The organism is Chromohalobacter sp. 296-RDG (genome assembly GCF_029889885.1).
Lineage (GTDB): Bacteria > Pseudomonadota > Gammaproteobacteria > Pseudomonadales > Halomonadaceae > Chromohalobacter.
Map to the genome: position 1 here is coordinate 1 of NZ_JARANY010000011.1, position 54872 is coordinate 54872.

Here is a 54872-nt window from a genome sequence, read left to right on the forward strand (position 1 = left end):
GGCTCGACCTGGGTCAAGAGATAAAGCGCGGCGACATGCGCCTGGTGGCCGCCTTTACCTTCCTGTTCCCAGGCCACGGCCTGCCAGCCGCCATCGCAGGCGAGATGCATCAAGCGGTGATAGGCCTCGGTGTAGTGCACCTCGTCGAGCCGGCGCCCGTGGCGATCGAACAAGTGCAATTCGGGAGGGTGCCGGTTGGCCTCGTCGGCGATGGTTTGCCAGGTGTCGCGCCCGGCCTCACGGGCGAGCGGGGCAATACGCGCCGCGACCCAAGCCGGAGCCTCGCGGGCCAGTGCCTCGCGCAGGGCCGTGTCCTCTTCCAGGAGGTCACGATCACCGCCGAGCGAAGGTTGGTTGGTGACGTCGTGCGTGGCGAGATGAGTGCGAGCGGCATGATCGGCCATGGAAGCGACTCCTGAAGACGGCAATGGGATGCGCCGTGCTTCGAGCATGGTCAGACGTGATGCCGGGGTCAATGCGACCCTGGTGGGATTAGCTGGGCGCGTTGGTATTCGGCAGCGTCTGCGCGATCCAGCGACGGAGCCGCTCGGGCGTCGCCGTGTCGAGGTCATAAAGCAGTCGGTAGGTCATCGGCGCGATCACGCCATCCATCAAGTCCTCGACCGATGGCGTGGTGTCGCCGCGTTTCACGGCGCGTTCACGCAGGCATGCCATGATCTGCTCGGCATAACGGCGGCAGCGTTCGCGTCGTTCGCGCTCGGCGCTAGCCATGATATCGCCGAGCATGCACTGGCCGGTTGGTGAGGTCATCTCATCGAGATATTGCTCGCCCCAGGCCTGAAGATCGCCCGCCAAGGAACCGGTATGCGGCGGTTCGTCGTCGGGGCGCAGGCGCTCGAGCGACACGTCCGCCAGCAACTCGGCGATGTTTCCCCAGCGGCGATAGATCGTCGACGGCGTCACGCCGGCCTTGCTGGCGATCTGTGGCACGCTGAGTTCCTCGCGGGACTTGGCGGTCTGCAGCTCGCGAACCGCTTGATGCACAGCTTCTTGCACCCGTGCGCTGCGCCCCCCGGGGCGAACGGCTTCTTTGATGGCCATAGTCACCTAACGCAAAATATTTGCTTTATGAGCCTGCTAAGTTCAGACTGCTCTTAACGCACAATCTTAGCATTAATGGATTTTATCATGACACCGCCTTCATCCCCGGGTACGCCGGGTGCCTACCCGACGCCGCGCCTCGGGCAACTGACGTATTATGCCATCCTGATGATCACTTTCCTGGCGGCATCCAGTGCTCCGACGCCGTTGTACCGGCTCTATCAGCAGACGTGGGGGTTCTCCGCCACGATGCTCACGCTGGTATTTGCTAGCTACGTATTTGCCTTGCTGGTGGCGCTACTGGTGTCCGGGTCACTGTCGGACCATATCGGTCGGCGGCCCGTAGTGGCCGGCGCCATCCTGGGTGAAATCCTGTCGTTGGGAGTGTTCTTCTGGGCCGATAGTCTGGCGTGGCTCATGGCGGCGCGTATTCTGCAGGGCCTCGCCACTGGTGTCGTGACCAGCGCACTGGCGGCGGCCATGCTCGATAGCGACCACCAGCGTGGGCCCGTCATGGCGAGTATCGCACCGCTATTCGGCATGGGCATCGGCGCCCTGTTTGCGGGTATCTTGGTAACGTATGCGCCCGCGCCGCTGCATCTAGTGTACGCACTCTTGGCCATCACTCTGGTGGTTCAAGGCCTGCTGCTGGGCCGCATCCGCGAAAGCGTGACGCCGCGCCCGGGCGCCTGGGCTTCTCTGCGGCCACGCGCCTCTGTACCACAGCCTGTCCGGGGGCCGCTGATGCGCGTGGTGTCAGCGGTGATCTCGTCCTGGGCGCTGGGCGGTTTCTCGCTGTCGCTGGGCCCCACGCTGGTAGAGACCGTCAGTGGTATTCATAACCCGCTGGTCGGTTGCCTGATCACGTTCCTGTTGCCCTGCGTGGGCGCCATCAGTGTGTTGACGCTGCGCGCCAAGCCGCCTCGTGTGGCCGTGCTCATCGGCACGGGCTGCTTGATCGTCGGCATGAGCGTGCTGTTGTTGGGGGTGTATTGGCGCAGTGTGGCGGTGCTGCTGAGCGGTACTGCCTTGGCCGGGATCGGTTTCGGCGCGGCTTTCATGGGCGCCATGCGTACGGTGATGCCATTGGCACCGCCCACCGAGCGCTCAGCGTTGATGGCAGCGTTCTATGTCATTTGCTATTTGTCCGCTAGCCTTTTGGCCATGGCCGGTGGCGTGGCGACGCAACACATGGGCTTGCTGCCGACGACGTACGTGTATGGCAGTGTCGTAGCGGCGTTGTCGCTCGCCGCCTTCATCGGGGCGCTGACGCAGCGCGCGACCCCACGGCGTTGGCAAGCCTGCGATAGCCCGGCTTGAGACGTGACTTGGCCCACGCTTCTGGGGATAGGCCTTCTGCATGTCCAGTAGTATCTTCGACATGACGTGATGCCCGGGCTCTGGCATGCTGAAGCTTTCCCGCACCGACACGTCACAGGACACGCCATGGTCACGCCGTCGTCTTCCGCAACGCTTGAGTCGCTGCCCGAGCCGGTCATCAAGGATGAGCGGATCCAGCTGGTCGACGCTCATAATCGTCCTTGCGGCAGTGCCTCGCGCAGACTGATGCGGCGCTTTCGCTTCTGGCACCGCGCGACGTACGTGTTCGTGCGCAATGGTCGGGGTGAGTTATGCGTGCAGCGCCGCACACTGACCAAGGAAGTCTTTCCTGGCTGTCATGATCTGGCCACCGGTGGCGTAGTCGGCGCGGGGGAAGCGGAACATGTCGCCGCGCGTCGCGAGCTGGCAGAAGAACTTGGCATCGAGGGCGTGTCGTTGACGCCGTGTTTCACGTTTCGTTATACCGATGTCGGAAACTTCATTCATGGCAGTGCTTTCATGGCCGACTATGAGGGATCGTTGGTCTTGCAACCGGATGAAGTCGCCGACGCTACCTGGTTAACGGTGGAGGCTGCGCTGGCACTTGAAGACGCCACACCGGACAGCCGCGTCGCGCTGGAACATATGCTCGCCCAAGGCTGGTTGATGGCACGGGACGATTGAAGCCCTGCCGCAGGCGGACGACAATGAAGAGGTATCCCCATGATGAACGCGATGCGCGACCGCCATGACGCTATATAGCCAGGATTGCCATACCAACCGGATGGAGCCCTTCAATCTGCGCGCGCTGCGCGGGCAGGTGCTGTTGATCGTCAATGTCGCCAGCCGCTGCGGTTATACGCCGCAACTCAAAGAGCTCGAATGGCTGTATCGCCGTTATCACGATCAAGGCTTTACCGTGTTGGCGTTCCCCTGCAATCAGTTCGGCCGTCAGACACCGGAGTCAGCCGAGGGGTTCGGCGCTTTCTGCATGCGTGAATATCGGGTCAGTTTTCCGGTGATGGAGAAGATCCACGTCAACGGACGCGATGCCCATCCGCTGTTCGTGCTGCTGCGCCGCCAGGCGCCGGGCGTACTGGGAAGCACTCCCATCAAGTGGAATTTCACCAAGTTCCTGGTGGGGCGTGATGGCCATGTTATCCGACGTTTCGCGCCGCGCGTCTCGCCGCGCCGCATGGCGAGGGATATCGAGCAGGCACTGGACATTCCGTTCTCGGCATGACGCGCGTCCGGCTCATGGCGCAGCCGTTTGCAGACGTTCGATCAAGATGTCGAAGCGTGGCCGACTCATCATCGTGGTCAATCCGGAAAACAGCAGCCAAAAGCCCCTGCGCCAGCCATGCAGGCGACGCGTGTGGCGTGCCAGGTCGAGCAGCAGGCGGTCCTCGTCGAAGTCACGCCATTCGCCGGCCACCGACATCTGGCGACGCGACATGACCGGCGCCATCTCCAGCCGATAGATCATTTCCAGCTCCTGAGGGGTATGGCCTTGTGTCTCGACCACCTCGAGCATGCGGGTATATTCGCGTTCCCGGGGCTCGCGCTCGAGCCAGAGGGGCGAGAGTGCCAGCCATAGGGCGCCACGGCGTTCCAGTAGGGTTTCAAGCTCGTTGGGGTCGTGCATGTTTTGGCTCTTCGCTGTGAAGGGGCATCTTCGGCCACACGGCCATAGCGAACAAGGGGTGCGGACATGGACGCCATCACCCGCTAGAATGCCCCTCAATAAAGAAACCGTGCATTGGCGCGCGTTTCCCCGTGGCGGTTCCGACCGCGATCAACGAATAACGTCAGCAAAGAGGTTCCCTCTGTGATCATCAAACCCAAGGTTCGTGGTTTCATCTGCACGACGACGCACCCCAAAGGCTGCGAGCGCAATATCGCCGAGCAGATCGCCACCACGCGTGCGAACATTCCGCAAAGCGAGCAGCAAAATGGTCCGAAGAAGGTGTTGGTGATCGGCGCCTCCAGCGGCTATGGCCTGGCCGCGCGTGTCACCGCGGCCTTCGGTTACGGGGCGTCGACCCTCGGGGTCTTCTTCGAGAAGCCGGGCACCGAGAAGAAGCCGGGCACGGCGGGGTGGTACAACTCGGCGGCGTTTGACAAGTTCGCCAAGGAAGAAGGCCTTTACAGCAAGGCGATCAATGGCGATGCCTTCTCGCACGAAGCTCGCACCCAGGCCATCGAGTTGATCAAACAGGACCTGGGCCAGGTCGACCTGGTGGTGTACTCGCTGGCCTCGCCGGTACGCAAGATGCCCGATAGCGGCGAGCTCAAGCGTTCTGCCCTCAAGCCCATCGGCGAGACTTATACCGCCACGGCTATCGATACCAACAAGGATGCCATCACCGAGGCCTCCGTGGAGCCGGCCACCGAGCAGGAAATCGCCGATACCACCACCGTCATGGGCGGCGAGGACTGGGAGCTTTGGATCGACGCGCTGGATGAGGCGGGCGTTTTGGCGCCGGGCGCGCGCAGCGTGGCGTTCAGCTATATCGGCACCGAGATTACCTGGCCGATCTACTGGCATGGTGCGCTGGGCAAGGCCAAGGAAGATCTCGACCGCGCCGCTGGCGAGATCGACGCGCGTCTTTCCAAGGAGGGCGGCAGCGCCAACGTGGCGGTGCTCAAGTCGGTAGTAACCCAGGCCAGCGCGGCGATCCCGGTGATGCCGCTTTATATCTCGATGGTCTACAAGGTCATGAAAGAAAAGGGCCTGCATGAGGGCACCATCGATCAGCTCAACCGCCTGTATGCCGAGCGTCTGTATTCATCACAAGAGCAGGATACCGACGAAGCGGGCCGCCTGCGTCTCGACGATTGGGAGCTACGTGATGACGTGCAGCAGCCATGCAAGGAGCTATGGCCGCAGGTGACCACCGATAACCTCTTCACGCTGGCCGATTATGCCGGTTACAAGCACGACTTTCTCAAGCTGTTCGGCTTCGAGCGCGAGGATGTCGATTATGAGGCGGACGTCGACCCCGTGGCGGAGTTCGACGTCGTGCAGCTGTGATCGTCGCGTCCAAGCGTATGCCCCGGGGCCGCTCTGAAAAGACGTGCCAGACGTTTGCCGTTACGCGGGCCGCGCAGATCGACCGCGAGGCGGACACGCTGGTGGAGGCGCTGCTTGATGCCAGAGAGTGAAGAGCGCCGCGATGCCCCGCGCCAGGTGGGATTTCTGCTGTTGCCGGGGTTTTCGATGCTGGCGCAGGCCTGCGCCATGGAGCCGTTACACGTCGCTAATTTGCTGGCCGAGCGTCGACTCTATGTGCCACGAACTTTCGGGCTCGATGGGCGCGCGGTGAAAAGCGCTGCGGAGCTGGCGTTGACGCCGGAAAGCGTGGCGGGCAGCGATGTCCAGCCTTTGGACATGCTCATGGTGTGCGGCGTGAGTCCGTCGCCAGAGAGCGAATCTTTGAACTTGCATGGTTGGCTGCAACGGCTGGCTTCACGCGGGGTCATGCTGGGCGGCATCGCCGGTGGCACCCAAATGCTGGCACGTGCCGGTGTGCTGGAGGGCTATCGCGTCACGCTGCACGTCGCCGGGGCCGATGCGTTCACGCGGGATTTTCCTGGCGTACATGTCTCGCATCAGTTGTTCGAGATCGATCGTGGTCGCTTGACCTGCGGGGGCGGCACGGCGGCGATGGATATGATGATGACGTTGATCGCGCAGCAGCATGGCGCGCGGCTGGCCGAGAGCGTCTCCGAGCATTTCGTCTGCGAGCGCATCCGCATGGCGGACGAGCCCCAGCATGTACCACTGCGCGCGCGTCTCTCGCACGCACCGCAGAGCCTGGTTGACGCAGTGACGCTGATGGATTCCAACATCGAGGAGCCGCTGACCACTCACGAGCTGGCTGAACACCTGGGGATTTCCCGGCGGCAACTGGAGCGGCTGTTCAAGAAGTATCTGCAGGCGGTGCCCAGCCGTTATTATCTGGAACTGCGTCTTCAGAAAGCCCGCCAGTTGCTGCGTGACAGTGAACAGGCGGTCGGCGACATCGCCCTTTCCACGGGCTTTTCCTCCGGAGCGCATTTCTCCACGGCGTACCGTAACCATTTCGGCATCAGCCCGCGCGACGAACGCATCCCCCGTCATTGACCGCAGTTTTCGTATAAAGCCTAGAAGTCCTGCAGCGTTTGCCGATACCCCAGATACGCCTTGCGGCGTTCAACCAAGCGGCTGGCCATGGCGAAGTCGCCCTGGTCGCGTGCCGTCTCTTCGGCGATATCGAGCTGTTTGATGGCGCGGTCGATATGACCGGTCAGCTGCAATTGTTCGGCGCGGGCGAGCATGCCCCACAGATTGCGGTCGCTACGTCCGGCGGCTTCCGCGAGCAGAGAGAAGACCTGCGGGTCCTCGGGATATTGATCGCTCATGCGGCGCAGGATGTCGTATGCCTGGCGTGGGGCCTGCTGCAGCAGCACCTCCGCCTCGATGAGCTGCGCCGGGCGGTAGTCCGGTTGCAAACGCAGGATCCGCCGGGCGCGGGTCAATGCAACATCGCGCTGGTCGGCATCGAGCGCCACCTGGGCTGCGCTGGCCGGTAGCATCGAGAGATTCGGCTGCGCTGCGCTTAACTGGTCGATCGTATCGAGTGCCTGTGCGGTATGACCGTTGTGGGCCTCGATCAGCGCTTGCAGGTAACGTATCGCGGCGTCGGGAGGGTTGTCCTGACGTAGCTGAGTCATGGCCTGGTCGGGATTGTCGCGATTGAGCGCGAGCAGGGCGCGAGCGCGAATCAGGCTGAAGGCCGTGCTATCGTGCGGTGCGGGCGAGGGCATCTGGTCAGCGCGGGCCTGGGTGTCGGCGATGCGGGCTTTGGTGACCGGGTGTGTGAGCAGGAATTCCGGCGGGTTGCCGCCCTGTAGGCTGGACAAGCGTTGCATGGCGCGGAAAAGTTCAGGCATGGCCTGCGGGTCGAAGCCGGCATCGGCCAGGGCCTCCAGTCCGACGCGATCGGCTTCCTCTTCGAAACGCCGGGAATAGGCGAGCTGGTCCTGGATGAACGCCGCTTGCGTGCCGACCATGGTGGCCAGCCCTGCATCGCCTGCGCCACCCGCAGCAAGGACCATGCCGACCAGCATGGCGCCCATGGTGGGCAACTGCGTCTCTTCCACGCGCTGCATGCGGCGCGCGAAATGATGCTGTGATAGGTGGCCGAGCTCGTGGGCGATCACCGAGGCCAGGGCGTCCTCGCTCTCGGTGAAGGTGAACAGACCGCTGTTGACGCCGACCACGCCGCCCGGCACGGCGAAGGCATTGAGCAGTCGGCTGTCGACTATGGTGATGACGGTGTCGTCATGGACTCCGGCATGTGGTAATAGGCGCGCCACCAGGCCATGAATGTAATCCTGGGCGATAGGGTCTTGCCACTTGTCGGTCTGAGCGCGGAACTGGCGTAGCCAGGCGCGTCCCAGGCGGTGTTCCTCTGCGCTTGAGACGGTGGCGCTCGAGCCACCCAACTCGGGAAGGCCGTAATCGTCTTGCGCCAGGGCATTCGGCGCGAAAGCGCAAAATGTCACGGCGAGGCATAGGGCAGGAAGCAGCGTCCAGCGACGTGGCATGGGTATCCTCTTGAATGGCGCGACGGGGCGGGTAGACCGACGGCATGATGCACGCCATGCTACCGTTGTCTTCGACATTGAACTGACTGGCAAAGTGCCTTTAAATCGTTGCGTTTTCAACTACCGAACCGCTGGGGGCGCAGATGGCGTTGCAACCCGATCATATGCTTGACGCACGTGGCCTGCATTGTCCGTTGCCGCTACTCAAGGCCAAGCAGGCCCTATCGACGCTCGAAGTGGGCGCGTTGCTCGAGATTCAGGCGACCGATGTGGGGTCGTGGCAGGATTTCGAGACCTTTGCTGCGCAGGGGACGCACTGCCTCGAGGCGCGCGAAGAAAGGGACGGCGTCTACTTTTATTGGCTGCGCAAGGGCGAACGAGGAAGCACAGCATGACCATGAAAGGCCTCTTCAAGGGGTGGATGGAGCGCTATTTCTCGGATGAGGAAGCGGTCGTCTTGCTCATCGTGCTGGTGTTGGGTTTTGCCGCCGTCATCTGCCTGGGTCGGATGCTGGCGCCGTTCTTCACCGCCCTGGTGCTGGCCTTCCTCCTGGAAGGCGTGGTCGCGTGGCTAGAGCGGCGCGGCTTGCCACGCCTGCTGTCGGTATTGGTCGTGTTTCTGATCTTTCTGGGGGCATTATTGGCGCTGGCCTTGGTGATCATGCCGCTGGTCTGGAACCAGATGGTGGAGCTGGTGCAGGAGGCGCCGCGTATGTTCGCCAGTGGCCAGGCATGGCTGGATACCTTGCAGTCGCACTATCCGACCTTGATCACTCCCGATCAGATCGAACAGTGGATCGCCACCGCCGGACGCGAGGCGACCCAGCTCGGGCAACGGGCGCTGACGCTTTCGCTGGCGTCGTTGGGCAATCTATTAGGTGTGCTTGTCTATCTAGTACTGGTGCCGATTCTGGTGTTCTTCCTGCTCAAGGACCGCGAGCGCCTGACGCTGTTCCTGCTGTCCCTGCTGCCCAAGAAGCGTGTCCTGATGACGCGCATCTGGCATGAAATGGACGATCAGATTGCCAACTACATTCGCGGCAAGGCGATCGAGATCCTGATCGTGGGCGTGGTAGCCTTCATTACCTTCTGGACGTTCGGGTTGCCTTATTCCACCTTGCTGGCACTGATCGTCGGCTTGTCGGTGCTGGTACCGTACATCGGCGCGGCGGTGGCGACCTTGCCGGTGGCGGCCGTCGCGGGTTTCCACTTCGGCATCGGCAATCAACTCGTCTACGTACTGCTGGCCTATGCCGTTATTCAGGCGCTGGATGGCAATGTGCTGGTGCCCATCCTGTTTTCCGAGGCGGTCAACCTGCATCCGGTGTCGATCATTCTGGCGGTGCTGTTTTTCGGCGGTATCTGGGGCTTTTGGGGCGTATTCTTTGCGATTCCGCTGGCGACCTTGATCAAGGCGCTGGTGTATGCCTGGCCGCGCGGTGTGCGCGATCCAGGCCTGCGGTCTCCCCCGGCGGAGCAGTGATCAGGAGGCCGTATTGAGTTCGCGGGCGGCGTCGAGTACCTCCTCGACGTGGCCCTTGACCTTTACCTTGCGCCATTCGCGCGCCAGTTTGCCGTCGGTGTCGACCAGGAAGGTGCTGCGCTCTATTCCCAGATGCTCCTTGCCATAGAGTTTCTTGAGCTTGATGACATCGAAGAGTTGGCATAGTGCCTCGTCCTTGTCGGAAATCAGCTCAAAATTGAACCCTTGCTTGGTCTTGAAGTTCTCATGGGCACGCAGTCCGTCTCGCGAGACACCGAGAATCACGGTGTTGGCGGCCTCGAAGTCGGCCTTATGGTCGCGGAAGTCGCCCCCTTCGGTGGTGCAGCCCGGGGTACTATCCTTGGGGTAGAAATAGATCACGACCTGCCGGCCACGGTAGTCGGAAAGTGTGATCTGCGTATCGCCCGTTGCCGGGGCACTGAAATCGGGTACGTGCTGGCCGATGCTGACGCTCATGGAGAGTTCCTCGAATACTGACGTGAAAGGTGTCGTTGCCTGAACGTGGGCAGTTAAGATTACATTGCAGCCAGGCGCACGTGTCAAAGCACGCCGCTTCTGTACAGGATGAAGCTGGCTGAGTACCATTTGACGTTGATCGACATCATGACAGGAAAAACCGGTCCGGCGCTGGAAACGCCCGGTTGGCGATACGTGCCTTTTTATCGCCCGCGCATGCCGGTGGCACGCTGGCCCGATTCACAGGAGAGCACTGCAGAATGATCACAGGCAGCATCGTCGCGTTGGCGACACCGATGAAGGCCAGTGGCGATATCGACTGGGAGGCGCTGCGTCGCCTGGTGGAGTTCCATCTCGACAATGGCACCGATGCCATCGTCGCGGCGGGTACCACCGGTGAGCCGACCACCATGTCGTTCGCCGAACATTTTGACGTCATTCGCTGCGTCGTCGAAGAAGTCGACGGCCGCATTCCGGTCATCGCCGGTACCGGCGCCAACGCGACCTCGGAAGCGGTCGAGCTGGCACGTTACGCACGCGAAGTAGGCGCGGATCTCTGCTTGTCGGTGGCCCCTTACTACAACAAGCCGACTCAGGAAGGGCTTTACCAGCATTTCAAGGCCGTCGCCGAGGGTGGTGGACTGCCGGTCATTCTCTATAACGTGCCCGGTCGCACCTGCTCGGATATCTACAACGAGACCGTGTTCCGTCTTGCCGAGATCGAGAACATCGTCGGACTCAAGGACGCCACCGGTAACCTCGAACGCGCCGAGGAGCTTGTCGAGCGTCTCAAGGATACCGGCTTCGCGCTTTATTCCGGCGACGACCCCACGGCGTGTGATTTCATGTTGATGGGCGGCCACGGCGATATCTCGGTATGCGCCAACGTCGCGCCGCGTGCCGTGCACGACCTCTGCGTCGCCGCCGTGGCCGGCGATGAAGAGCGGGCGCATCAAATCAACTCACGCCTCATGTCGCTGCACACCGCACTGGGCGTCGAGGCCAATCCGATTCCCGTGAAATGGGCGCTCAACCGCATGGGGTTGGCGGAGCAGGGCATTCGTCTACCGATGACATGGCTATCCGATAAGTATCACTCCACGGTGAGCGAGGCATTGCAGCTTGCCGAGGTGGTCGAAGACTGACATACCGTCGTGAGCGGGAGTCAGACGTTTACCTGCGTTAGCGATGCTCCTCGACGCCGACCAACGCATAAAGAAGGTGGATGCATGAAACCCGTCCTTAAATGGATGCCGCTGATCATCGGCGCCACTCTGATCGTAAGTGGCTGTAGCCGTTCCGGTTTTTATTATGATCGTAACGCTGAATACGCCGATGCCGAGGTGGTCGAGCCCGTGACGCTGCCGGATTCGCGCGACTCGTCACAGTACCAGAACGCCATGCCGGTGCCTGATGCCGAGAGTGATTTCGTGGCCACGGATGAAGACTTCGATGTGCCGCGCCCACGTCCGCTGGCCTCTAGCCAGGAAGCCGAGGCGGCATTCGTCGAATCTCGCGAGGCCGGCGACGAACGTTGGTTGGTCGTCAATGCTGCCCCGGACGGTGTCTGGCCGATGTTGCAGGGATTCGCATCCGCGCAAGGCGCCAGTGTCGATAGTGCCGATGCCGATAGCGGGCGCCTCGAGACTGGCCTGGGGACGTTGAGTGTCCGTCAGGGGTTGCGTGAAGGCTCCAGCGAAGTGCGTTGTGAAAACAGCGGCAACGAAGCCCGGTGCCTCGATGCGCTGCAGCGCTACCTGAGCGACAATGTCGGTGACCAGGAAGGCGTGTCTCTGGCGGCACAACCGCTGGCGAGCAATGACCGCGTAAACTTGTCGAACCACGATGGTGAGTGGCAGCTCGAGCTGGCGCTGAATCTTGAACGTGCCTGGCCGGAACTGCGTTATCAGCTCGAGAACAACTTCGAGGATCAACGGGGCGCCTTGGTCGATCAGAACCGTAGCACTGGTCAGTTCGTGATCGACTACACCGCCCGCGATGACGATTCCGGCTGGTTTGACTGGTTCGGCGGCGACGATGCGACCCAACGCTACCGTCTCGATGTCAGCGCCAATGCGCGTGACACCACGCAGGTGAACGTCAGCGGCGAAGACGGCGGCCCGGTGGATTCGGGCGATGCCCGTGAAGTGCTCGACGCCGTGGCAGCGACCTTGCGCTGAGATGCCGGACGGCATGATAGATCAGCCCCAGGCGACCCTGCGTTTCGCATCGCTGGGTAGTGGTAGCAAGGGCAACGCCACCTTGGTCAGCGACGGTGAAACGCACGTGCTGGTGGATTGCGGCTTTGGCATGCGCGAGGCGGAACGCCGTCTCGCGCTGTTCGGTCTGCATCCCCGCCAGCTCGACGCCGTGCTTCTCACCCATGAGCATGGCGATCACATACATGGTGTGGGGCCCCTGGCGCGTCGTTACGTGCTCCCGGTCTATTTGACCGCAGGCACTTGGCTATCGGGGCGCCTGGGCGAGGTGCCGCACCATGAGTGGGTGGTGCCTCAGTCACGCTTCGCGATCAAGGGACTGGAGATCGATCCGGTGACGGTGCCGCACGATGCACGCGAGCCGGTGCAGTTTCGGTTTCGCGCGCATGGTCGCCATCTGGGCGTACTCACCGACCTCGGCCATCCCAGTGAACACGTCCTCGATGCGTTCCGGGGCTGTGATGCGCTGATTCTCGAGTGCAATCACGATCGCCACATGCTCGATGTCGGCCCTTACCCACGCAACCTCAAGCGGCGGGTCGGCGGTCACTGGGGGCACTTGGCCAATGTCCAGGCCGCCGAGCTCTTGACGCGGCTGGGGTTGGATCGCCTACAGCGTATCGTGTGTTCGCATATCTCGGAAGAGAACAATCGCCCCGAACTGGCGCTGGAAGCGCTGACGCCGTTGTTGTCCGGCGATGAGTCACGGTTGCTGGTATCGGCGCAGGAATATGGCTTCGCCTGGCAGAGTATCGCGTGAGTCGAGGTCGTGCGTCGTTGGCATCCTGGAAACGCCTTGAATAGTCTTTGAATACGTCGCGGGTCGTGCGATCCGCGCTCAGACAAGAGCCAGTCGGCCCCGTGAGGGCCATTGTGGAGACCCCATGGAAAAACGTGACGAGCTGTACGCGGGCAAGGCCAAGTCCGTCTACCGCACCGATGACCCGCAGCGTTTGATCCTGCACTTCCGCGACGACACCAGCGCCTTCGACGGCAAGAAGAAGGAATTGCTGGCGCGCAAGGGCATGGTCAATAACAAGTTCAATGCCTTCATCATGGAAAAGCTCCAGGCGGCGGGCATCCCGACGCATTTCGAGACGCTGCTCTCCGATGATGAGTGCGTGGTCAAGAACCTCGAGATGATGCCCGTCGAGTGCGTGGTGCGCAATGTCGCCGCGGGTGGGCTGGTACGCCGTCTCGGCGTCGAGGAAGGTCAGACGCTGATGCCGCCGACCTTCGAATTGTTCCTCAAGGACGACGCCAATGGCGACCCGATGATCAACGAGTCGCTGGCCGAGACGTTCGGCTGGGCGACGCCCGAGCAACTGGCGACCATGAAAACGCTGACCTTCCAGGTCAACGATGTCCTCAAGCAGTTGTTCCTCGACGGTGACATGCTGCTGGTCGATTACAAGCTCGAGTTCGGCCTGTTCGACGGCCAGGTGACTCTGGGCGACGAATTCTCGCCGGACGGTTGCCGTCTGTGGGACGCCAACACCCGCGAGAAGATGGACAAGGATCGCTTTCGCCAGGGGCTGGGCGGCGTCATCGAAGCCTATGAAGAAGTCGGACGGCGGATCGGCATCACGTTCTGATCGCCGCGCGTTTTCGGCTTATGCCATCGGGGCGCCCACGGGCGCCCCGATGTCGTTCATGCAGGAGAAGACGCCACGACGATATCTTCCACATGCATCGCGTCGAGGCCGTTGGTCGTGATCGGGTAGCAGCGTACGTCCACATCGCGCAGGCGCACGCCATAGCGGCGTTCGGACGTATTCTGCGCGTTTTTGTGGTACGCGGGGCGTGGATCCTGGGCCAGCACCTGGCGTATCAATTCACGCAATGAGTCGCCGTCATGACGCATCAGCAAAGCCGCTTCGGCGGCGGCCGAAAACGTCACCGGCAGCGACGGCGGTGGCGTGGGGGCGAAACCACTGCGTGCCGCCGGGAGCGCTTCGGCCCAGGCCAGATATGGCTTGATATCGAGCACCGGCGTGCCGTCGACGAGATCGTGCCCGCGCAGGTGCAGCGTCACGCCGTGGTGCGTGTCGATCTTCACTAGCTCGACCAGCGACAGCCCCAGACGGTTGGGGCGGTGGGTGCTGCGCGTGGCGAAAACGCCGTGTTTGGCATTGCCCCCCAGACGCGGCGGGCGCACTAACGGCGTCCAGCGCGTGGGGCTTTGGTGGAAGACGAAGGTCAGCCACAGATGGCTGAACGCGTCCAGGCCGCGCACAGTGAGTGGATCGGCGAACGCTGGCGCAAGCGTTAGCGTCGCCCGTGCGGCACTGGCCAGCCCCGGTTGGCGCGGAATGCCGAACTTGTCTGGGTAGTCGCTGGCGATACGTCCGATAGGCGTGAGCGTAAACGTGTCCGAGGTCTCGGCAGCGGGGAAGTCGCAATCGATCATCATGGTATTATGCCCAATGCGCGCCCGTGCGGCGAGACATGCCATTTTCAGGAGGCAACGGTGACCGAACGAATCGTCTATCGCGAGGCTACGCCGCGTGATGCCGCTGATCAGGCGGAAGTGTTTCACCATGCCGTGATGCAGGGTGCCGCCGGTTATTACACGCTGGCGCAACGCGAGGCGTGGACCATGGCCCTACCGCGCGATGCCGAGGCCTGGGCGGCGCGCCAGGTGCTCTATCCTACGCTGGTGGCGGTCTGCGACGGACGCTGCGTGGGATTCTGCGAGATCGACCCCGGCGAAGGGCGTATCGAAACGCTTTACGTGTGGCCCGCGCTGGCCAGGCGGGGCGTGGGTGGTCGCTTGCTGGAGCTCGCCGAAGGCGAGATGTACCAGCGCGGCGTGATGTGCATGCGGATCGAGGCCAGCCTGGTGCTGGCGGAGGCCCTGGTACGTCGCGATTGGGCGCACCAGGGCGAGGCCTGGGTGGAGCGAGGTGGCGAGCGTCTACTCCGCGTCAGGCTCAGCAAGGCGCTCTAGGTTTTTGTTAAAAGCCGGCGTGTCTTTTGAAAAGTCGGCATGTCGCTGCGGTTACGCCATGCTGTCGACGATGCCGCCTTCCACTCGCAAGGGGGCGCCGGTGGTGGCGCTGGCTTGCGGTGATACCGCGTAGACGCACATGTTGGCGACTTCCTCGGGCGTGGCGAGACGGCCGATGATCGAGCTGGGCCGATTCTCCTTGACGAAACGCGCTTCCATTTCCTCCTGGGAAACGCCTTCCTGATCTGCCATCTGGGCGATCATGCCGACCACGCCTTCGGAGCGCGTCGGCCCGGGCAGCACCGCGTTGACGGTGACGCCGGTACCGGCCAGCACCTTGGCGAGCCCGCGCGAGATCGACTGCACGGCGGACTTGGTCATGCCGTAGTGAACCATTTCGGAAGGAATATTCAGCGCCGATTCGCTGGACAGGAACTGGATGCGTCCCCAGCCGCGCGATTTCATGCCTTGAGCGTAATGGCGCGATAGCCGCACGCCACTCATGATATTGACCTGGAAGAACTGCTCCCAGGTTTCGTCATCGGTCTCGAAGAAGTCCTGCGGGCCGAAGAGCCCCACGTTGTTGATCAGAATATCGGTATCCGCGCGTGCGTCGATCAGTGTCTGACAGCCTTCGGCGCTACCCAAATCGGCGGCGACGCCGGACACCCGCGCGCCCGAGACCGCCGCTTTCAGGTCGCTCACCGCTGCGTCGACCCGCGCTTGGGTGCGGCCGGTGAGCGTGACCTCGGCACCGGCTTCGGCCAACCCCTGGGCGATGGCGAAGCCGATACCGGCGGTAGAGCCGGTGACGATGGCGGATTTGCCGCTGAGATCGATCTGCATGGTGCGTCTCCTTGTAGCGCCTCGTGTGTCTAGGTGGCTCTTCGTGTCGTGATGACACGACCATGAGCCTGCAAACAAGTGAGTCGGGGCGTAGACGACAAAACTCAACCTCTTTTCATAATTCGTCGTCACATTGCTGAAAGACCCGATACCTCCCCTCCTCGTATACTCAATGACAACCTACCGTATTCGTTGACCCACCCAGGAGGACCGACACGATGTCCCAGTCACCGACCCGCGACGATTTCGACCGCTACATGGTGCCCAACTATTCCCCGCAGCGGACGATTCCGGTGCGCGGCGAAGGCAGCCGTCTGTGGGATCAGGACGGGCGCGAATACATCGATTTCGCCGGCGGGATCGCGGTCAACGCGCTGGGGCATTGTCATCCCGCGCTGGTATCGGCGCTCAAGGCGCAGGCCGACACGCTCTGGCATCTGTCCAACGTCTACACCAATGAGCCGGCGCTGGCCCTGGCCAAGTCGCTCGTCGAGCGCACCTTCGCCGACAAGGCGTACTTCTGTTCGTCCGGCGGTGAAGCCAACGAGGCGGCCTTTAAACTGGCTCGGCGCTGGGCGTACGACAATGTCGGTGCGCACAAGGACAAGATCGTCTCCTTCCGCCAGTCGTTCCACGGTCGCACCCTGTTTACGGTCAGCGTCGGTGGCCAGCCCAAGTATTCCGAAGGCTTCGGGCCGATCCCCGGGCGTATCGAACATGCCGTGTACAACGACCTCGACAGCGTCCGCGCGCTGATCGACGACGAGACCTGCGCCGTGGTGGTCGAGCCGATGCAAGGCGAGGGCGGCGTGGTGCCGGCCGATCCCGACTTCCTGAGCGGTCTGCGCACGCTATGCGATGAGCATCAGGCGCTGCTGGTATTCGACGAAGTACAATCGGGTGTGGGCCGCAGCGGGCATCTCTATGCATACATGCATTACGGCGTGACGCCCGACATCCTGACCAGTGCCAAGGCATTGGGTGGTGGTTTCCCGGTCGGTGCCATGTTGACCACCGATCGTGTGGCACCGTCGTTGGCGGTGGGCACCCATGGTTCTACTTACGGTGGCAACCCGTTGGCCTGCGCGGTGGCGCTGGCGGCGGTAGAAACCATCGATACCGCCGAGGTGCTGGAAGGCGTCATGCATCGCCATGCGCTATTCAAGGAGCACCTCGAGGCAATCAATCGCGAATACGGCATCTTCAAGGAAGTGCGCGGCCTGGGTCTGTTGCTCGGGGCCGAGATGGCGCCGGCCTACGAAGGGCGCGCCAAGGAAATTCTGCCGCTGGCCATGGAAGAAGGGTTGATGGCGCTGGTCGCTGGACCCAACGTGCTGCGCATGGCGCCGTCGCTGGTGATCTCCGAGGCAGAGGTTCGTGAAGGGATGGCCCGCCTGGAACGCGCCGTGGCGCGACTCGTGCAGGACGCATGAACCCGCAACCGAGAGACATTGCCATGCTTGTCGTTCGCCCCGTTCAACCCCGCGACTTGCCGGCACTGGAGCGCTTGGCGGGCAGTGCCACGCCGCGCCTGACCAATCTGCCGGCGCATCGCGATCGCCTCGAGGAGCGTATTGCACGCTCGACGCGGGCCTTGGCACGTGAGGTCGATTTTCCCGACGACGAGGCCTATACCTTCGTGCTCGAGGATCTCGAGCTTGGCGAGGTGGTGGGGACCGCCAGCATTCGCGCCCAGGCGGGCGCTATGGATGCCTACTACACCTATCGCCAGGAAACGCTGATCCACGCCTCGCAGCAACTCAACGTGCGCCGCGAGGTGCAGACCCTGTCGCTGTCGCACGAGACCTCCGAGACCACGCTGCTGTGCGCGCTGTCGCTGGACGCCCGTTACAAGGGCACCAGCGCCGAGAGCCTGTTGCGGCGCGCGCGGTTGATGTTCATCGCGCAGTATCCCGAGCGCTTCGCGTCGATTCTGGCCGTGGCCTTTCCGGGCTATCTCGATGCCGAGGGAGAATCGCCGTTCTGGAATAGCGTCGGGCGGCACTTCTTCGCGCGTGGCTTTCAGGAAATCAACCTGTTGGCCGGGGTACGCTCGAAGAGCTTCATCGCCGAAGTGATGCCGCAATTCCCGCTCTACTTGCCCTTGCTTACGCCCCAGGCGCGTGCCGCCATCGGCCGTGAGCATCCCGATCACGAGAGGGCGCTCGAGGAAATGCTCGGCGAAGGCTTCGTGCGCTCGCGGCACGTGGATATCTTCGATGGTGGGCCCGTGGTGCGCGGCGAGCGCGATCGTCTGCAGAGCGTGCGCCAGGCCAGTTGGCATCCGGTACGTGTGCGTCCCGGTAACGTGCTGCCGGATGCCGAGCCGGCGTTGATCGCCAATCAGCAACTGGGCGGCTTTCGCTGCCTGGTGGCGCGCTATGCGCTGTCGCCCACCGGGCAGTTGATGCTCACGCCCGAGCATGCTGAATTGCTGGGCGTTGAGGAAGGCCGCGCGGTCCTGGCTGCGCCATTGGCATTGCCCAACGTGCTGGATGAGTTCGACGAGGGAGACACCTGATGCGCATTCGACCCATCGAACGCCGCGATATCGACAGTCTGCAAGCGCTGGCTTGGCAGACTGGCGTGGGGTTCACCTCGTTGCCCGACAATCACGACTTCCTCGCCGCCAAGATCGAACACGCGGTCAGCGCCTTCGAGGAGCGCAGCGCCATCGACGACCGGCTGTATTTCTTCGTGCTCGAGGACGATACCAACGGCGAGTTGGCCGGATGCTGCGCCATCGAGGCACAGGTTGGCCACGACGTCCCGTTTTACCACTATCGCCTGGGCACCCTGGCGCACTCGTCGGTGCAGCTCGACTTGCATCGCACCATCGATACGCTGTTTCTCAGCTCCGATCATACCGGCGACGCCGAGGTCTGCTCGCTGTATCTGCGCCCCGAATACCGGCGCGATCGCAACGGCGCCTTGCTGTCCAAGGCCCGCTGGCTGTTCATCGCCGAGTTTCGCGACCGCTTCCCCGACAAGGTGCTCGCCGAAATGCGCGGGCGCTTCGATGAGAACGGCACCAGTGCCTTCTGGGAATGTCTGGGCAGTCACTTCTTTCCCATGAACTTCAACGAAGCCGACCGTCTGACCGGCCTCGGGCAGAAGAGCTTCATCGGCGAGCTGATGCCCAAGTTCCCGATTTACACGCCGTTTCTTTCCGAAGAAGCGCGGGCCTGTATCGGCGCGGTTCACGAACACACCCGCCCGGCGCTGGAAATGCTCAGGAAGGAAGGACTGCGTTGGGAAGGCTACATCGACATCTTCGATGGCGGCCCCACGGTGGAGGCGTATATCGATGATGTAAGCGCGGTGCGCGACTCGGCGTCCTATCCCGTGGAAATCGTGGACGAAGCCGCCAGTGTCGAACGCCCGACCTGGTTGGTAGCGACGGCGAACATTAGCGACTTTCGGGCTGCCTGGGTCGGACGCGGGCCCAACGCGGACGGCGTGCTCACGCTCACCGGCGCCGAAGCCGAACGCTTGGCGGTGACCAGCGGCGATACGCTGCGGGTGCTGGAGACCTGAGCTACGGGCTACGGGCTACGAGCTACGAGCAAAGAGATTGTGAACTCTGTGCTTTGGTTGAGGCTTGCTTTCGCGGCTCGCGGCTCGCGGCTCGCGGCTCGCGGCTCGCGGCTTACCAATGAATCATCAGGAGCGACATATGCAAGCCAAACAGCAGTTGCTGATCGATGGCGCCTGGGTCGCGGGTGACGCAGCGCGTTTCGACAAGACCGATCCCGTCTCCGGCGAGACGCTCTGGAGTGCCAGCGCGGCCAGCGCGGCCCAGGTCGAGTCGGCGGTAGCCGGCGCACGGAAGGCGTTTCCCGCCTGGGCGCGTCACAGCTTCGAAGAACGTCAGGCCGTGGTCGAGTGCTTCCGCGAGCGTCTGGAAGCCAATCGCGAGGCGCTGGCGACGAGCATCGCGCATGAAACCGGCAAGCCATTGTGGGAAGCGCGTACCGAGATCGGCGCGATGATCGGCAAGGTGGCAATTTCGATCACCGCCTATCACGAGCGCACTGGCGAGCGCGCGCGGGATGTCGGCGGCAGCCGTGCGGTGCTGCGCCACCGCCCGCATGGCGTGCTAGCGGTATACGGCCCGTACAACTTCCCCGGGCATCTGCCCAACGGGCATATCGTTCCGGCGCTTTTGGCCGGCAACGCGGTGGTCTTCAAGCCCAGCGAGCAGACGCCGATGACCGCCGATCTGACGCTGCAATGCTGGCTCGAGGCGGGCCTGCCCGCCGGCGTGATCAATCTGGTGCAGGGCGCGGCCGAGGTCGGCCAGGCATTGGCCGGCAGCGCCGACATCGACGGCCTGCTGTTCACCGGCAGTGCCAAGATCGGCGGGCTTCTGCATCGCCAGTTCGGCGGCCAAGTCGACAAGATTCTGGCGCTGGAGCTGGGCGGGAACAACCCGCTGGTGGTCAAGGACGTGCCGGACCAGGAAGCGGCGGTATTGTCGATCCTGCAGTCGGCGTTTGCCTCCGGCGGGCAGCGTTGCACCTGCGCGCGGCGCTTGATCGTGCCCCAAGGCGCGGCGGGTGATGCGCTGCTCGAAGCGCTGGTACGTGCCATTGGCGCGCTGCGCGTGGCGGGGCCATTCAGCGAACCGGCGCCGTTCTATGCGGGGCTGGCCAGCGTCGAGGCGGCGGATGGCCTGCTGGCCGCCCAAGACGATTTCGTCGCACGCGGCGGCCGGGTATTGAGCAGCATGCGCCGCCTGGAAGAGGGCACCAGCCTGTTGTCGCCGGGTTTGATCGATGTCACCGGTTGCGAGGTGCCTGATGAGGAACACTTCGGACCGCTGCTCAAGGTGCATCGTTATCACGATTGGGACGAGGCCATCGCTCTGGCCAACGATACGCGTTATGGCCTGTCGGCAGGTCTGATCGGCGGTGAGCAAGCCGACTGGGACGACTTCCTGCTGCGCATCCGCGCCGGCATCGTCAACTGGAATCGCCAGACCACCGGCGCCTCCAGCGACGCTCCGTTCGGTGGCATCGGCGATAGCGGCAACCACCGCCCGAGTGCCTATTACGCTGCCGACTACTGTGCGTATCCGGTCGCCTCGATGGAAACCGAAACGCTCAGCCTGCCCCATACCTTGCCGCCGGGGGTGGTGCTATGAGCGAAGGTTCTATGAGTGAAGGGGTACGCGAGGTCAATTTCGACGGTCTGGTGGGGCCGACCCACAACTACGCCGGACTGGCGCATGGCAACGTGGCCTCGATGCGCCACGGCGGCCTCACAGCCAACCCGCGTGAGGCGGCGTTGCAGGGGCTCGACAAGATGAAGTCGCTGATGGAGGCCGGCTACGCGCAAGGCGTGTTGCCGCCCCAGCAACGCCCCGACCTGGGGGCGCTGCGCGATCTTGGCTTCACCGGCGACGATGCGAACGTGCTGGCGCGAGCGGCCCAGGAAGCCCCACAACTGCTGCGCGCGGTGTGCTCGGCCTCGTCGATGTGGACGGCCAATGCCGCGACCGTGATGCCGAGCGCGGATGCCCCGGATGGCCGCGTTCATTTCACCGCCGCGAACCTGCAGTCGAGCTTTCATCGCTATCTTGAACCGCGCACCTCCGCGCGCGTGTTGGCGGCGATGTTCCGCGACGAGACGCACTTCGCGCACCATCCGGTGCTGCCGGCGACGCCGGCCTTCTCCGACGAGGGCGCGGCCAATCATACCCGCCTATGCGGCGCGCATGGTGAGCCCGGCGTGCATCTTTTCGTCTACGGTCGTCAGGCATTCGGCGGACAACATGGCCCTACGCGCTACCCCGCGCGCCAGACGTTGGAGGCGAGTCAGGCAATCGCGCGGCAGCATGGCTTGAGCGACGCGCAGACGGTGTTTGCCCAGCAAAACCCCGAGGCCATCGACGCCGGTGTCTTCCATAACGACGTCATCGCCGTCGGCAATGGCCCGGTGCTTCTCTATCACGACATGGCGTTTCGGGATGAAGACGCTACGCTGGACGCGCTGCGTGCCCGGATGTCGACGCCACTGATCCCGGTGCGGGTGCCGAGCGAAGCGGTCAGCCTCGAGGAGGCGGTGTCGACGTATCTTTTCAACTCGCAGTTACTCTCCAACTCCGACGGCAGCATGACACTGGTCGTGCCCGGCGAGTGTCAGGAGAACGAGACCGTGTGGCGTACGATTCAGGACCTGCTGCTGGCGGGATACAACCCAATCAGCGAGGTACTGGTCAAGGACGTCAAGCAGAGCATGCGCAACGGCGGCGGCCCGGCGTGTCTGCGCCTGCGCGTCGCGCTCTCGTCAGCCGAACGTCAAGCGCTGGGTGGCCGGGTTTTGCTCGACGAGGCCCTGCATGGCGATCTCTCCGCCTGGGTCGAGCGGCATTATCGTGACCGGCTGGCGCCCGGTGACCTCGCCGACCCGCAACTCGCCCAGGAATCGCTCACCGCTCTGGACGAGCTGACGCAGCTATTGGGTATCGGCGCGGTGTATCCGTTTCAGTTGGTGTGATGCCACGCGGATGATGCCAATTAGGGCTGAGTTTCGCTGACAGTGATCAGGAGCATACGTGTGATCGAGAGTATCGCTATCGTTAGACTGCAGGCCGACTCGCCCCACGCCGGGGCTGTAGCGGGTTGGACCCATGACGCCTGGGGGCATCTGCATCCCGATACTTCGGCCGAGGACTATTGCCGGGAATTTATCGCGCAGTGCGGCGAGGGTGGCGTTCCTTAGGTGTTCGTGGCAATGCACGAGGCGTCGCCGGTGGGCACGGCGAGCCTGGTCGCCGACGACATGAGCATCCGCCGCGAACTGACGCCCTGGCTTGCCTCGGTATTCGTGCCGCCCGGATGGCGCGGCTACGGTATCGCTTCGCGTCTGGTGCAACGGGTCGAGGCGGAAGCGCTGGCCCACGGCATCCGCCAATTCCATCTCTACACGCCCGATCAACAGGCGCTGTATCGCCGACTGGGATGGGAGGATCGCGAGGCGCTGACCTATCGTGGCGAGTCTGTGACCGTCATGAGCCGGCGGTTCAGTCTTCTCGCACCGTGACCAGCTTGGGCCGGCCGATCATCACCCCGGCGACGGTTTGCACGCTGAGCAGGCCCATCAGCAGCCACAGCGAGAGGCGCCAGTCGCCGGTGACGCCGTGCAGGGCGCCGAATACCAGCGGGCCGCCGGCGGCCATGAGATAGCCGAGGCTCTGGGCCATGCCGGAAAGCATGGCGGCGTGGTTGGCACGCCGGGTGCGCATGACGATCATGGTCAGGGCGAAGCTGAAACAGCCCCCCTGGCCGGCGCCGAGCAGGATCGCCCATAGCGAGGGCGACGCCGTGGGCGCCAGCCACAACCCTACCAGCCCCAGCGCGATCAACAGGCAAAGCCCCAGCACCAGTAGGCTATGGTGATGCAGGCGTGCAGCGAGACGCGCGATCACGTAACTCGCGGGGGTGGTGGTCAGGTTGATGACCGACAGCATGCCGCCCGCAGCGGCGTCCGGGACGCCGGCGGCCGAGGCCACGGAGGGTACCCAGGTCTGCAGGGTGTAGAAGCCCAGCGATTGCATGCCCATGAATAGCGTCAAGGTCCAGGCGGTGCGGCTCTTGAACAGCCGCGTGATGCGCGTCGATTGGCCGTCGTCGCTTGCCTTGGGCCGCCGCCAGGCCATCCAGATCCATAGTGCTGTGGTGGCCACGCCGACGCCCGCCCACAGCAGGATGGGCACCGACCAGGAGCCGCTGAGGTTCATCAACGGTACGGCGGTCCCCGCGCCGAGAGTAGCACCGATTCCCATCACCACCGTGTAGAGCCCCATGGTCTGGCCGATGCGCTCGGGGCGGTCGCGCTTGACCAGGCTGGGCATGAAGACGTTGCCGAAGGCGATGCCAAGGCCGGCGAAGAAGGTCCCGACGAGCATTACCGGCAGGCTTTCGATGCCACGTAGCAGTCCACCCAGCGCGATGGCGCCGAGTGCCAGGGCGATGGCGCGGTCCAGCCCCAGGCGTGCGGCGACGCCGGGCGCCAGCGGCGAGAGCACGCCGAAGCACAGGATCATGCCGGTGGTGAACAAACTGGCGACGCCAGCGCCGATGGCCAGTGTCTGCATGATCGATTCGAGTACCGGCCCCACCACCACGATGGGTGCGCGCAAATTGATGGCCGCCAGCGCGAAGGCGACGAGCCATAGCGCAGCAGGCATGGAAGCGGCTGGGGAAGCGGAACGCGCAGACATGGACAAAGCCTTCCTCTCGAACGGGCGCGCTATCTTAGCATCTCGTTGAAAAGCTTGCCGTGGGCTGAAAGGTGAAAAGCGCAGGAGAACGAGGTAGGCAAGAGAAGTGCAAGCCGACGCCGTGAGGCGCCGGCTCGGTGTGCCGAGTCAGGCTTAGCGTTCAGGCGTTGGAAAAGTGCTCGCGCAGATGTGTGCGATAGGCGTCGACATGGCTTTCGATGTCGGGTTCCTTGATGACATCGTTGGCAATGTAAGTCGGCATGGCGTCCAGGCCAATGAATTCCTGCGATTTGTGAAACGGGAAGTAAACGCCGTCGACGCCATGCCCCTCGAAAAAGTTGCCGGCTTCATCGAAGGCTTCGGCGGGTGCGTTCCATGTCAGCGAGAGCATGTAGCGACGTCCTTGAAGCAAGCCGCCGCTGCCGTACTGAAGGCTGGGGTCCTTGCGTGAGCGACCGTCGCTGGCGTAGAGCGATCCGTGGCCGGCGGTGAAGACCTCGTCGATATAGCGCTTGACCGTCCATGGCGTGCCCATCCACCAGCCGGGCATCTGATAGACGATGACATCGGCCCACAGGAATTTCTCGACTTCGGCGTCGGTATCGTAGCCGTCGTCGACGCGAGTCTCGCGGATCTCATGGCCCATTTCGGCGAGTTCGCCGCGTGCCACATCGTGTAGGGTGTCGTTGTAACGGCCGCCGGAATGGGCGAAGGCCTTGGCGCCGTTGATCAGCAGAAACTTCATGGTGTCTTTCCCACTTCGAGTGCAGGTGAATGCAAAAGGTGGGGCAGTCTGCCGAGTCGTGGTCTTGCGATAAAGATGCCTAATTGCAAAACATTCTTGCATTAAAAGTAAAGGTGGCTGCGCGCATGTTCCGACGTGATGGAATCAGAGTGTCAGACGGTCGACGAAGAAATCGAGGAACGCATTGATGCGGCCGTGGAGCGCCGTATTGCGGTAGTAAACCGCTTGAATGGGCTCGTGGCGCTCGTGGGTGGTGTGGTCGAGCACTACCGTCAGGCGTCCGGCCTGGCGAGCGCCACGCGTCAGGAAATCCGCTAGGCAAGCGATGCCCACGTCGGCTTCCGCCATTTGCAGCAACGCTTCGCCGCTGCTCGAGGCGAGGGTGGGCTGGATGGTACGGCCGTCGCCGATGGGCCAACGGTTGAGCTGGGTCAAATGCGTGAAGCCCAGTAGTACATGATGCGCCAGATCCTCGACATGGCGCGGCGTACCGTAGCGTTCCAGGTAGGCGGGACTCGCCACCAGGCGTCGCCGGCTATGGCCGAGCGGACGAGCATGCAGGGTGGAGTCTTCCAGGCGCCCGATACGAATGGCGACATCAGTGCGTTGTTCGATCAGGTCGATATTGGTCTCGTGGGTGGTCAATTCCAGGCGCATCTTGGGGTAGGCCGCATGGAATTCGGCGAGATGGGGCACGATCTGATGCAGCAGAAACGGCGTAGCGGCGTCGACGCGTAGGCGTCCGGCGGGCTCGCGACGGCGCACGGTGAGTGCTTCCTCGGCGGTTTCCAAGGTACCCAGCGCCTGGCGGGCCTGGGCGATGAATGCTTCGCCTTCCTCGGTGATATCCAGGCGTCGTGTGGTGCGGTGCACGAGGGTCGTCTCGAGCCGCTTCTCCAGGCGCGAGACGGCCCGCGAGAGCCGCGCGGTGCTGGTGCTCAGGCGCTCGGCGGCGGCAGTGAAGCCACCGGCGTCGACCACGGCGAGCAGCGCTTCTAGATCGTCCCAGCGGCTTTTCATGCCACCTCGCGACGCACGGGTACAATGACCGAGATGAGCATCTTTCGGCGCGGCGCGTTACAGCTTGGGGGCGTCGAAATCGGCCGGCTCATCGGTGTACACGCAAACGTTGGCGTCTTCGACATCGCCGTCTTCGGCTTCGACGTAGTCGGCGAAGAAGGCCTGCACTTCGCGGCGCTGGCAATGGGCTTCGAAGGAGGCACGGTCGGCCCAGATCTCGTGAAAGACGATGGGGTAGCTGGTGCCATCGGCGAACGGGTTGTCGATCTTCCGGGTCACGGTGTACTGGATGCAGGCGTCTTCGCGATGCGCGTTGGGCTCGAGCGCCTGGAGTGCCTGGAAAACGCTTTCTTCCTTGCCGGGCTTGGGCTTGAACTGGGCAGTGCAATAGACCTTGCTGGACATGATGACCTCTCGAATGGATACGAATGAACGTGCAGACGATACCATCCTGGTGTCTGGTATCGGTAGCTGGAAGACGCATCGCGGGCTGTCCGGCATGGCGTCTTAATCCAAAGGCGTATTGAGCACGTCGGCGCAATTGCTTATCAAGAGGGTTCGAGTCACTGTCACGCGAGGTCGCCCCCATGCGCATCGTAAAACTGGATACTCTGCGCCATGCCCTCATCGTCTCCGCGATGGGCTCTGCCACCTTGCTGGTATCGGCGTTGAGCTACCAACTGCTGATCTGATGACGATGGCGCTCCGGCCGCCGAGCGGTTAGGGTCTGGGCATTGTCCCGGGAGCTTTCGTCATGTCGCTGTCTTCTCGCATGCCCCATTGCCGCTGGGCGATGGCGGCGTTACTCATCTTGGCGCTGGTGTCGTGGCTCGGCGTCACGCACGACGTGGCGATGGCCACGCTGGATGATGCTCTCTCCACGGCGTTCAAGAGCTTTGCTCTGGCCAAGGCGCTCAATGCGGCGATTTCGGTGATGCAGAGCGTCACCGCCGACGCCATGGTCTTCCAGGTGCAGTTCGGCCAGGCGCTGGACCCCGCCAACGATCTCGTCGAACGTTTCTCGTGGATCATGTTCGCCTCCACGGCCTCGCTAGCCATGCAGAAGGTCTTGATCCAGATGGCAGGCCACGCGGTCATCAAGGCGCTTTTCTCGTTGAGTTGTCTGCTGCTTGCGGTGTCGCTCGTCTGGGAGCGTGGCGTCTGGCACGAATGGGCGCGGCGAGCGTTCCTGCTGATGGCGTTCTTGCGTTTCGCGGTGCTCATCGCGGCGTTGGGCAGTACCTGGATGGGCGATGCGCTGATCGGCGACCAGCGCGAGGGGCTTTACATGGCGCTGGACCAGGATCGCGTGGTGTTTCAGGACGTCGCCGAGACGCAGGCCGGCATGCGCGAAGAAGACGACGGCATGTGGCAGCAGCTCAAGGATAAATGGGAAAGCGCCGTGGGCCATCCGGTGCGCGATCTGCTGACACGTCTGGATAGCATGACCGAGAACGTGGTGGCCTTGTCGGCGATATTCATCGTTCAGACGATTCTGTTCCCGCTGGGTTTTCTCTACCTGAGCTGGCGCCTGCTCGGCACGCTGACGGCCCCGCTGGCAGGGCGCAATCTCGTTGCTCGCGGCGCCTGATCGCAGGTACCGCTTACCTAAGTTTAAAAGGACGAGCCCGGCTGGCGTAAAAAGTCCCGTTCTTCCGGCGTCGACTCTCGGCCGAGTACCGCATTGCGATGCGGATAACGGCCAAAGCGCTCGATAATCGCCCAATGGCGCCGCTCGAAGTCCAGGTTGCGCTCCAGGCCCGGCTGATCGAAAAGCCGCAGGGCCTCCTGGTGGATCACGGGCGACTCGCTGTGCATATACGGCATATACACAAATGCGCGCTGTTCCGGTGGCAGCGTTTCATCGTCCCCACACGCGACCAGGTGCTGGGCGAGGCTCAGTGCTAGTGGGTCCTGGGCGAAGGCCTGGGCCTGATCGCGATAGATATTGCGCGAGAACTGATCGAGCAGCAGTATTTCCGCCAAGGCGCCGCGGCTACTTTTCCGCCAGGCGTAAAGCTCGCAGCGACACGCCGCGGCGTGCAGTGCCCCGAAGCGCTCGGTGAGTACCTGATCGAACGACGTGCTCTTGTTGAACCACTGTTTGGGGCCCGCCTCCACGAACCAGAAGTCCAGTACTTGCCGCGCCTGTTCCACATCTTGCGTCATGGCTCATCTCCATTGATTGATGTACGTGCGCTCGAGCTCTAGTAACCAAGCCTTGCGCTCGAGCCCGCCAGCATAGCCGGTGAGCGTACCATCACGCCCGATCACGCGGTGACAAGGCACGACGATGGGTAGCGGGTTGCGCCCGTTGGCGGCGCCGACCGCGCGCATTGCCTTGAGGTTGTCGATATCCCGGGCGATTTCCGCGTAGCTGCGCGTCTCCCCGAAAGGAATGCGTGCCAGCGCTGCCCATACGCGTTGCTGAAAGGGCGTGCCTTGAGGATCGAGCGGCACGTCGAAGTCGCGCAATTCTCCCTTGAGATAGGCGCTTAGTTGCTTGCGGCAGGCCTCGGTGAGCGACGAGGGTGCCGTCGGTGTCTCGGTGCTTTCGACGAAGGTGATCTCGCGAATCCCGTGCTCACTGGCGAGGATGCGTAGCGTGCCCAGCGGCGAGGCCGGTTCGGGCGTGACGTAATCGATAGCGTAGGCGGGGGTTAGCATATCAGCGACTCCAGAGTTGCAGGGTAAGATAACTGCGCCCATCGAAGCGAGCATCCCGCGATAGACGGGCTACGCGGCAGCGGTCGGGATCGAGCATGACGAGATTCCTTGAGCGGAGTAACGCTACCAGTGTAACGCGCTGGCGGTACCGGACTCGCCAGATTCGGTAGTGATATGCGCGGCGGTGGTCTCGCGGAAAATACTTAGCTTGCTATAATGCGTCCCTTTTGTGGAGCATTCTCTTGGCCCCGTCCCCTGCGCCTTCTCGACCGTCATCTCCCCGCATGCGCCGTGCCGGACTGTGGCTGGGCTTATTCGTGGCGTGCTGCGTGGCGAGTGGCGTGCTCAATTACTGGCACATGCCGGCGGGTGGCTTCATCGGCCCGATGCTGGTGGGCATCGCCTTCGGTATCGGTGGCAGCGGTCTGCGTCTGCCGAGACGCTGCTTCAAGCTCGGCCAGGGCACTATCGGCGTATTGATCGCGCACACCATGACCATGAGCGTGCTGATGACGATCCTCGATGGCTGGCTGGTGATGCTGCTGGCCACGGCCATTACTTTACTGCTCAGCCTCTTGGTGGGGATCGTTCTGGTGCGTTACGGCGGTCTCCCTGGCAGCACCGCGGCCTGGGGCACTACGCCGGGCGCGGCGGCGGCGATGGTGGCGATGGCCGAGGAGCGTGAAGATACCGACCCACGGATCGTCGCGGCGATGCAATACGTGCGGGTAGTGTGCGTGGTGCTCGTGGGCGCCCTGGTGAGTCATTGGCTGGGCGTGAGCGATACGCCGTCGCGTGGCGGGGGCGACTTTCCCGACGACTTGGCTGGAACGATCGATCTGCTAATCACCTTGGCGGTCGTCGGCGGTGGGGTCTGGTTGTGTGATCGCCGCTTGCCGGCGGGCGCCTTGCTGGGGCCGATGCTCATCGGCACCGTGCTGCATCTCGGCGGTTGGGCGACGCTATCGATGCCCGCGCCCTTGCTGATGCTGGCGTACGGCTTCATCGGTGTCTATGTGGGATTGCGCTTCGACCGCGACGCACTGGCGACCGTGGCTCGTTCGCTGGGCAAGATGGTCATGGCCTCGATAGTGCTGATTGGGCTGTGTGCGCTTTCCGCGTTGCTGATGGTGGGGCTCATGGATACGAGCTTCATCACCGCCTATCTGGCGACCAGCCCTGGCGGACTCGACTCGATGACCATCATCGCCATCGACACGCATGCGGATGTGGGGCTAGTGGTGGCGTTGCAGACGTTGCGGCTTTTCACGGTAGTGCTGGTGGGGCCGGCGATGGCGCGCTTCATCGCGCGCTTCGCCCCGTCCGTGAAAGGTACGTCTTGAGCGTTTGCCTTAACGCAAAAGGGCGGCCCGAAGGCCGCCCCCATGGCGTCTAGCAACGGTTATCCAACGTCGTCTTACTTGGATCCCTTAGCGAAATACTTGTTGTAAATTTCCTGATAAGTGCCGTTGTCCTTCAGGGTTGCCAGCGCCTCGTTGAACTGGTCCGCCAGTTCTTGATCACGCTTGCGAAATGCCACGCCGAAGCCTTCGCCGAAGTACTTCTTGGGCTCGGTGATCATGTCGCCGACGACTTTATAATTGCCTTCATCGCTATCCAGCAGGGTGGACTTGCCTACCGGGAAGTCCAGGAAGGCGATGTCGACACGACCGGCATCCATGTCGAGAACAAGATCGTCGGCGGTGGAGTAACGGCTGATCTCGGCTGCGTCGCCGAACATGTCGGTGGCGTAGTTATCCTGCAGCGTGCCGCGCTGAACCCCGATGGTCTTGCCTTCGAGCGTCTTCTTGGCCGGGAAGTCGATGCCGCTGTCTTGCGGCGCAAACCATGCGGAGGGCGGCTGGAAGTATGCATCGGAGAAGAGCACGGTCTTCTTGCGTGAATCGTTGATGGTCATCGAGGACATGATGGCATCGTACTTACGCGCCATCAGGCCCGGAATGATGCCGTCCCACGCCTGCACGACCCACTCGCACTTCCGGTCGATCTCTTCACAGATGGCGTTGCCGAGCTCGATGTCGAAGCCGGTGAGTTCACCGTCGGACGTACGGTACTCCATCGGCTCATAAGGCACGTCGACGCCGATACGCAAGGTATCCTGAGCGAAAGCGCTACCGGCCAGCAGGGCGCTACCGAGAAGGGTGATGGTCAGCAATTTTTTCATGGAAAGCTCTCTACGGAATTTGCAGTGTGTTGTTATGGAGCCGCCTCGTGAGCAGCCCTGAGTTTCACGTCTCGCAGCATATCGAAGCGCCGCTTTGATGCCTAGCGTCGCGTGGCTGGTTGAGGGGCAGGGTGTCAGCAGGTAGTTGCTGATCATCTTCTGCCAACGCCACGTCCCCCTCTGTGTTAACACCATAGGGTGACGGGGTTCATGGATCTGCTTTACAAATGAGGCAACGTCCGCCCGCAACTCAGACAGCGGCCGGATATCTTCATCGACGCGAACTCTTGCCATGAGAATTACCTGTGTTTGAATATAGGAGTATAACGTTGGTGCTCATGGCGCTCCCTCCTATGCACTCATCATAGGCTAGAAGTGTCCACTAGAGTGGGGGAAGTCCACGGTCAGGTGCAGCGCGTTGTTATGCAAATTGTTCTACGACTGTAGACAGACTTTGCGGTTTTTGGAACTGTGGTAGTGCACTAACGGCAAACCATAGTGCGGGCGCCGCCGATTAACCTCCCTCATCGGTTCCCTCACTTGCATCATGAAGCAGATCATGAACCTGTTCAGCGATAGGGGTGGGAACCTGCCCATCCTTTCCGGCCTGACGCATCAGACGGTTATCCTTGAGCGCGATCGACATTGCCGCCGAGTCCAATCCGTTGCCGGCAGCAATCGACGGGCCGTACGCTTGGTAGATGGGTGCCGAGAACAAAGTTTGACCCATAATTGACATGAATTGCTCCGCGTCAGCGCCGTGAGCATTCAATACGGCTGTGGCCTCTGACATCGTGTGCCACGCCTCGACGATCATGGAATTTCCCGCGATTTTGGCTAGATGGGCATGGTTTGGATCCGTTCCCATCCGCCAGACTCTGCCCAAAACCTCAAGGACCGGCTCGGCCTTGCCCGCTGCAACGGAAGATCCGGCAAGCAGAATGTTGAGCTTGCCAGCTTTCGCCGCTTCGGGGCGACCGAACATCGGAGCCGAGGCGTAGTCGACCTCAGCCTGGTCGTGAAACCGAATCAATTCCCGGGACAGGACATTAGAAACCGTCGACATGCAGATGTGGGTCGTATTGGCCGATACATACTTGAGCACATCGTTTTCCACCAGGACGGTGCGGACCGCTTCGTCACCAAACAGCGTTGTCAGGACCACCTCACAAGAAAACGCCTGTTCCGGACTTTGTGCAGCGGTTGCCCCTTCCTCGATCAGTTCGTTCACTGGTTCTGGCGAACGGTTCCACACCGTTACGTCATAGTCCGCCGCCAACAGATTGCGCGCGATCTCGCGTCCCATGGCACCAAGACCGATCACGCTGACTTGTGTTTTCGCACCTTCCATAAAACTCTTTCTGGTCTCTAAATTGTTGCATAACAGGTATTAGATAGCGCGCTCGTTTTGCTACTTGAACGAGCGCGTGCGTTCAATAAATCTTATCTAGCTTGTCCTTACGCACCTAACCCATTGATTTTAATGCATGCTCAGAATGATTCAGCGCGTTATGTAGAATTCGCGTGCCTGCTGCTTTTGATGGTTTCTGTCACTCTTCTTGCTTTGTGGTGAGGTACGTACCCGTCAGCAGGCATGCTACCGCCACGGCCACTGCATATCGTTTTGATGCGGTAGTCCCATGCGTATCGGTTATTTTTCGAGCCGTCTAAGCGGCCTTAGAGGTTCATACTAGGTGGTATGAGGTCTGCCAGCAAATCGGATAAGGCGTCACTTATCGGTGCAGTTCGTGGTTTGGTGAGGGCGTGTAGTTATAGGCGGGCAAGAGGGGTGAGTATTAGCTTACTCGTAAAACAACGGGCAGTGTGGGCTGCCCGTTGTCGATGAAACAAGAACGTGAGGGCGCGGTTATTTCCACCTTTAGTGCTACTTCACGGTGCGAGTAGGTAGCCGCTGCGATGGGCGTGGTGGCCGGCGACGTCGGCGACGATCATGCCGGCGGTGGCCATTCTGCGCTGGGTGCGGGCGTAGAACATGCCGTCTTGCTCGGCACGCACGGGGTGCACGGCGTCGCTGATGGGGTCGATGATCTCGGCGATCAGGTCGCCGCTTTTGACTTCTTCTCCTGGCGTGCGTTGGAAGACCACGACGCCGCCCGCCGGGGCGCGCAGGAAGTCCATGGCGGCGAGCTCGGTGGCGGGATACGCCAACGCGGGCAGGGGTGGCGCTTCGCCGTCGACCAGGTCGTGATAGCGCATCCAGTCGAGAATCGCGTCGGCGTCGCGTTCGGCGATGTCGCGGGCGACGTCCTGCTGGCCGCGTAGTTCGAGGGTGATCGATTGGCTGCCGTAGGGAATGGGATAGCGATTGCCAAAGCGTTCGCGCAGTTGCTCCCATACCAGGGTGAAGCACTCGTCGAACGAGCCGCCGCCGGAGTCGATGGCGAGCATGCTGGCCTTGGCGCCGAAATAACGCGCCAGGGGCTCGAAATCGGGCCATGCCGCCGGGGTGGTGTAGAGGTGCTCGACGGCGTTGAAGTCGCAGTGCAAATCGAGGATGAAGTCCGCGTCGCAGGCCAGGCGTTGCTGCGTCAGCTGCAGCGACTCGAAGGCCGTGGTGGCCGGCTGTTCATCGAGGGCGGCGATGAAGCGCCGACGTATCTCGGCCTGGTTGTGCTCGGCATCCTGCGTTAGCGCGCTTTCCAGCCCTTCGGCGATGCGCTCGGTGACGTCGCGATAGCCTCGGTTGAAGTTGCTCACGCTTTCGAAATCGTAGCGCCCCAGCGGAATGTCCATTAGTTGCTGGTCGAGCCCGATGGGGTTGGCGACCGGTACCACGATGATGTGCGCCTTGAGCTGTCCGGTCTCTTCCAGCGCTTTCAGGCGCTGCTTGAGTGTCCAGGCGACCAGCATGCCGGGGATCTCGTCGGCATGCAGCGAGCCTTGGATATAGACACGCTTTTCCGCCTCGGCGGGGCCGAAGTGAAAACTCTCCAGACTGCGCTGCGTGCCGGGAACCGGGCTCAACAAGGGATGCGTGCGATGCTGCATGAAGTGTCCTCGTAAAGGCCGGCGGTACGTTTTACCGCCGGCAATCGGTCATTGTTTACCGACGGGCAGGGAGATGTCGTAGTCGAAGTATTGCTTCATCAGCTTGTCGTAGGTGCCGTCGGCATAGACGTCGCGAATGGCTTGATTGAATTCCGCGGCGAGTTCTTTATCGCGTTTGCGAAACGCCATGGCCGCGCCCTTGCCAAAGATTGAGGTGGGCGTCTTGATGTTCTCGCCGATCTTCTTGAAGTCGCTGTCGTCATCTTTGAAGTGGAAGGTATCCACGGCGAGGGGGTAGTCCTCGAAGGACAAATCCAGGCGACCCGATACCAGATCGTTGGCGACGTCTTGCGACGATGAATAGCGGTGGATATCGAGGGTGTCGCCGTACATCTGCGTGACATAGCTGTCGCGGATGGTGCCGCGCTGCACGCCGACGCTGAGCCCTTCGAGTGCGTCCTTGTCGTTGATATCGATGTCGCGATCGCGGCGCGTGATCCAGACGCTGGGGGTGTTGTAGTAGGGGATCGAAAACAGCACCTGGTTTTCACGCTCGGGGGTAATGGCCATCGAGGAGAGGATGGCATCGTACTTGCGCGAGAGCAGGCCGGGGATGATGCCGTCCCAAGATTGCTCGACCCAGGTGCATTCCAGGCCGGCTCGCTTGCACAGTTCGTTGCCGAGATCGATCTCGAAACCTTCCAGTTCGCCTTCAGGCGTGCGGTAGACGAAAGGTTCTTAGGGCACGTCGATGGCCAGACGTACGTGGTCGGTATCGCGTGCCTGAGCGGTAGCGGTCGTCATGACCACGCCCAGTAGGGTCAGCGCCAGGAGCTTTTTCATGGTAAGCCTCATTGGAATGTCGTTCGGTGGGTAAGACCTGCCGCGCGCCGTGACACGGGCCGCGGCAGGCCGGATATCACCCGTTGATTGGTTTGAGATGCGCCAGGAGTTTCTTTTCCAGATAGCGGAAGAGAAACAGGATGGCGAAGGTCAGGCACAGGTAAATTGCCGCCACGAAGAGAAAGGCGTCGAAGGGTGCGTAGAAGCGGGCGTACACGAAGCGCGCGGCACCGGTGAGGTCCATGATCGTGACCACGCTGGCGATGGCGCTGGCGTGGAGCATGAAGATTACCTCATTGCCGTAGGCCGGCAGGGCGCGCCGGAAAGCGCTGGGCAGGATGATCCGCCGCATCATCAGCGCACGTGACATGCCGTAGGCGCGTGCCGCTTCGATCTCGCCCCGCGGCGTGGCCTTGATCGCGCCGTGGAAAATCTCGGTGGTATAGGCGGCGGTGTTGAGCGTAAAGGCGATCAGTGCCGGGTAGAACGCGTCCTTGAGGATCGCCCATAAGAAGGTGTCCTGAATGCCTTCGATGAACACCACGCCGTAGTAGATCAGGTATAGCTGGATCAACAACGGCGTGCCACGAAACACATAGGTGTAGAGGAACACGGGCCACTTGACCCACTTGCGACGCGAGCCGCGCGCGATGGCGAGCGGTACTGCCAGCAGCAAACCGATGATCAGCGACAGAAACACCAGACGCACGGTGCTGCCCAGCCCATCGAGGTAGTAGCCGAGCGTGTTGGCCGTGAAGATGGCATTGTCCGAGAGAAGTTCGGTGAACCAGGCGTTTAGTTGTTCCATTCGTCCGCCTCCCCGAAACCGGCGTTATAGTGTTTTTGCAGCCGCGCGACGATCCATTCCGACACACTGGCGATCAATAGGTACACCACGGCCACCGGGATCATGAACAGGAACGGCTCATGCGTGGCTTTGGTCGCTTCGGCGGCGATACGCACCATGTCGGAAAGGCCGATCACCGAGACCAGCGCGGTGGTCTTGAGCAGTACCATCCAGTTATTGCCCAGCCCGGGAAGGGCGTGGCGCATCATCTGCGGAAACTGAATGCGTCGGAAAATGAGCCGGTTGGACATCCCGTAGGCACGTCCTGCTTCGATCTGGCCACTCTCGACGGCAAGAAAGGCGCCGCGAAAGGTCTCGCCCATATAGGCACCGAAGATGAAGCCGATGGTCACGACGCCGGCGACGAACTCGTTGATGTTGATGAAGATATCCACATCGAACTCGTAGTAGAGCCAATCGGTGAACATATTGACGCCTATCTGACCGCCGAAGAACAGCAGCAGCATCAAGACGAGATCAGGCACCCCGCGAATGAGCGTGGTGTAGAGTGTGGCAATGCGATGGAACAGCCAGTGGCGCGAGAGCTTGGCGCTGGCGGTGAGCAGGCCGAGGATCAAGGCCAGCAACAACGACAGCACAGCGACTTCCAAGGTGACCAGGGCGCCTTCGAGAAGACGGGGGCCATAGCCCTGTAGATCGATCATGCGATTTTCTCCCGTCGGACGTCAGTGCTTCGGAGCTAGGAACTGCTTGAGGCGGTCCGACTGTGGATTGTCGAGGACCTCCTTCGGCGGACCGACTTCCTCGACCATGCCCTGATGCAGGTAGATCACTTGCGAGGAGACGTCGCGCGCGAAGCTCATCTCGTGAGTCACCACGATCATGGTGCGGCCCTCTTCGGCGAGGTCGCGCATGACCTTGAGTACATCGCCGACCAGCTCAGGGTCGAGGGCCGAGGTTGGCTCGTCGAACAGCATCACTTCAGGGTCCATGGCCAGGGCACGGGCGATGGCACCGCGCTGTTGCTGGCCGCCTGACATCTGCGCTGGATAGTAATCGGCGTGATCGAGTAGCCCTACACGGTCAAGCAGATCGCGGGCGTGTGCGATGGCTTCACGTTTCGGCTTGCCGAGCACATGGGTCGGCGCTTCGATGACATTTTCCAGAAGCGTCATGTGGGCCCAGAGGTTGAAGCTCTGGAATACCATCGAAAGCTTGGCGCGAATGCGCTCGACCTGCTTCCAGTCGACCGGTTCGCGGCCACGACGCGTGGTTTTGAAGGTGATATTTTCGCCATGCACGATCAACTCGCCTTCATTGGGTTGTTCGAGCAGGTTCATGCAGCGCAGGAAGGTACTCTTGCCGGAGCCGGAGGCGCCGATCAGCGTGATCACGTCACCCTTGTGGGCCTTGAGAGAGAGCCCCTTGAGGACTTCGGTGTCACCGAAGCGCTTGGTGATGTCTCGCACTTCGAGGGGAATGGGTGTATCAGCCATGAAAAGCTCCAAACGTGGCGGTAAGTCTCGGTCGGCACACCGGGCGACGGTGAAGAGGCCAGTGAGTGTGGTGCGGCGACCTTTGGGGCGGCTAGCGCGAAAAAGGGAGCGATTCTAGCAGGCCGCGGGCGACCGAGAAGACTCGATTTTGCGGCCGATGATACGACGTCTGTCGTATGGATGCGTTGTCTTGTGCATGAAAGCCGTCCTGTCGTTGTTGTCATTGAGTGTCGTGCGAAAAGGCGAGAGCGTCATGTCGGCGGTAGGCACGCACGTACCAGCAGTGCGGCGCGGGCGCCGAGTTCCACCTGGGCATTGGGGAAGACCACTGCCACCGGCGCTTCTTCAACGAGGGTATCGCCGGCTTGGCCATCGTGCGCGAGCCGGGTCCCCACGCCGAACTCGGTGAAGTTGGGCGTTTCCTTGGAGAAGCACAGCGCGAAGTCCTGCGATTGGCGCATCAGCTCACTGACGACGCGGAAGAAACGCACCTCTTCGAGATTCCCCGACGGTGCCGGGCGACCCTCGAGCAATGCTTCGAGCAGCGTGCGCATCCCGGATAGCGCCTCGAGGTCGTTTTCCCCGAAGGGACGCACCTTGCCGAGCTCCAGCGTGAACGCCTGCGCGGCGTGATAATGCTTGGAATAATGCGAGAAGGTCCAGCTATGGCGATGCTGATGCAAGGCTGCCTGCATCCCGGCGGCGGCCAGCCCCTGCCATTGCGCAAGATCGGTCGCGGACTCGGCGAAGGGCTCGACGACGAAGCGTGGGTAGCGGCTGTCGCGAATCGCGGTGTGCATATCGTAATGCACGCGCGGCAGGGCATGGCGCGCGAAGAAGGCATCGACGACGGCCATCAGCTCGCGGGCGCGGTCGGGTTCATCGCCTTCCAGTTCAAGGCCTTGCTGGAACAGGCGATTGAGGTTGGTGGTGCAAAAGCGCACGCCTTGTCGAATCGCCTCAAGGTTGCCGAGGATCACCAGCACCGGCGCGCCGAGTCTGAGCTGGCCGGCCTCGAGACGCGCCAACCACGTTCCGACGAGCTCGATGGGCGCGGTTTCGTTGCCGTGGATGCCCGCCGAGACGACGCATGCTTGCGCCTCGGCGGCGAGTTCATCGGGGAGCAGTTCGAGCACGCCAGGCGCGTGCAGGCGATAACGCCCGCCGGGCAACTTTCCTTCAGTCCCTTCGCGCGGTTCGACGGAGTCAGCGTCGAGACTCGAGGCGAGCCACTCGTCAAGCATGTTCAATGCCCCGCAGGGCGCTCACCGCGCACATCGGTGGATTCGTAGGGAACGAAGAATTCTTGGTTGGTCATGTCGTGCGCCTATTGTGTTATTGGCTCAAGCATCGCTAATACGCCATTAGCAATATCTATGCCTCTACAGTACGAACCGGGCGCACCATCACAAGAGGGGAGGTCGGCGTAATGAAAATGCCCGGTCTCAAGATGAAAACCCTATCGCCAAGCATCATCGACGATGTCCGCGAGCGGGAGAGGGTGCTCGAACAAGCAAGACTTTCATGATGCCGTATTCGAGAATATTATTAACGTGCTATTGATAACACGCAAAATAAAAGAGGATGAAAACATCATGACATCGCGCACGTTCGGCAGGCTTCGCGCAGGTAGCGCGCCACTCGTCATCATCGGCAGCTTCCTGGTGGCCGGTACAGCCAATGCCTACTCGGCCTTCGCGCCGGATTCCCCCTATATGTTCGGTGATTGGGGAGGAGAACGCACGGCGCTGGAAGACGCCGGTGTTACCTTCAGTTTTGACTACGTCGGTGAGGCCGCCACTATCCTCGACGGCGGCTACCGCGACAGCCACGTGACCAAGTACGCCGATCAGTTCGCCGTCGGGGCTAATTTTGACCTCGACAAGCTGACCGGGATTCCGGATGCCGAGTTCCAGATAACGATGGTCAACCGCAATGGTCATACGGCCAACGATCGGCTCAGCGATCCGGATGCGACGGTCGGTGGCTCCAACGTGCAGGAAGTGCAAGGGCGTGGGCCGGTCACGCGACTGACGCAGTTCTGGTATCGCCAGCGGTTCTTCGACGACGCCTTGGCTATCAAACTGGGGCGGATTCCCTTCGGCGATGACTTCGCTACCATCGACAGCAACTTCCAGAACCTGGCGTTCGGCGGGGCGCAGCCGGGCAATTGGGGCAACAATCTCTACAACTGGCCGATCTCGCAGTGGGCGGCGGTGATCCGTACGAATTATGCGTCCGATTGGTATGCCCAGTTGGGTATTTTCAGTATTGATAAAAGCAACCTGGATAACGACAACGGCTTCGAATTACGCACCAGTGGCGCCGATGGGACGCTCTTCCCCGTAGAGCTCGGGTATACACCGACGATAAATGGCATGGACGGCGCCTATAAGCTCGGATTCTATACCCAGAATGTCGAGAATCGTGCCTATGGTGATGGCCCGGCCACGGAGACCAGTGACACCAATACCGGGCTCTACTACGTGATTCAGCAGCAGGTGACGACACGCGGCGGCAATCCCGATCGCGGGTTGACGCTATTCAGCATGGGCAATGCCAATCACGGCGATACGGCGGGTATCGATCGCTACGTGTCGATTGGTGCGACCTACGAAGGGCCATTCGATGCCCGCCCGCAGGACGACGCCGGCATCGGCCTGGCGTATCTACACGTCAATGACGACGTCAACGATTACGTCGACTACTACAACGCCACACCGGCCGGTTTATCCTCGCCGCTGCCACGCCAGGGCCACGAGTACGACGCCGAGATTTACTACAGCTTCAACCTGACCGACTACTTGGCGCTGCGTCCCAACCTGCAGTACGTGGTCAATCCGTCGGCGGTGGACTCGGTCGACAACGCTTGGGTCGCCGGTACCACGATCCAGGCGAGTTTCTGAGACCCTCTTTGAGTTCATCGTGCTTTATCGGAACAGCAAGAAATGCCCGGTTTCATGATGGAAACCGGGCGAATGTCGGCTGCTTGGAAAACGGTACTAGGCCCCGCGTGCACCGGTGTAGAGGGTGTAGATTGACTGGCTGGCGGTCATCAGCAAGCGGTTGCGATCCTCGCCTACGAAGCAGAGGTTGGCGCAGACTTCCGGCAGCAGAATGCGCGCCAGGCGCTCGCCGTCGGCGGTGAAGACCGAGACACCGTCCTTGCCTTCCCCGCCCGACACGCCGGCCCAGATATTGCCGTCCTGATCCAGCGTGATGCCGTCGTAGCCTTCGTCCTTGCTCGAGATCACCGTCTCGCGCTCGCCTTGCGCGGTACCATCCTCTGCCAGTCGCCAGCGCGAGATCGTGGCCGGCTGGTCGGGATAGTGGGACGGCGCGCTATCACTGGCATAGAGCGTGCGCTTATCGGCACTCAGCGCAATGCCGTTGGGCTTATAGAGCTCATCGGAAAATAAGCGTGGCGCGTCGAGGTCGTCGTCGATGTAGTAGATCGCGGGGTCGAGCTCGAGCTCGCGCTTGTGGCCTTCGTAATCCACATGCGCGCCGTAGCCGGGGTCGGTGAACAAGATGCCGCCATTGTCGAGGGCGACGAGGTCGTTGGGTGCATTGAGGCGCTTGCCCTGGAACTGGTCGGCCAGTGTCGTGACGCTGCCGTCCCACTCGTAGCGCACCACGCGTGCGGGGGAGTGCTCACACGCGACTAATCGTCCCCAGCGGTCGAAGGTATTGCCGTTGGAGTGGCCGACGCCTTCGCGCAGCACACTGACTTCACCCGTCGCTTCATCCCAGCGCATTTGTCGGGCACGGGGGATGTCGCTGAACACGGCGTAGCGGCCCACGGCGTTCCAGGCAGGGCCTTCGAGCCAAAGGCCGCCGGTCCATTGCCGTTCGAGCGGCGTGTTGAAGACGTAATAGGGCTTGAAGCGGTCGTCGAGCACTTCCCAGGTATTGTCCGGATAACGCTGTGGCGTGCCGGTACCGTTTGATTGCGCCATTAGCGTCGGCGCAAAGCTGGCCGTGGCGGCCAGGGCACTGGAAGTGGCGAGAAACTGGCGACGTCCCATCTGCATGGTGTGAAGGTCCTTTGCATTCGTTGAGTGTAATGTGTGACGAGTTCCTGTCCTTTTGAATGTAGAACTAATGTGTGCGTATGTTGAACTTATTCGACTAATGGGCGAGATGTGGCCGGCGAGTCCTTCGGGTGAGTCCTTCGGTAAAAAGTGGACGCTCATCTTGCGCCGCGCCTATCAAGAATCGCCGCGAATGGCCGATAACCCCTTTGTCATCGATTGTGAAGACGTACTAAGGGGCAAGGGGGGTTAATGACTAATTCGAACGTGGTCGCTCACGCGGGTGAACCGACGGCGCCGGTGGTATCGCACGGTTCTCATGCGGAGACGACACGTACGCAGTGGACGCTCAAAAGGAAATTGTGGCTGACGCTGGCACTGATGTGGCTGGTAATGATCGCGATCGTCGTCAGCATGGCGTGGCAGAGCAGAAACACGATGTTCGATGAGCGCAAGGCAGCGCTTTCCAACACCATCGGCATGGTGCATACCCTGCTGAATGGTTATGCCGAGCGAGTCGCGTCGGGCGACTTGAGTGAAGAGGAGGCCAAGACGCGGGCCACCGAGGATCTCGACGCAATGCGTTTCGGCAGTGATCGCGATAATTATATCTTCGTCTTCGATGCCGACGCGCAACTCGTCTATCACCCGCGTCGTGACGCCGGATCGGATATGTCGGACTACGAAGATCCCAACGGGGTGGCGGTGTATCGTGATCTGGCTTCGCTCGGCGAAGAGGGCGCCGGTTATCTGCCGTACTCCTCGCGCGACGCCAGCAGCGACGCACTCTTTCCCAAGCTCAGCTACGTCGAGCGCTTCGAGCCCTGGGGCTGGAACATGGCGGCGGGTGTCTACACTAACGACATTCAGTCGGCCTTCATCGACAAGCTGTGGCAGTACGCGCTGGTCTTGCTGGTGGCGGGGGGCCTTCTGACCGCAGCCTTCCTGCTGGTGATTCGCAACGTGTATCGCAGTCTGGGCGGCGAGCCGGATGAAGCCGCCCGTGTCGTGGGGCGTATCGCCGAAGGCGATCTGACCACGCCCACCGAGTTGCGCGAGGGCGATACTCAGAGCCTGATGTATGCCATCGAACGCATGCGTCTCGAGCTGAGCAAGACGATTGCACGTATCCGTGACGCCGGGGAGGCTATCGATCAGGGCTCGCGGGAGATTGCCACGGGCAACAACGATCTTTCCGCGCGGACCGAGGAGCAGGCGGCGTCGCTGGCTCAAACCGCGTCGAGCATGGAAGAGTTGACCGCAACCGTGCGGCAGAACGCGGAAAATGCCGATCAGGCCAACAAGGTTTCGGATGCCACGACGGCGTCGGTGGCGCATGGCCAGGAAGTGATTTCCCAGGTGGTAAGCACCATGGGCGAGATTCGCAGCAGTTCCCGCAAGGTGGCCGATATCATTTCGCTGATCGATGACATCGCCTTCCAGACCAATCTACTGGCGCTCAACGCCTCGGTGGAAGCGGCACGTGCCGGCGAGCAGGGCCGTGGTTTCGCGGTGGTTGCCAGCGAAGTGCGCAATCTGGCGAGTCGCAGTGCGGATGCCGCGCGTGATATCAAGTCACTGATCGAAGGGTCGGTGGGCCACGTCAATGCTGGCGCCGAACTCGTCGACCAGGCCGACAGCGCTATGAGCGAGATTCGCGACGGTGCTCAGCGTGTCAACGACTTGATGGCTGAAATTTCCGCTGCTTCTCAGGAACAGTCCTCGGGAATCGAGCAGGTCAATCAGGCCGTGACGCAGATGGATCAGGTGACACAGCAGAACGCGGCCTTGGTACAGCAGGCGGCGGGCGCTGCCGGTTCGCTCGAAACGCAAGCTGGCGATCTTTATCAGGCCGTGGTGCGTTTTCGCGTAGCCTCGGACCACTGATGCCGGTCCTGTAACGCTCGCCTCGTGACCTGCGATGGCGAAAGACACGAACGCCCAGCGAGAATATCTCGCTGGGCGTTCGCGTTATGGCGTGGTGTCTGGGTTCTTACTTCCGGTCTCCCACTCAAGACGCCAGGCGTTGCATCTCTTCTTGATAGGTGATGGCCAGCGACTGCTTGGTCGCGTCGTCGAAGACGCGACCGGCCAACTGGAAGACTTCCTGCTCTTCCTCGTCGAGATGATGCATGACCATCTCCTGAAGCTGGCGCGCCGTCGCTAGCCAGCTCGGTGAGCTGTAATCCAGCGCCCTTTCAGATCGCCTCGATGATGGCCTGTGCCAGGTCTCGCGTCGTGCCCTGGCCCTTGAGGTCGGGCGTCAGCACGTTGGGGTCGGCTTTGGCGAGCACTGCCTCGATGGCGTCGAGCATTGCTTTGCCGGCCTCTTCGTGACCCAGGTGATCGAGCATCATGGCGCCACACCAGATCTGGCCGATGGGATTGGCGATGCCCCGGCCGGCGATATCCGGCGCGCTGCCATGGACGGGTTCGAAGAGGCTGGGAAAGTCGCCTTCGGGGTTGATGTTGGCCGAGGGAGCCACGCCGATGGTGCCGGTGCATGCCGGGCCCAGGTCGGAGAGGATATCGCCGAACAGGTTGCTGGCGACGACCACGTCGAACCAGTCGGGGTGAAGCACGAAATTGGCAGTGAGAATATCGATGTGGAATTGATCCACGTCGATCTCCGGGTAGGACGCGTGCATGGCCTTCACGCGTTCGTCCCAGTAGGGCATGGTGATCGAGATGCCGTTGGATTTGGTGGCCGAGGTGAGCTTGCCGCGCGGGCGCTTTTTGGCCAGCTCGAAGGCGTACTTGAGCACCCGGTCGACCCCGATGCGGGTCATCACGGTTTCCTGCATCACCGTCTCGCGCTCGGTGCCCTCGAAGATCTTGCCGCCGATGCTCGAGTACTCGCCTTCGGTGTTCTCGCGCACCACGTAGAAGTCGATGTCGCCGGGCTGGCGGTCAGCCAATGGGCTCTTGATGCCGGGCATCAATTTACAAGGGCGCAGGTTGATGTACTGGTCGAACTCACGGCGAAACTGCAGCAGCGATCCCCACAGCGAGATGTGATCCGGGACCTTTTCCGGCCAGCCCACCGCACCGTAGAAGAGAGCATCGAAGCGCGACAGCGTGCTTTTCCAGTCGTCCGGCAGCATCTGACCGTGTTCGAGATAGTAGTCGCAGCTACCGAACTCGAACTCTTCGAAACTGAGATCGATGTTGAAACGCTGAGCGGCGGCTTGCAGCGCACGGACGCCTTCCGGGGTGACTTCGGTACCGATGCCGTCACCGGCAATGACGGCGATGTTGTGTGCATTCATGAAAGGCTCCTTCAATAATAAGGTAAGACGTGACGTCTTGGGTGCGTCCCTTGAGTCTAGCGTGCGAAATCGCGATGATAATCAGGCTATAATGCAAGTCACTCTTGAATAAAAGTGGAGAATGACGTGACGCCTCTCGACGATCTGGCCTTCTTTCAACAGGTGGCGCGTTCGGGCAGCTTGACCGGTGCCTCGCGTGAGCTCGGCCTGTCGCTGTCGGCGGTGAGCAAGCGCCTCATGCAGTTGGAGGCGCGACTCGATGTGTCACTTGCGACGCGCACTACGCGGCGGTTGACTCTGACCGCCGAAGGGGAGCGCTATCTGGCGCGTGGGTCGACGATTCTCTCCGACCTTGGCGAGCTCGAAAGCGAGCTGCGTGATCGGCGCGGCGATTTGTCGGGGCGTCTGCGCATCAATGCCACCTTTGGCTTCGGGCGTCGCCATGTGGCGCCACTGATCGCGACCTTCATCGAGCGTCATCCGGGGGTGGATATCTGGCTGGAGTTGACCAATTTCCCCTTGAGCCTCGCCGATCATGGCTTCGATCTCGGCATTCGCGTCGGCGAGCCGCCCGATGCGCACCTGGTCGCGCATCCGGTCCTCGCCAATCGTCGTATCCTCTGCGCCTCGCCCGACTACTTGCGGCGTGCGCCGCCATTACAAAGTCCGGAGGATCTGGCGCGGCATACTTGCCTGGTCGTACGCGAAAACGACAGCGACTTTGCGTTGTGGCGCTTCGAACGCCAGGGTGAGGTACGCACCGTGCGTGTCGGTGGGCACCTGGCCAGCAATGATGGCGAGGTGGTTACGTGCCTGGCGCGGGAGGGCGCGGGAATTCTGCTGCGGTCGTGGTGGGATGTGCACGCTGCCCTGTCGCAGGGTGAACTCGTGCCCCTGTTGCCTGAATGGCAGGGCTTACGGGCGGATTTCTATGCCGTGCATGAGCCGCGTCGCCATGCCGGCGCTCGCTTGAGGACATTTGTCGAACATCTGACGCAAGGCATGCGGGGCCGCGTTCCCGAATTGCCCGATGCATCACGTTAATGTCCCCATCGCTGGCCTTTGGTGCCATGCTATCTGCTATGATGTGCCGCCTTGCGGCGGGCCAGGTCGGCGTCGCGCTTTCGAGGTCATAGGGAGTCGAGGGATTGAATATCCTGATGTTCACCAACACCTACTGTCCGACTGTGGGTGGAGTGAGTGAATCTGTTCAGCGTCTCAAGCGGTGCCTGCAGCATGCGGGGCACAGCGTGTTGGTCGTAGCGCCCAAACTGGACGGTCAGCCACGTTTCGAGCGCGATGTGGTGCGTGTGGTGGCCATGCAACGCTTTAACGGCAGCGATTTTTCTCTTCCCGTGCCGGTGCCCGGTCAACTCTACGAGGCCATCGAGGAATTCGAGCCCGATCTGGTGCATTCCCACCATCCCTTCCTGCTCGGCGATACCGCAGCACGCGTGGCGCAAACTTATGGCCTGCCGTTGGTCTTTACCCATCACACGCTATATGAGCACTACACGCACTACGTGCCCGGCGACTCGCCGCGCATGCAGCGTTTCGCTATCGCGTTATCCAGTGAATACACGCGATTATGCGATTCAGTGATCGCACCCAGCGAGAGTATCGCCGCGCTATTGGCCCAGCGGGGCGTTTTACCCGACAAAGTGCGCGTGATTCCCAGCGGCGTGGATACGCGCGCCTTTGCCCAAGGCGAAGGCGCGCGCTGGCGTCAGCGCTTTGGCATCCCCGAAGATGCGATGGTGATAGGGCACGTGGGGCGTCTGGCGATGGAGAAGAACCTCGGTTTTCTGGCCGCGGCGTTGTCGCGTTTCCTGGCGCGTCATCCCAAGGCTCGGGTATTGGTCGTTGGCGAGGGCGAAGCACGCACGGTGATGCATGACCATGCCGCCCGCGAGGGCGTAGCGGATCGTTTTCATTACACCGGCAAGTTGCACGACCAGGCCTTGATCGATGCCTACCATGCGATGGATACCTTTGCCTTCGCCTCGCACAGTGAAACCCAGGGCATGGTCGTCGCCGAAGCCATGGCGGCGGGCCTGCCGGTGGTGGCGGTCGATGCCAGTGGCGTGCGCGAAGTCCTGAGCGACGGCTTAAACGGCATCATGCTCCCCAGCGATGATGTCGAGACGTTCGCGAAAGCGCTGGAAACGCTTCAAGAACCTACCCTGCATGCCAGGTTACGCCAGGGAGCATTCGACAGCGCGCATAAGCTCGATGATCGACGCTGTGCTGAGCACTGCTTGGGCATCTATCGTCAGGTGCTCGAGGCCGAGGCGAGCGCGGCGGAGCGTGACGATGGTGCCTGGGAAAAGGTGCGCGGGCGTCTCGAAGGCGAGTGGCGCTTGCTGCGGCATCGCGGCCGAGTATTGCGTTCGGTGTTTCAAACCGTACCGGAACGCGACACGGTTCAGACTAAGGAAGAAATCCCCAGTAAGTGAGCGCTCACGGGGCGTTACACGCGCTTTCTACGCCGTTCGGCATAACGCTTGAGCCCCCACAAGATACCCACTGCGACGACGATGCCACTGGCGGCGATCAGCAATCCCTCGCGGCTTTCTGCGGTGACTAGCGACCCCAACTGACTCCCCAGTAAGGTGATGCCGAGCAGTCCCGGGGCGATCCCCAAGGTGGAGCCGAGCATGTAATCGCGAAAACGCAGGTGGCACGCCCCGGCCAGCATGTTGGTCAGGGTGAAGGGGGCCAAGGGCAGCAGGTTGAACAGCACCATGGTGCGTATGCCGCGTCCGGCAAGCAGTCGGGCGAGGCCGTTGAGCTTCTTGCCGCCGTGACGTAGCAGGGCGTCACGCCCTAGAGCCCGCCCCACCCAGTAAGTGGCGATCGACGCCGACAGCGTCCCCAGCATGGCATAGACGAAGCCCCAGGCGGGACCGAAGACCAAGCCGGTGGCGGCGACCAGTACGCTTAATGGAAAAACGACCAGGGAAGTGAGGGCATATATGCCCATGACGGCCAGTGGCGCCCAGGCGGCATCGCGCCATGACGCGGCATTTTGCAGCAGATGACGCAGCGCTTGCGGGGTCAGGATGTCGTGCATGGCGAGCCATTGCCAGAGCAGGCCACAGCCGAGCATGACACCGAGCAAGGTGAAGAGAATTCCGAGAGAACGAGACATGCGGGCCCTCTAAGCGTGAACTGCGCTCAGCATACGTGAGAGCCCGCACGGGGGGAACACGGCACTTCGCATGCCGTGTCGAACGCGGATCAGTCTTCCAGTGAAAGCGCTTCTTTCACCACCGGCCAGGCAGCATCGCCATCGGTGGTGGTCACGCCGTCGAGCATTTCCTTGACGCGATCCGGATGATCCTCGATCCAGGTCGTGGCCACGCTGCCGAACTCTTTCTCGTCAAGACCGAAGGCCTTGATCATCCAGCTTTGCTGCTCGGCGGTGAAGGTGAAGTTCTCGAAGAACGTCTTCAAGTTGGGGTGGCCGTCGGCGAAGTCCGAACTCATCAGGGTGAGTACCTGACTGGCGCCATTGCCCTCGCCGAACAGGTTCTTGCTGTCTTCCAGGTAGCGCATCGGCAGCTCGAGGTTCATCCAGTGCGGCGTCCAGCCGACCCACACGATGGGTTCCTCGCGTGAGATGGAGTCGCGCGCGGCGCTGAGCATACCGACGGTGCTGGTATCCACTAGTTGCCAGTCGCCGAGCCCCCAGGTGTCGTTGTCGATCGCCTTGTTGAGAATTTCGCTGGCAGCGGAACCGGCGCCGAAGCCATGGATCTTGCCGTCGAACATGTCGCGGTGCTCGTCGAGGTCCGCGAACGAGGTCACGCCTTGCTCGTACACGTAGTCGGGCACTGCCAGCGTCATTTGCGCGCCATCGACGTTGTTGACGATGCGCGTCACGCTTCCTTTATCTTCCATGGGCGTGAGCATCGGCTCTTGTGCCGGTAACCAGCCGCCGAGGAAGACATCCAGATCGCCGCTTTCCATGCCCTGATAGATGACCTGCAGGCCAACGTCATCGGTTTTTGATTCATAACCGAGGGGGGCCAGCAGTTGGCTGGCGATCTCGGTCTTGACGGTGATCCCAGGCCATGAGGGCACGCCGAAGCGCACTGTATCGGCCGCTTGGGCCGGCAGTGCCAGGCCGACACCGGCGGCTAGCGGTAGTCCGACGAGTAAGGGACGAAGCGAATGAGACATCAGGAAACTCCCGTTTCATTGGTGGATGTTGTCGGAGTAGCGGGCGCGGCGGTAGCAGCGTGGCGCGCCAACACGCGTAGATGCGATTCGAGGTGGTCGATATCCAGATAGGTGCCTTGCAGGTGACGGCGTCCGGTATTGGGGTCGAAGGCGCCACGACCGTGCAGCACGCGACGGTTGTCGAAAGCCACCATCTGTCCGGACTCGAGCGCGAAGTCGACGCGGAAGCGCGGCTCGCGAAGGCGTTGCCAGAAGATCAGGTACGCCTCGTACCAGGCGTCAGCCTCTTCCGGCGGTAGGCGTAGGGTGTCGCGAATCCAGTTGTTGAAGCGCACTTCGCGGATGCGGCCGGTGTCATCGACGTCGATGATCGGGGCGCGTACCGCGATGTCGCTATCCTCGTCCTGGAAGCGGAAATCGATGGGCGTATCGCGTAGACGCAGGAATGCCTCCGGAGCTTCATGACGCATCGCCTCGGCCACGGCGAAGCCATCGGCGAACAGTGATGCACCGCCCTCGGCTTCGTTTTCCAGGCAATACAGTAGTTGAATGTCCGGCGGATGGCGCCAGTTGGGAAGGTCGTTATGCAGCTCGAGACCTATGGCGGTATACGCCGCATTGTTGGGGTTTGGCTTGGACTGAACGTCGAAACGGCCCCCAAAGTTGGTGGCGCGCATCGGCCCGAACAGTTCGGTGATGCGTACGACTTCTTCGAGCTCGCGCGGGCCGTCATCGAGCAGGACCAGACCGTCGCGCAGCAGCGCGGTCAGCCATTTGCGGCGACCGTCGCTGCCGGCCATCATGTCGGCATGCGCCACATGGACGGGTGCAAAGCCTTCTTGCCATGCCTCGGCACGCGGGACGCCATCATCGGCCCGCGTTTCGGGACGACGTTGATGTAGCCACCCGCCATCAAAGCGCGATTCGTGATCGTCGGCCCAGCGCAGCACCAGGATCCCGTCTTCGACGCTGGCCTCGGGGTTGGCATTCAGGAAGTTTTCATCCTCGAGCGGCATGTAAAGACGCTCGCGCGTCATGGGATGGCGGCACGCAGTGCAGGCGCAGTGATCACGCAGCCAGCGGTAGCTGAAACGCGCGCTATCGGCGTTTTCCCAGGCCACCTCCAGTGCCTTGTCGCCGGGATGACAGGCACGTAGCGCGGGGCCTTGCGCATAAGGCGTGAGTTCACTCATTTCGACGGCGGGAGATTGGCTCTGGGACTGCATGTCGGCCTCTTGGTGTTGGGTCGTGCGAATCGGCCTCTAGCATGTCGCCTCATGGCGACATTAGACAAACGATGAATATTGGACCTAAGGCCAAGCTTTGCTAATGGGTGGCTTATTAACGATCATGGGCGGACATTCATCGCCGTCGAGTTCATCATGTCTCTGCCACCGATTCTGTGGATGCAAGCCTTCGAGGCGGCCGCGCGCACGCTGAGTTTCACCCAGGCCGGTCGTGAGCTTGGCGTGACGCAATCGGCCGTCAGCCAGCGAATCCGCCTGCTCGAGGATCGTCTCGGCCAGGCGCTGTTCGTGCGGCACCCGCGGAGCCTGTCGCTGACGCCGGCCGGACAGGCTTGGCTGCCGAGCATTCAGGAAGCCTTCACACGCATTGCTGAAGGTACCGCCGAGGTCTTCGGGCCGCATCCCGACGCGCCGGTCACGTTGCGTGCCACGCCTGCAGTACAGAACGGTTGGTTGGCCAACGAGCTGATGCGGTTCCATCATTGGCATCGCGATGTCACGGTCCGCTTGGTAAGTGCCGTATGGCCCGGTGACTTCGGCGCCGAGGGCGTGGACATGGAGATCCGCTACGGCCAGGGTGGCTGGGCCGACATGGAGTCGGTGCTGCTCAACGAAGAAGTCATGCTACCGGTGTGTTCGCCAGCCTTGGCCCGTGAGTTGCGAACGTCCGAAGACTTGGCCGGGCATACCCTCTTGCATGCCGCCGGCTTTGCGCTGGGCTGGCCGAGTTGGCTGGCGCTGGCCGGGTCCGAAGGGCTGGAAGCGCGTTGTGCTTCGTTCATTTGCGATACCCAGGTCGCCACACTGTCGTTGGCCGCACGTGGGGCGGGCATCGCCTTGACCCACCGGCGCCTCTTCGATGGTCGTGACGATCTGGTGGCGCCCTTTGAATTGTGCATGCCCACCGACGAGGCCTTCTGGTTGGTACGCCCACAGGCGCGGGTATTGCGGCCGGCATGCGAGGCATTATGGGAATGGTTGCGTGGTGCACGTGAACTAGACTGACGTAAACGGCTCCCTGACTGAGGCTGGCGAGCTCGAGGAGACGAACATGACGAGGTATCGGCACGCGGGTGACGCAATGCCTGCTGCAATGGGCATTGTCTTGCTGCTGGCGGTTGCGGGGATCACGACGGCCAGCGCGGAAGGCGTCAAGGTCTACGATCCCGATAGCGGGCGCTTGTTGCCGCTCGAGTCGCACCAGGTCGAACATGAAGGGAGACGCTACGACCGTGAGCGTCACGCCTGGCAGGGATGGCGTGAACACGGGTGGCGAGAAGGGCTTGATCGCGTCAGTGTGCACCCGTCGATCATCGTGCAGCCCAACGCGTCATCGTCGCCGGACGTCGAGGCGCGTTCTGCCACGTCCGAAGGTAGCCGCGTATGTCGTCGGGATGATGGCACCACTACCTGGTCCACGCGTCCCACGCCCTGTGCCTCGGCCTCGGAGAGTCGCGATGCTACGCCGTAATGACGGAGTCGCGATGCGCCGCTGCCTGATGTGGGCCTGCCTGGTACTCGCGGGTCTGGGATTGTCGTGGCTGGCGAGTGCGCAATCCGACGGGGGTGAAGCGCCCCACGGCGTGGTCCTGAGTATCGACGGCGGCATCGGCCCCGCCACCAGCGATTACTTTCAGCGTGGTCTCGAGCGTGCCGACGAGGCCGGCGCCTCGCTGGTGATTCTCGAGCTCGATACACCGGGCGGCCTGGAGGCCTCCATGCGAGACATGATCCGCGCGATGCTGGCCTCGCCGGTACCGGTGGTGAGCTATGTGACGCCCGCCGGGGCGCGTGCCGCCAGCGCCGGTACCTATCTGCTCTATGCCAGTCATATCGCCGCCATGACGCCATCGACACACCTCGGTTCGGCGACGCCGGTGCAGCTCGGCGGTGGCGGCGGTGAACCGACGGAAGGCGCGTCAGGGGAAGAAGAGACTCAAGAAGCATCGTCATCGGCGATGGAACGCAAGGTTCTCGAGGATGCGGTGGCCACGATTCGTTCGTTGGCCGAGCGTCATGGACGCAACGCCGAGTGGGCCGAACGCGCCGTGCGCGAGGCGGCCAATCTCACGGCCAGCGAGGCCCTGGAGGCCAACGTCGTCGATGTCGTGGCGAGCGATCTCGACGCCTTGCTTACCCAGATAGACGGGCGAAGCGTGGTCATGGAGAGCGGTGAGCGTACTCTATCTACACAGGGCATGACGCTCGATCGCCAGCCGCCGGATTGGCGCGCCCAGGTGCTGGCGTTCATCACCAATCCCAACGTCGCCTATTTCCTGATGATCATCGGCTTTTACGGGCTGATCTTCGAATTGCTGAGTCCGGGCACGCTATTTCCCGGCGTGATCGGCGCCATCAGCTTGGTATTGGCCATGTACGCCTTCCAGATGCTCTCGGTGGGGTATGCGGGCCTGGTACTGGTTTTCCTGGGCATGGCGCTGGTCGTGGCCGAAGCGTTCGTACCCAGCGTCGGCGTGCTGGGATTCGGCGGACTCGCAGCCTTCGTCGCCGGCTCGGTGATGCTGATGGATGACACGCATCAGGCGCTGGCATGGCCTCTGGTAGGCGGCGTGGCGCTAGTGGCTGTCGGCTTCCTGTTGTGGGTGGTTATGCGCTTCGTGGGGATGCGTCAGCGCCGTCCGCAGGGCGGTCAGGAGGAAATGATCGGCCAAGAGGCCACGGTGCTGGGGGACTTCCAGGAACAAGGCAAGGTGATGGTACACGGCGAGCGCTGGCAGGCGCGCTGTGCATCGCCCGTGGCACGCGGTCAGCGGGTGCGAGTCGTATCCAGCGAGGGCTTGACGCTGGTAGTCGAGCCAATGACGGCAACCCCTTAGTCGCCATGCGGTGCCTGGGGCACGCCATCATTTATCGAGAAACATCGTTTATCGAGAAGGAGTAACGCCATGTACGCGAGTTATGCCTATCTAGTGCCGATTGTTCTGGTCGTGCTGTTGCTGTTCGCGGCGATACGCATCTTGCCGGAGTACAAGCGTGGTGTGGTTTTCTTCCTGGGCCGCTTCCAGTCAGTGAAGGGACCGGGGCTGTTGCTGTTGATTCCAGCCATCCAGAAAATGCAGGTCGTCGATCTGCGCACCGTGACGCTGGACGTGCCTGAGCAGGACGTCATCTCGCAGGATAACGTTACCGTGCGCGTCAACGCAGTCCTCTACTTCCGCGTGGTCGATCCCGAGAAGGCCATCATCCAGGTCGAAAATTTCGGTGTCGCCACCAGCCAACTGGCGCAGACCACCTTGCGCTCGGTGCTCGGTAAGCACGACCTCGACGAGATGCTCTCCGAACGCGATCGTCTCAATAACGATATCCAGGAGATTCTCGACACTCAGACAGAGGCCTGGGGCATCAAGGTCGCCAATGTCGAGATCAAGCATGTCGACCTCGACGAGAGCATGATTCGCGCCATCGCCCGCCAGGCCGAGGCCGAGCGTGAACGGCGCGCCAAGGTGATCCATGCCGAGGGTGAGCTGCAGGCCTCGCACAAGCTGGTCGATGCCGCCGATGTCATGGCCAGCAATTCCGCGGCGCTGCAGTTGCGCTATCTGCAGACGCTCAGTGACATGAGCAACAAGAACGCCTCGACCATCGTCTTCCCGTTGCCGATGGACATCATGGACGCCTTCAAAAGTCAACTGAACAAGGCGGGTGCCGCGCCGACAGGCAACGATACCTCGGACCATGACTCGTCGGACCATGACTCGTCGGACACGTCGTCGAGCCGCTCCCCCTCTGGATTCGAGACGCCAGACAACGAAGCGTGACAGGCGCCTGTCAAATCGAGCGGTTAGAGTGGCGCCTGTTTTTTCACCAGGAGCCCGGCGCCATGCTCGCTGACAGCCGCCATCTGGCGATTTTCGATCTCGACGGCACCCTGCTCGACGGTGACTGCACCGGCCTGTGGATCGCCTGGCGCGTATCGCCGAGTTGCGTGGCTGGCCTCGATTCGACTGGCGCGAGGTAAGTCCGTCTACAACCAAAGGTGCAAATGCAGCGTCGAGTTGGTAGAATCCCGTCCTTTTCTGGGCACATGACGCCATGTGCCCACAACCGACCGTTCAAGGCCGATTCGATTTCATGAGCGCAACGCCGCCCTAGCGTTTTCCCTTTCCCCGGAGCGTTTCCCACGCTCTCCGCGGCCCCGATGGACGCACCATGCATCCGTCCGGGCCGTTTACGGCCGTCTTTTCGGTTCCCGTTGCATTCCCGACATCGGCATATCACACGATGCTCGTGTCCCGAATGAGCCGTCGCCAGGCGTGCCGAGTAAAACTTCTGACCTTTCTCATCGACTGGACACACGCATGTACGCATCGATCAAACAACGCTGGTTCTCGAACGTCCGATCGGACGTCTTGGCCGGCGCCGTGGTGGCGCTGGCCCTGATCCCGGAGGCGATCGCCTTCTCGATCATTGCCGGGGTCGACCCCAAGGTGGGGCTCTTCGCGTCCTTTTCCATGGCAGTGGTGATTTCCTTTACCGGTGGCCGCCCGGGGATGATCTCCGCCGCGACCGGCGCCATGGCGCTGCTCATGGTGACCCTGGTCAAGGAACATGGGCTCGAATATCTACTTGCCGCGACTTTGCTGACGGGGATGTTGCAGATCGTGGCCGGCTATCTGCGTCTGGGAGCGTTGATGCGTTTCGTTTCGCGCTCTGTGGTCACGGGCTTCGTCAATGCTCTGGCGATTTTGATCTTCATGGCGCAATTGCCGGAGTTGACCGATGTGACCTGGCACGTCTATGCCATGACCGCCGCCGGTCTGGGGATCATCTACCTGTTTCCCTACGTTCCGGTTATCGGACGTGCGTTGCCGTCACCGCTGGTGTGCATCATCGTGCTCACGGCAATCTACATGCTGGGCGATTTCTCCATGGTGCGCACCGTGGGCGATATGGGCGAGCTGCCGGATACGCTGCCGGTCTTCCTGTGGCCGGACGTGCCGCTCAATTTCGAAACACTGGCGATCATCTTCCCGTATTCCGCGGCACTGGCCGTGGTGGGCCTGCTCGAGTCGATGATGACGGCAACCATCGTCGACGAACTTACCGATACGCCTAGCGACAAGAACCGCGAGTGCAAGGGCCAGGGCGTTGCCAACATCGCCACTGGCTTCCTGGGCGGCATGGCGAGTTGCGCGATGATCGGACAGTCGGTTATCAACATTAAATC

At 62.0% G+C, this 54872-nt stretch carries 56 protein-coding genes and 2 pseudogenes (1 of these 58 running past the window's edge); 31 read left to right on the forward strand and 27 right to left on the reverse strand.

Going from position 1 to position 54872, the window contains the following annotated elements:
* Positions 1-404, reverse strand: a pseudogene (locus tag OP495_RS06390) (DNA alkylation response protein); the annotation flags it as partial.
* An 88-nt stretch (positions 405-492) separates the two neighbouring features.
* Entirely contained in the window at positions 493-1062 is a 570-nt protein-coding gene (locus OP495_RS06395; RefSeq protein ID WP_280563918.1) for a TetR/AcrR family transcriptional regulator, read from the reverse strand.
* A gap of 87 nt (positions 1063-1149) precedes the next feature.
* Between OP495_RS06395 and OP495_RS06400 the strand changes: the two genes are divergently transcribed.
* From OP495_RS06400 to OP495_RS06410, 3 genes are all read left to right on the forward strand, one after another.
* Entirely contained in the window at positions 1150-2382 is a 1233-nt protein-coding gene (locus tag OP495_RS06400; RefSeq protein WP_280567932.1) for an MFS transporter, read from the forward strand.
* Positions 2383-2508: 126 nt separating this feature from the next.
* Positions 2509-3066 carry an NUDIX hydrolase gene (locus tag OP495_RS06405; RefSeq protein WP_280563920.1) on the forward strand — a complete coding sequence of 186 codons (558 nt, stop codon included), beginning with the start codon at positions 2509-2511 and terminating at the stop codon, positions 3064-3066.
* 64 nt (positions 3067-3130) lie between these two features.
* Positions 3131-3625 carry a glutathione peroxidase gene (locus OP495_RS06410; protein ID WP_280563921.1) on the forward strand — a complete coding sequence of 165 codons (495 nt, stop codon included), beginning with the start codon at positions 3131-3133 and terminating at the stop codon, positions 3623-3625.
* Positions 3626-3637: 12 nt separating this feature from the next.
* Here OP495_RS06410 and OP495_RS06415 read toward each other — a convergent pair whose 3' ends face one another.
* Complete coding sequence (locus OP495_RS06415; RefSeq protein WP_280563922.1) at positions 3638-4027, reverse strand: hypothetical protein; 390 nt, start codon at positions 4025-4027, stop codon at positions 3638-3640.
* A 183-nt stretch (positions 4028-4210) separates the two neighbouring features.
* On the opposite strand from OP495_RS06415, the gene fabV reads away from it, so the two are divergent.
* Positions 4211-5416, forward strand: a complete 1206-nt coding sequence (fabV, locus tag OP495_RS06420) for an enoyl-ACP reductase FabV (protein WP_280567934.1) — start codon at positions 4211-4213, stop codon at positions 5414-5416.
* Positions 5417-5533: 117 nt separating this feature from the next.
* The gene (locus OP495_RS06425; protein WP_280567936.1) at positions 5534-6508 is read left to right on the forward strand and encodes a GlxA family transcriptional regulator; all 975 of its coding nucleotides are present in this window, start codon (positions 5534-5536) and stop codon (positions 6506-6508) included.
* Between the two features lie 20 nt (positions 6509-6528).
* On the opposite strand, the gene OP495_RS06430 is transcribed toward OP495_RS06425, so the two are convergent.
* Positions 6529-7974, reverse strand: coding sequence for a M48 family metalloprotease (locus OP495_RS06430; protein WP_280567939.1), 1446 nt, complete (start codon positions 7972-7974; stop codon positions 6529-6531).
* 143 nt (positions 7975-8117) lie between these two features.
* Between OP495_RS06430 and OP495_RS06435 the strand changes: the two genes are divergently transcribed.
* Both OP495_RS06435 and OP495_RS06440 read left to right on the forward strand, forming a co-directional pair.
* Entirely contained in the window at positions 8118-8369 is a 252-nt protein-coding gene (locus OP495_RS06435; protein ID WP_280567941.1) for a sulfurtransferase TusA family protein, read from the forward strand.
* Complete coding sequence (locus OP495_RS06440) at positions 8366-9457, forward strand: AI-2E family transporter (RefSeq protein ID WP_280563928.1); 1092 nt, start codon at positions 8366-8368, stop codon at positions 9455-9457. Before OP495_RS06435 ends, OP495_RS06440 begins: the two co-directional genes overlap by 4 nt.
* Here the strand turns inward: OP495_RS06440 and OP495_RS06445 are convergent, their stop codons facing one another.
* Entirely contained in the window at positions 9458-9934 is a 477-nt protein-coding gene (locus OP495_RS06445) for a peroxiredoxin (protein WP_280567944.1), read from the reverse strand.
* Between the two features lie 260 nt (positions 9935-10194).
* On the opposite strand from OP495_RS06445, the gene dapA reads away from it, so the two are divergent.
* From dapA to purC, 4 genes are all read left to right on the forward strand, one after another.
* Complete coding sequence (dapA, locus tag OP495_RS06450; protein WP_280567947.1) at positions 10195-11079, forward strand: 4-hydroxy-tetrahydrodipicolinate synthase; 885 nt, start codon at positions 10195-10197, stop codon at positions 11077-11079.
* An 84-nt stretch (positions 11080-11163) separates the two neighbouring features.
* Positions 11164-12114: an outer membrane protein assembly factor BamC gene (locus OP495_RS06455; protein ID WP_280567950.1), complete on the forward strand. Its 951-nt coding sequence runs from the start codon at positions 11164-11166 to the stop codon at positions 12112-12114.
* Positions 12115-12127: 13 nt separating this feature from the next.
* On the forward strand, positions 12128-12913 hold the full coding sequence (locus OP495_RS06460) for an MBL fold metallo-hydrolase (protein WP_280567953.1): 786 nt from the start codon (positions 12128-12130) through the stop codon (positions 12911-12913).
* A 124-nt stretch (positions 12914-13037) separates the two neighbouring features.
* On the forward strand, positions 13038-13748 hold the full coding sequence (purC, locus tag OP495_RS06465) for a phosphoribosylaminoimidazolesuccinocarboxamide synthase (RefSeq protein WP_280563934.1): 711 nt from the start codon (positions 13038-13040) through the stop codon (positions 13746-13748).
* A 56-nt stretch (positions 13749-13804) separates the two neighbouring features.
* On the opposite strand, the gene tsaA is transcribed toward purC, so the two are convergent.
* Positions 13805-14566, reverse strand: a complete 762-nt coding sequence (gene tsaA, locus OP495_RS06470) for a tRNA (N6-threonylcarbamoyladenosine(37)-N6)-methyltransferase TrmO (RefSeq protein WP_280567955.1) — start codon at positions 14564-14566, stop codon at positions 13805-13807.
* A 6-nt stretch (positions 14567-14572) separates the two neighbouring features.
* Here tsaA and OP495_RS06475 point away from each other — a divergent pair, with 6 nt between their 5' ends.
* A complete protein-coding gene (locus OP495_RS06475) occupies positions 14573-15103 on the forward strand; it encodes a GNAT family N-acetyltransferase (protein WP_280567958.1) in 531 nt (176 codons plus the stop codon).
* A gap of 51 nt (positions 15104-15154) precedes the next feature.
* Here OP495_RS06475 and OP495_RS06480 read toward each other — a convergent pair whose 3' ends face one another.
* Entirely contained in the window at positions 15155-15949 is a 795-nt protein-coding gene (locus OP495_RS06480; protein ID WP_280567960.1) for an SDR family oxidoreductase, read from the reverse strand.
* A gap of 218 nt (positions 15950-16167) precedes the next feature.
* On the opposite strand from OP495_RS06480, the gene OP495_RS06485 reads away from it, so the two are divergent.
* From OP495_RS06485 to OP495_RS18800, 7 genes are all read left to right on the forward strand, one after another.
* Positions 16168-17382 (forward strand): aspartate aminotransferase family protein, encoded by a 1215-nt coding sequence (locus OP495_RS06485; protein WP_280567963.1) that lies wholly within the window; start codon positions 16168-16170, stop codon positions 17380-17382.
* A 23-nt stretch (positions 17383-17405) separates the two neighbouring features.
* On the forward strand, positions 17406-18470 hold the full coding sequence (locus OP495_RS06490) for an arginine N-succinyltransferase (protein WP_280567965.1): 1065 nt from the start codon (positions 17406-17408) through the stop codon (positions 18468-18470).
* Entirely contained in the window at positions 18470-19486 is a 1017-nt protein-coding gene (gene astA / locus OP495_RS06495; RefSeq protein WP_280563940.1) for an arginine N-succinyltransferase, read from the forward strand. The genes OP495_RS06490 and astA overlap by 1 nt, the downstream gene beginning before the upstream one ends.
* A 139-nt stretch (positions 19487-19625) precedes the next feature.
* Complete coding sequence (astD, locus tag OP495_RS06500) at positions 19626-21095, forward strand: succinylglutamate-semialdehyde dehydrogenase (protein ID WP_280567967.1); 1470 nt, start codon at positions 19626-19628, stop codon at positions 21093-21095.
* A complete protein-coding gene (astB, locus tag OP495_RS06505) occupies positions 21092-22450 on the forward strand; it encodes an N-succinylarginine dihydrolase (protein WP_280567969.1) in 1359 nt (452 codons plus the stop codon). Before astD ends, astB begins: the two co-directional genes overlap by 4 nt.
* 60 nt (positions 22451-22510) lie before the next feature.
* Positions 22511-22675, forward strand: coding sequence for a hypothetical protein (locus OP495_RS18795; protein WP_348521301.1), 165 nt, complete (start codon positions 22511-22513; stop codon positions 22673-22675).
* A 12-nt stretch (positions 22676-22687) separates the two neighbouring features.
* A complete protein-coding gene (locus OP495_RS18800) occupies positions 22688-22996 on the forward strand; it encodes a GNAT family N-acetyltransferase (RefSeq protein ID WP_348521302.1) in 309 nt (102 codons plus the stop codon).
* On the opposite strand, the gene OP495_RS06515 is transcribed toward OP495_RS18800, so the two are convergent.
* The 4 genes from OP495_RS06515 to OP495_RS06530 form a co-directional block, all read right to left on the reverse strand.
* Complete coding sequence (locus OP495_RS06515) at positions 22977-24176, reverse strand: MFS transporter (protein ID WP_280567970.1); 1200 nt, start codon at positions 24174-24176, stop codon at positions 22977-22979. The two genes, OP495_RS18800 and OP495_RS06515, sit on opposite strands and share 20 nt — an antisense overlap.
* Positions 24177-24336: 160 nt before the next feature.
* On the reverse strand, positions 24337-24921 hold the full coding sequence (locus tag OP495_RS06520; RefSeq protein WP_280567972.1) for an NAD(P)H-dependent oxidoreductase: 585 nt from the start codon (positions 24919-24921) through the stop codon (positions 24337-24339).
* A 144-nt stretch (positions 24922-25065) separates the two neighbouring features.
* Positions 25066-25941, reverse strand: a complete 876-nt coding sequence (locus OP495_RS06525; RefSeq protein ID WP_280563945.1) for a LysR family transcriptional regulator — start codon at positions 25939-25941, stop codon at positions 25066-25068.
* Between the two features lie 57 nt (positions 25942-25998).
* Positions 25999-26346 carry a putative quinol monooxygenase gene (locus tag OP495_RS06530; protein ID WP_280563946.1) on the reverse strand — a complete coding sequence of 116 codons (348 nt, stop codon included), beginning with the start codon at positions 26344-26346 and terminating at the stop codon, positions 25999-26001.
* A gap of 349 nt (positions 26347-26695) precedes the next feature.
* On the opposite strand from OP495_RS06530, the gene OP495_RS06535 reads away from it, so the two are divergent.
* Positions 26696-27532, forward strand: coding sequence for a hypothetical protein (locus tag OP495_RS06535; protein WP_280563947.1), 837 nt, complete (start codon positions 26696-26698; stop codon positions 27530-27532).
* Positions 27533-27555: 23 nt separating this feature from the next.
* Here the strand turns inward: OP495_RS06535 and OP495_RS06540 are convergent, their stop codons facing one another.
* Together OP495_RS06540 and OP495_RS06545 are read right to left on the reverse strand one after the other, a co-directional pair.
* Positions 27556-28110 carry a DUF924 family protein gene (locus tag OP495_RS06540; protein WP_280567975.1) on the reverse strand — a complete coding sequence of 185 codons (555 nt, stop codon included), beginning with the start codon at positions 28108-28110 and terminating at the stop codon, positions 27556-27558.
* A 3-nt stretch (positions 28111-28113) separates the two neighbouring features.
* The gene (locus OP495_RS06545; RefSeq protein WP_280567977.1) at positions 28114-28608 is read right to left on the reverse strand and encodes a methylated-DNA--[protein]-cysteine S-methyltransferase; all 495 of its coding nucleotides are present in this window, start codon (positions 28606-28608) and stop codon (positions 28114-28116) included.
* Between the two features lie 242 nt (positions 28609-28850).
* Between OP495_RS06545 and OP495_RS06550 the strand changes: the two genes are divergently transcribed.
* Positions 28851-29951 carry an AbrB family transcriptional regulator gene (locus tag OP495_RS06550; RefSeq protein WP_280567980.1) on the forward strand — a complete coding sequence of 367 codons (1101 nt, stop codon included), beginning with the start codon at positions 28851-28853 and terminating at the stop codon, positions 29949-29951.
* A gap of 74 nt (positions 29952-30025) precedes the next feature.
* On the opposite strand, the gene OP495_RS06555 is transcribed toward OP495_RS06550, so the two are convergent.
* From OP495_RS06555 to OP495_RS06590, 8 genes and pseudogenes are all read right to left on the reverse strand, one after another.
* Positions 30026-30793 carry an ABC transporter substrate-binding protein gene (locus OP495_RS06555; RefSeq protein WP_280567982.1) on the reverse strand — a complete coding sequence of 256 codons (768 nt, stop codon included), beginning with the start codon at positions 30791-30793 and terminating at the stop codon, positions 30026-30028.
* Between the two features lie 514 nt (positions 30794-31307).
* The gene (locus tag OP495_RS06560; RefSeq protein ID WP_280567984.1) at positions 31308-32144 is read right to left on the reverse strand and encodes an NAD(P)-dependent oxidoreductase; all 837 of its coding nucleotides are present in this window, start codon (positions 32142-32144) and stop codon (positions 31308-31310) included.
* A gap of 539 nt (positions 32145-32683) precedes the next feature.
* Entirely contained in the window at positions 32684-33802 is a 1119-nt protein-coding gene (locus OP495_RS06565; protein WP_280567985.1) for a M14 family metallopeptidase, read from the reverse strand.
* 48 nt (positions 33803-33850) lie between these two features.
* Positions 33851-34525: pseudogene (locus OP495_RS06570) on the reverse strand (transporter substrate-binding domain-containing protein); the annotation flags it as partial.
* Positions 34526-34721: 196 nt separating this feature from the next.
* A complete protein-coding gene (locus tag OP495_RS06575) occupies positions 34722-35453 on the reverse strand; it encodes an ABC transporter permease (RefSeq protein WP_280567987.1) in 732 nt (243 codons plus the stop codon).
* Entirely contained in the window at positions 35441-36157 is a 717-nt protein-coding gene (locus tag OP495_RS06580; RefSeq protein WP_280563362.1) for an ABC transporter permease, read from the reverse strand. Before OP495_RS06580 ends, OP495_RS06575 begins: the two co-directional genes overlap by 13 nt.
* A gap of 21 nt (positions 36158-36178) precedes the next feature.
* Positions 36179-36949, reverse strand: coding sequence for an ATP-binding cassette domain-containing protein (locus OP495_RS06585; protein WP_280563361.1), 771 nt, complete (start codon positions 36947-36949; stop codon positions 36179-36181).
* A 251-nt stretch (positions 36950-37200) separates the two neighbouring features.
* Positions 37201-38193, reverse strand: coding sequence for a succinylglutamate desuccinylase (locus OP495_RS06590; protein ID WP_280567990.1), 993 nt, complete (start codon positions 38191-38193; stop codon positions 37201-37203).
* 351 nt (positions 38194-38544) lie between these two features.
* Here OP495_RS06590 and OP495_RS06595 point away from each other — a divergent pair, with 351 nt between their 5' ends.
* Complete coding sequence (locus tag OP495_RS06595) at positions 38545-39855, forward strand: carbohydrate porin (protein ID WP_280563358.1); 1311 nt, start codon at positions 38545-38547, stop codon at positions 39853-39855.
* Between the two features lie 96 nt (positions 39856-39951).
* On the opposite strand, the gene OP495_RS06600 is transcribed toward OP495_RS06595, so the two are convergent.
* Positions 39952-40983 carry an SMP-30/gluconolactonase/LRE family protein gene (locus OP495_RS06600; RefSeq protein WP_280563357.1) on the reverse strand — a complete coding sequence of 344 codons (1032 nt, stop codon included), beginning with the start codon at positions 40981-40983 and terminating at the stop codon, positions 39952-39954.
* 252 nt (positions 40984-41235) lie between these two features.
* Here OP495_RS06600 and OP495_RS06605 point away from each other — a divergent pair, with 252 nt between their 5' ends.
* A complete protein-coding gene (locus OP495_RS06605; RefSeq protein ID WP_280567993.1) occupies positions 41236-42870 on the forward strand; it encodes a methyl-accepting chemotaxis protein in 1635 nt (544 codons plus the stop codon).
* 124 nt (positions 42871-42994) lie between these two features.
* On the opposite strand, the gene OP495_RS06610 is transcribed toward OP495_RS06605, so the two are convergent.
* On the reverse strand, positions 42995-43117 hold the full coding sequence (locus OP495_RS06610; RefSeq protein WP_280563355.1) for a hypothetical protein: 123 nt from the start codon (positions 43115-43117) through the stop codon (positions 42995-42997).
* 64 nt (positions 43118-43181) lie between these two features.
* Positions 43182-44252: a tartrate dehydrogenase gene (locus tag OP495_RS06615; RefSeq protein ID WP_280563354.1), complete on the reverse strand. Its 1071-nt coding sequence runs from the start codon at positions 44250-44252 to the stop codon at positions 43182-43184.
* 126 nt (positions 44253-44378) lie between these two features.
* Here OP495_RS06615 and OP495_RS06620 point away from each other — a divergent pair, with 126 nt between their 5' ends.
* A complete protein-coding gene (locus OP495_RS06620; protein WP_280567995.1) occupies positions 44379-45296 on the forward strand; it encodes a LysR substrate-binding domain-containing protein in 918 nt (305 codons plus the stop codon).
* Between the two features lie 104 nt (positions 45297-45400).
* Positions 45401-46708, forward strand: a complete 1308-nt coding sequence (locus tag OP495_RS06625) for a glycosyltransferase (protein ID WP_280563352.1) — start codon at positions 45401-45403, stop codon at positions 46706-46708.
* Positions 46709-46722: 14 nt separating this feature from the next.
* Here the strand turns inward: OP495_RS06625 and OP495_RS06630 are convergent, their stop codons facing one another.
* The 3 genes from OP495_RS06630 to OP495_RS06640 all read right to left on the reverse strand — a co-directional run bounded on the left by OP495_RS06630 (position 46723) and on the right by OP495_RS06640 (position 49663).
* The gene (locus OP495_RS06630) at positions 46723-47403 is read right to left on the reverse strand and encodes a TVP38/TMEM64 family protein (protein WP_280567997.1); all 681 of its coding nucleotides are present in this window, start codon (positions 47401-47403) and stop codon (positions 46723-46725) included.
* 89 nt (positions 47404-47492) lie between these two features.
* Positions 47493-48437, reverse strand: coding sequence for an ABC transporter substrate-binding protein (locus OP495_RS06635; protein WP_280563349.1), 945 nt, complete (start codon positions 48435-48437; stop codon positions 47493-47495).
* A complete protein-coding gene (locus OP495_RS06640) occupies positions 48437-49663 on the reverse strand; it encodes a TauD/TfdA family dioxygenase (protein ID WP_280567998.1) in 1227 nt (408 codons plus the stop codon). Before OP495_RS06640 ends, OP495_RS06635 begins: the two co-directional genes overlap by 1 nt.
* A 156-nt stretch (positions 49664-49819) precedes the next feature.
* Here OP495_RS06640 and OP495_RS06645 point away from each other — a divergent pair, with 156 nt between their 5' ends.
* The 6 genes from OP495_RS06645 to OP495_RS06670 form a co-directional block, all read left to right on the forward strand.
* The gene (locus OP495_RS06645; RefSeq protein WP_280563346.1) at positions 49820-50689 is read left to right on the forward strand and encodes a LysR family transcriptional regulator; all 870 of its coding nucleotides are present in this window, start codon (positions 49820-49822) and stop codon (positions 50687-50689) included.
* A gap of 46 nt (positions 50690-50735) precedes the next feature.
* Positions 50736-51155, forward strand: a complete 420-nt coding sequence (locus tag OP495_RS06650) for a hypothetical protein (RefSeq protein ID WP_280567999.1) — start codon at positions 50736-50738, stop codon at positions 51153-51155.
* Positions 51142-52521, forward strand: a complete 1380-nt coding sequence (locus OP495_RS06655) for a nodulation protein NfeD (RefSeq protein WP_280568001.1) — start codon at positions 51142-51144, stop codon at positions 52519-52521. Before OP495_RS06650 ends, OP495_RS06655 begins: the two co-directional genes overlap by 14 nt.
* 69 nt (positions 52522-52590) lie before the next feature.
* Positions 52591-53463: a slipin family protein gene (locus OP495_RS06660; protein WP_280568003.1), complete on the forward strand. Its 873-nt coding sequence runs from the start codon at positions 52591-52593 to the stop codon at positions 53461-53463.
* 62 nt (positions 53464-53525) lie between these two features.
* Positions 53526-53663, forward strand: coding sequence for a hypothetical protein (locus tag OP495_RS06665; RefSeq protein WP_280568004.1), 138 nt, complete (start codon positions 53526-53528; stop codon positions 53661-53663).
* A gap of 340 nt (positions 53664-54003) precedes the next feature.
* Positions 54004-54872 carry the 5' portion of a SulP family inorganic anion transporter gene (locus OP495_RS06670; protein ID WP_280568005.1) on the forward strand. It continues 622 nt past the right edge of the window, so only the first 869 of its 1491 coding nucleotides appear in the window; it begins with the start codon at positions 54004-54006; the stop codon falls past the right edge of the window.

Bases quoted from the DNA above. Each gene is read 5' to 3' on its own strand.
- OP495_RS06445 (WP_280567944.1), bottom strand. From the start codon at position 9,934: ATGAGCGTCAGCATCGGCCAGCACGTACCCGATTTCAGTGCCCCGGCA.
- OP495_RS06580 (WP_280563362.1), bottom strand. From the start codon at position 36,157: ATGATCGATCTACAGGGCTATGGCCCCCGTCTTCTCGAAGGCGCCCTG.
- OP495_RS06630 (WP_280567997.1), bottom strand. From the start codon at position 47,403: ATGTCTCGTTCTCTCGGAATTCTCTTCACCTTGCTCGGTGTCATGCTC.
- OP495_RS06435 (WP_280567941.1), top strand. From the start codon at position 8,118: ATGGCGTTGCAACCCGATCATATGCTTGACGCACGTGGCCTGCATTGT.
- OP495_RS06565 (WP_280567985.1), bottom strand. From the start codon at position 33,802: ATGCAGCATCGCACGCATCCCTTGTTGAGCCCGGTTCCCGGCACGCAG.
- OP495_RS06635 (WP_280563349.1), bottom strand. From the start codon at position 48,437: ATGTCTCATTCGCTTCGTCCCTTACTCGTCGGACTACCGCTAGCCGCC.
- OP495_RS06640 (WP_280567998.1), bottom strand. From the start codon at position 49,663: ATGCAGTCCCAGAGCCAATCTCCCGCCGTCGAAATGAGTGAACTCACG.
- OP495_RS06595 (WP_280563358.1), top strand. From the start codon at position 38,545: ATGACATCGCGCACGTTCGGCAGGCTTCGCGCAGGTAGCGCGCCACTC.
- OP495_RS06610 (WP_280563355.1), bottom strand. From the start codon at position 43,117: ATGCATCATCTCGACGAGGAAGAGCAGGAAGTCTTCCAGTTGGCCGGT.
- OP495_RS06515 (WP_280567970.1), bottom strand. From the start codon at position 24,176: ATGTCTGCGCGTTCCGCTTCCCCAGCCGCTTCCATGCCTGCTGCGCTA.
- OP495_RS06405 (WP_280563920.1), top strand. From the start codon at position 2,509: ATGGTCACGCCGTCGTCTTCCGCAACGCTTGAGTCGCTGCCCGAGCCG.
- OP495_RS06650 (WP_280567999.1), top strand. From the start codon at position 50,736: ATGACGAGGTATCGGCACGCGGGTGACGCAATGCCTGCTGCAATGGGC.
- OP495_RS06560 (WP_280567984.1), bottom strand. From the start codon at position 32,144: ATGGAAGGTGCGAAAACACAAGTCAGCGTGATCGGTCTTGGTGCCATG.
- OP495_RS06520 (WP_280567972.1), bottom strand. From the start codon at position 24,921: ATGAAGTTTCTGCTGATCAACGGCGCCAAGGCCTTCGCCCATTCCGGC.
- OP495_RS06585 (WP_280563361.1), bottom strand. From the start codon at position 36,949: ATGGCTGATACACCCATTCCCCTCGAAGTGCGAGACATCACCAAGCGC.
- OP495_RS06535 (WP_280563947.1), top strand. From the start codon at position 26,696: ATGTCGCTGTCTTCTCGCATGCCCCATTGCCGCTGGGCGATGGCGGCG.
- OP495_RS06615 (WP_280563354.1), bottom strand. From the start codon at position 44,252: ATGAATGCACACAACATCGCCGTCATTGCCGGTGACGGCATCGGTACC.
- OP495_RS06475 (WP_280567958.1), top strand. From the start codon at position 14,573: ATGCCCAATGCGCGCCCGTGCGGCGAGACATGCCATTTTCAGGAGGCA.
- OP495_RS06655 (WP_280568001.1), top strand. From the start codon at position 51,142: ATGCTACGCCGTAATGACGGAGTCGCGATGCGCCGCTGCCTGATGTGG.
- OP495_RS06480 (WP_280567960.1), bottom strand. From the start codon at position 15,949: ATGCAGATCGATCTCAGCGGCAAATCCGCCATCGTCACCGGCTCTACC.
- astB (WP_280567969.1), top strand. From the start codon at position 21,092: ATGAGCGAAGGTTCTATGAGTGAAGGGGTACGCGAGGTCAATTTCGAC.
- OP495_RS06525 (WP_280563945.1), bottom strand. From the start codon at position 25,941: ATGAAAAGCCGCTGGGACGATCTAGAAGCGCTGCTCGCCGTGGTCGAC.
- OP495_RS06460 (WP_280567953.1), top strand. From the start codon at position 12,128: ATGATAGATCAGCCCCAGGCGACCCTGCGTTTCGCATCGCTGGGTAGT.
- OP495_RS06400 (WP_280567932.1), top strand. From the start codon at position 1,150: ATGACACCGCCTTCATCCCCGGGTACGCCGGGTGCCTACCCGACGCCG.
- OP495_RS18800 (WP_348521302.1), top strand. From the start codon at position 22,688: ATGCACGAGGCGTCGCCGGTGGGCACGGCGAGCCTGGTCGCCGACGAC.
- OP495_RS06455 (WP_280567950.1), top strand. From the start codon at position 11,164: ATGAAACCCGTCCTTAAATGGATGCCGCTGATCATCGGCGCCACTCTG.
- OP495_RS06540 (WP_280567975.1), bottom strand. From the start codon at position 28,110: ATGACGCAAGATGTGGAACAGGCGCGGCAAGTACTGGACTTCTGGTTC.
- OP495_RS06440 (WP_280563928.1), top strand. From the start codon at position 8,366: ATGACCATGAAAGGCCTCTTCAAGGGGTGGATGGAGCGCTATTTCTCG.
- OP495_RS06645 (WP_280563346.1), top strand. From the start codon at position 49,820: ATGTCTCTGCCACCGATTCTGTGGATGCAAGCCTTCGAGGCGGCCGCG.
- OP495_RS06660 (WP_280568003.1), top strand. From the start codon at position 52,591: ATGTACGCGAGTTATGCCTATCTAGTGCCGATTGTTCTGGTCGTGCTG.
- OP495_RS06545 (WP_280567977.1), bottom strand. From the start codon at position 28,608: ATGCTAACCCCCGCCTACGCTATCGATTACGTCACGCCCGAACCGGCC.
- astD (WP_280567967.1), top strand. From the start codon at position 19,626: ATGCAAGCCAAACAGCAGTTGCTGATCGATGGCGCCTGGGTCGCGGGT.
- OP495_RS06555 (WP_280567982.1), bottom strand. From the start codon at position 30,793: ATGAAAAAATTGCTGACCATCACCCTTCTCGGTAGCGCCCTGCTGGCC.
- OP495_RS06490 (WP_280567965.1), top strand. From the start codon at position 17,406: ATGCTTGTCGTTCGCCCCGTTCAACCCCGCGACTTGCCGGCACTGGAG.
- OP495_RS06575 (WP_280567987.1), bottom strand. From the start codon at position 35,453: ATGGAACAACTAAACGCCTGGTTCACCGAACTTCTCTCGGACAATGCC.
- OP495_RS06415 (WP_280563922.1), bottom strand. From the start codon at position 4,027: ATGCACGACCCCAACGAGCTTGAAACCCTACTGGAACGCCGTGGCGCC.
- tsaA (WP_280567955.1), bottom strand. From the start codon at position 14,566: ATGATGATCGATTGCGACTTCCCCGCTGCCGAGACCTCGGACACGTTT.
- OP495_RS06530 (WP_280563946.1), bottom strand. From the start codon at position 26,346: ATGTCCAGCAAGGTCTATTGCACTGCCCAGTTCAAGCCCAAGCCCGGC.
- OP495_RS06485 (WP_280567963.1), top strand. From the start codon at position 16,168: ATGTCCCAGTCACCGACCCGCGACGATTTCGACCGCTACATGGTGCCC.
- OP495_RS06590 (WP_280567990.1), bottom strand. From the start codon at position 38,193: ATGCTTGACGAGTGGCTCGCCTCGAGTCTCGACGCTGACTCCGTCGAA.
- purC (WP_280563934.1), top strand. From the start codon at position 13,038: ATGGAAAAACGTGACGAGCTGTACGCGGGCAAGGCCAAGTCCGTCTAC.
- OP495_RS06395 (WP_280563918.1), bottom strand. From the start codon at position 1,062: ATGGCCATCAAAGAAGCCGTTCGCCCCGGGGGGCGCAGCGCACGGGTG.
- OP495_RS06410 (WP_280563921.1), top strand. From the start codon at position 3,131: ATGACGCTATATAGCCAGGATTGCCATACCAACCGGATGGAGCCCTTC.
- astA (WP_280563940.1), top strand. From the start codon at position 18,470: ATGCGCATTCGACCCATCGAACGCCGCGATATCGACAGTCTGCAAGCG.
- OP495_RS06600 (WP_280563357.1), bottom strand. From the start codon at position 40,983: ATGCAGATGGGACGTCGCCAGTTTCTCGCCACTTCCAGTGCCCTGGCC.
- OP495_RS06425 (WP_280567936.1), top strand. From the start codon at position 5,534: ATGCCAGAGAGTGAAGAGCGCCGCGATGCCCCGCGCCAGGTGGGATTT.
- OP495_RS06430 (WP_280567939.1), bottom strand. From the start codon at position 7,974: ATGCCACGTCGCTGGACGCTGCTTCCTGCCCTATGCCTCGCCGTGACA.
- OP495_RS06665 (WP_280568004.1), top strand. From the start codon at position 53,526: ATGCTCGCTGACAGCCGCCATCTGGCGATTTTCGATCTCGACGGCACC.
- dapA (WP_280567947.1), top strand. From the start codon at position 10,195: ATGATCACAGGCAGCATCGTCGCGTTGGCGACACCGATGAAGGCCAGT.
- OP495_RS06605 (WP_280567993.1), top strand. From the start codon at position 41,236: ATGACTAATTCGAACGTGGTCGCTCACGCGGGTGAACCGACGGCGCCG.